We start from the raw sequence: 49,412 nt of genomic DNA, 5'->3' as shown, positions 1-49,412 counted from the left end.
GTGTTCACCTCCAATCAAAAGGGTTTATTCCCCAAGAAAATCCCAGTCTACATCACTATCTGGCTGTGAATTTTCAGGTGTTGGAAAGGACGCCCTGATTTGGGGCTCCCTTTGCGCCATGCCTACAGTCAGTCCGGAAAGAAAAAGTGGCAATTCCTGTTTCAGACTGTTTTCCACTGCATCTACAATCTGTTTCACAAAAAGTTCTTCCCGTTCTCTTGTTTCCAGATAAGGATCAGCCTGTGTGCGGTAGTAGCGGTCAAAATAATCTACCAGTGCAAGAGAGATTACCTGACTGTAAGATTTAAAATCCTGCCTGTCCATCGTCTGTAAATATTCCCAGGCTCTCCGCTGTTGTTCTTTGTCCAGATTAAAGCGCAGGTTTGTGTTGCGGATATTGTTCTGCATGGTTTATCCCCTCCTTTTCAGGCTCATATAAGCCAGAGATTCGTAACCTTTGGCAGTGGCGCAGATGTCATCAATGATTGTGACTCGTGATTTGTCATACGTTCCGAAGTTACGGATCAGGCATCCACCGCCGCCAACCACATGCAGGCGCATCAGGTCAGGATTATATTCATATTTGCGGAGCGTGGAAAAAAGTTCTGCCACATACTGTCTGGCAATAGAACTGATACAATCCAGATATGGTGCTGAAATGTCAGCTGTTCCAAACCGCAGAATCTGTTCTACTGTGGATTCTTCAATTTTCACTCCGAATTTGTCCAGAACAGCGTTCTTTGCGGCAATCATGCACTGGTTTACACCAAGTTTTTCTGTCCAGCATCGGCTCTCCTGCGCTTTCTTATTGTTAATATACAGAATGTTCATGGTTCCGTTTCCGATATCTGCAAGGAGATTAGTTCCCTTGAAATTTCCAAGGTGGTTTACAATAGCCGGATATCCCTGTGGGTAAAGGCTACATCCCGCAAAGTGGAGATGATATTCTTTGCCGTTGAAACGGTAATGGACTTCTGGATTCTGGAGCAGATAGGAACGAAAAGCTTCTCTTTGATTTCTGATCCATGTCAGAGGAAGTCCGGCAGCCAGATGAACATCTGCTTCACGGATGGAAAAGACATTCAGTTCCCTTGCAATAGCCATTAGCGTCAGAAGATAATATTCTTCGTCCATAGCTTTATCCGGGATAAATTCTTTGTGTCCTTCGCCAATCCGGTAGTAAATGCCGTTATATTCCAGGATATTTCCAGTGAAGATTGGTTCTGTTTCATAGGCTTTGATTCCGGTTGGCGTGACGGTGTTTGCTGTTTTCATATTGCCATAGCCATGATCTACAGCGATGATTTTTGTGTTTTTGAGTTCTCGCATAAAAAATACCTCCGTTTTCGTATTGATTGATTCAGCAGGTCATACCGGTGTGGTACTGCTTTGCTGTGAGATAAGCATACGAAAATCGGAGGTAAAAGACATTGAGTGGAAATTGAGCTGGAATTGAGAAAAAAGATATATTGTGCGTACATTCTTCATGTACTCTTGTTGTGATTTCATTGTTTTTTATCGTATAATATGGATACTGGAGGTGGTTTGGATGAAATACAAGATTTTAGTTGTCGATGATGATAAAGAATTGGTGAAAATGCTTTGTAGTTATTTTAATATGAAACAATATGAAACCATTACGGCTACAGACGGAATGGAAGCATTAAATAAAATAAAAATGAAACCGGATATTATTTTGTTGGATATCAATATGCCACGCATGGATGGGATTGAAGTATGTCGTCTGATACGCAGTAAAGTGTTATGCCCGATTTTGTTTCTAACAGCAAGAGTTGATGAAGATGATAAAATTAATGGGTTGCTTTCGGGTGGGGATGACTATATTACGAAACCATTTAGTCTTCGGGAGTTGGAAGCAAGGATTGTCACAAACATAAAGAGAGAAGAAAGGCATCAACAAAAAACGGAATACCGTTTCATGGATGAAATGCTGATTGATTATTCTGAAAAAATAGTAGCTATAGCCGGACACAGGATGAAGTTCACAAAAATTGAATATCAGATTATTGAATTCTTATCCATGCATCCAGGGCAGGTGTTTGATAAAGAACGTATATATGCACAAGTCTGTGGATATGATGCGGAAGGGGACAGTAGAACGATAACGGAATTAGTACGGCGTATAAGGAAAAAAATAGCGGATTATTCAGAAAAAGAATACATAGAAACTGTATGGGGGATTGGATACCGATGGAAAAAATAAGAAACTTGTCACTGAAAAAAACAATTCTGCTTTATTTTGTGATCAGCTTAACGGCAGCATTTCTGTTATCTGGATTTACAGTTCATTTTGCAGGAAATATGCAGAATAAAATATGGGAAAAATATATTGATTATGCAGATTATACGGACGTGTTTCAGCAATATGGAAAGAAATACGAGATTGAGATATCAAGACCTAATCAATCGCAGATGAATCGTTTGGACTATCATCTTTCGGAAATGTGTGACTTTATGGGAACATATTCGGTACTGATTTTTTCGATTGTTGGGAGTGTTGTTGCGGTATTCTTTTTTTATAAAAATAAGTTAAAGACACCTCTACAGGAACTAAAAGATGCCTCACAAATGATTGCAGATAATGAACTGGATTTTCATGTGTCCTATGAAAATAAAGATGAGATGGGAACTTTGTGTAAAGAATTTGAAATGATGCGAAGTGCTTTAGCAGATAACAACAGAAAGATGTGGCGAATGATTGATGACGAGAAGGCTTTGCGGAATGCAATTGCACATGATATACGTTCTCCACTTTCCATATTGCGAGGGTATCAGGAAATGCTCTTAGAGTTTGTTTCTTCTGAGAGTATAAAAACAGAGGATGTTATTGATATCTTACAAACAGGCATGTATCAGATTGACCGTATAGAGCATTTCACGGAAAACATGAGAAAAATGTCCCATTTAGAACAGAGGGAACTGCAATGCTCAGAGATAGAGTTATCGGAACTGGCAAAAAAGATTGAGGCAGAAGCTGCCATGCTGTCCAAGAAGGAAAGTAAATTATGTAAGGTAGAAAGAGTGCAGGAACAAAACATTGTGAAAGTGGATGAGGAACTTGTCATGGAAGTGACAGACAACTTACTGGAAAATGCGGTTCGATATGCACAAAAAAGTATTGCTTTGCAGATAAAGAAAAAGGATGGTTTTCTTATAATTTCTGTTGAAGATGATGGAATAGGATTTGTGGATACTGAGGAAAAAGTAACAGAGCCATTTTATCATAAGAATCCACAAGATGATTTAAAGCATTTTGGCCTTGGTATGTATATTTCTCGTATTTTCTGTGAAAAGCATGGAGGAAATTTGAAAATATATAATGCCAGACAAGGCGGTGCTTATGTAGAAGCTCTTTTCAAAGCTGAATAAAAATACTTTATAAGGCTGAAATCGCAAATAAAGTGGTTTTAGTCTTTTTTGTTGTGAATTTATTGAGAATTGATTTGTATGATGTTGTTAAAGAAATAAAGAAAGGAAGAGATACAATGAAAACAATCATAAAAAGAAGTATACTTGATTATTTAAAGAACCCTGTTTTGTGGATTGGCTTGATTATTATAGTTGCCAGTATGTATCAATGTCTGTCATCGTATTTGCAAATTCATTATATCAAACAGAATGAACAGATCACACAAAATGACGTAGCATTGGAAGATGCTGATGTCATGGATGGGTACATTCCCACATCTGATGATAAAGAAAGAAGAAGGGAGTGGGAAGATACGATCAAAGAGACGTTAATGGACACCTCCAAAAATGGTTTTGGATTTAGCAGGCAGGAAGCAGATCATGTAATGAAAGAAATTCAGAATATGGATGTAAAGACTGCTTCTGAGTTTTTGGAATCCCAATATGGCTATTATAATGCAATAGATGCTTATGAGGACCTTGAAATTCATAAGGGGACAGCAGAAGAAATCAATCATTATATCGAGCGGAAATTATCCGAACATTCTTTTTCCTGGTACTTTGCCAAAAAATTTACGGATTTTGCAGGATTGCATATGGCCTTTTTTGCAACAGTCTTGCTATCATTTTTATTTATTCAGGATACACGAAAAAGTACCTATGAATTATTACATACAAAGCCTGTTACGGCAATCCAATATATATGTGGGAAAGTAATAAGCGGATTCATTAGTATGCTGGGAGTATTAGTGATTTTGAATGTTATATTCTTTATGCTGTGTTTGAAAACGTCTTTAGAATCGGGCTTTCCAGTAACACCAATTGATTTTTGCGTGAATTCTCTGATCTATATTGTTCCGAATCTTTTGATGATATGTTGTGTCTATACAATTACAGCATTAATATTTAAAAATCCGCTTCCGGCAGCACCAATCTTGTTTTTACACATTATATATTCAAATATGCTGACCATGAAGAATGATATTTATTATATGAGACCGTTCTCTATTATGGTGCGATTCCCTGGCAGGTTTTTTGAAACACATGCAGCCAAAATGTCAAATATAAATCAGATTATGCTTGTGATCTCATCTGTTATATTAGTATGTATTTCTGTTACAATCTGGAAAAGGAGGAGAGTTCATTGAAAACGGAACTAAAAAACTGCCTGTCGTTATATAAGATTTTTTATTCATGTGCATTTATACTGATATTGTGTGCTATTCATCCGATTATATACTATGAAGAAATCGGTTCAGCGATTCAGTCGCCAATAGCAATTTTAACAATTATTTTTTGTAGTGACACATATTTGATGGAAGTAAAAAGTAAGCGTGCCGATGTATTTCATTTGTATGATCAAAAAAAGCAGTTAAAAGTAATATCACAGAGATTGTGCGTTCAAATATTATATTTATTAATACTTTCCTGTGTTGGATATGTTTTGTTTTTCTGGCAAAAACCGGGCAGTGTAAACGAAGGCATTTCGGGTATTCAGATATTTCTTTTATATTTCATTGCAATGTTTGGAACTATCTGGCTTTGGAGTATATGCTCTGTGATTTTGTGTACATTGCTTCGAAATATGTGGGCAGGTATTGGATGTTTATTTGGAATTGTCATTGGACTTATATCAAAAGCGGGAAGTTCATTTTTCGGAAATCTGGGATTGTTTTCTTTCAGCTTTTGTGAACCTACTCAATTAATGTCCGAGAGTTGGATTTATGGAACGCTTGTGTCTTTTATAGCGGGGCTGTTTTTATTTGCAGTATTACCAATGACTTTAAAGAAAAGAGGATAGATTATGAGTATTAGAATAAATGATTTAACAGTTAGATTTAAAAATGGTGTAGTTGCAGTAAATAAGGCATCTCTTGAAATACCTAAGGGAATTTACGGACTTTTGGGTGAGAATGGTGCCGGAAAAACCACTTTGATGAGGGTTCTTACAACTGTTTTAAAACAAACGGAAGGAATGGTTTCCCTTGATGGAATTCTGTATAACGAGGGAAATTATGAGAAAATACAGAAAAAGATTGGTTATCTTCCACAGGAAATCGACTTATATCCGAATCTTACGGTGAAAGAATGTCTTGTATATATGGGGGGACTGTCAGGAGTAGCCAGAAATGACCTCGAACAAAGAATTACCTATTATCTGGAAAAGACTTCTCTTACAGAGCATCAGAATAAAAAAATGCGGCAATTATCTGGTGGTATGAAGAGACGTGTCGGACTCATACAGGCACTTCTTAATAATCCGGATTTTTTGATTATTGATGAACCTACCACCGGGTTAGATCCGGAAGAAAGAATCAGGATCCGCAATCTTTTGGTTGATTTTTCAAAGGATAGAACTGTGCTGTTTTCCACTCATGTAGTAGAAGATTTAGCAGCAACCTGTACACAGCTTGCCATTATGAAAAAGGGAAGTTTTTTATATTCTGGAAGCGTGAGTGGGTTGCTGGAAAATGCAAAGGGCTGTGTTTGGAATTGTACGGTACAAAATGCAGAAGAAGCCCGTTTGTTAGAAGCCAATTATTCTATATCATCTAAGCAGTATGTAGAAAATGGAATTCATATGAAAGTATTAAGCAAAGGAAAGCCAAATGAGAATTGTGTCCTGGATAATGATATCACTTTGGAAGATGCATATATTTATTTGACGAATAGTTGAATATAACGGCGGGCAAGTTGCCCGCCGTAAATTATGCTTATTTTGTTAAAAGACCGGATAGATTTTTTCCAATGCAAAATCCAATCTGTGGATATAACTCCTGAATTTCCTGATATTTTGCTTCAATCATTTCTGGTTCATCAGCCCAGATCTTTTCATATATTTTGAAAGCTCTTTTAAAATGTGTTTTGGCTTGCGGAAGATTGGCAGTCATCAGATAAATGGTTCCAAGGGTTTCCTGTACTTTGGCATAATCCAGACAGTCATCGGAATGGTATTCCTTGATGATGCCGGATAATTTTTGCAATTCAGAGATGCCTCTTTCGGGTTCCTGCTGTTCTGTCAGGAACATTGCATAATTGGCAATCTGAGGTATGCTGTCATTTATATGAAGCAGGTTAAATTGGTCAAGCAGTGAGATACTTTTTTCCATGTGTTCTCTTGCAAGATCGGGATGACCGTTCATGCGGTAAAGTCCACCGAGATTGGCATGAAGGTTGGAAACAAGGCGAGCATTGTCAGCAGTGATATTTTCTATCTGGGCAAGTGCATCCTTTTCCAGTTTTATTGCTTTTTCTGGCTTGATTTCAAGAGTAGCCTGAAAATCCAGTAACAATGCCCGGTCAGAATCGGTGCCAATGTCTTTAGGCTTCAAAAAATTTTTTAATTCCTGAATGATTTCTTTCATACCTTTCTGGTAATTATAATTATCCATATATGGAAAAACATTTTCCAGAAAAAGTAGATATTTTGGTATATCATCTTTTTCAATCAATTCTATGATGTTTCCTGCTGTCTGAAACAGCTTCTTGTAATAATCGACTTCAATTCCATGCATTAAACATATTTTCTGTAAAGAATCCAGTAATATGTGACAGCTACTTACAGATGGTTTTGTCTCTGAAAGGGCAATTTCCTTAATCATAGGATGCAGGGAGATTGTGTGACGTGTAGTTGTCTGCACAAAACCAGTTTCAATCAAGTCGTTAATTTCATTTAAGGTAGGCAGTTCCAGCCATTTGGCGAATATGCGGGCAGAAATACCAGTGTAAGGAAGAAAACACAAATTGCACATGATATCCTGCTGTTTTCGGGATAAAGCATATAGTGAAAATAGAGTATGGATATGACTATAATAAGTGGCTTTACTGCTTTGACCATCCTTGATTATCTTAATTTTATCTTCATTATCGAGAGATGCTCTTTCTTCCTGAAGTTTTGCTAATAACTGACCTGGAGTTGAAATTCCATTTTCCAAAAGTTTTGCAGCCAGTTCTACAGCAAAAGTATGATAGTGTACGGTCTCTATGATTTTTTCGACGGTCGAACGATACTTGTCTGCTTCTGAATAAAATGCAGATGTCAGTTGGAAAAGAATGTTTATATCCTTTATTTCTTTTAATTGAAAAGTACAGTATTCATTCAGATTACTTCTGGTCGTAAATAAAATCTGACAGCGGTATTTTAATACTACTGACAGAAAACTGTCCTGTGTCGCAGTGACATTAAAATTATCTATGAAGTTCATTTGCCTGAGACGACAGAAGAACTGATGTATAAGAGCAGATTTACGGAAGAACTATTCCCGACTGCTCTTTTTGTTTCGGAGATACGGGAACATGGTACATCCATACACCGGTATGACTGCTGCGATGATTTTACTGCAAAGGCATTTGGTGAGAGCATAAAGGACAGAAATGAGGAGCATCTAATTAAGTGGAGAAGTGGAAATGCGAGAAAAAGAGTATTATGAGATGTACAATATGTATTTGTTGTATTAGGAGGAAATCTCAATGACAGTCGGAGAAAATATCAGACGTATCCGCAAGGAAAGAGATGCTATATCAAAGCGTAGACTTCAAAACATGGGGCAGGAAGATAAATACTATATTAAAAATCATCATCCGGCGATTGTGTCTGAAGATATTTTTGATAAGGCATAGGAAATAAGAAATAAAAGGAATGGAAATCGATGTAAGCCAACAGTTGAATCGGGTTCTCGAATGCATTGATAGGTGAAGCAATCATTATTGCAGTCATATTACTTAAATATGGTGGTATTAAAAAATATACGGCACTGATTACAGTTATGAAATAGATGATATATTGGTAAAGTTGAAATCTGTGGAAGCTGAGATGAATCTGAGGATGAAAAAATTACAACCAGAGCTAGACAAGAATCCGAAAACATTAGCGGTCGATATAGGATATAAACCTATGCTTGTGGTAATTGAAGAATATATTTCATTGCAGGCAAGTCTTGATAAAAAGCAGAAAGAAGAATTAGAACGTGTAGTGAAAAATATTTCAGTATTAGCAAGGCAGAGTAATATTCATATGATGATAGTTTTACAATCAGCAGGAACAGAAAATATAAATTCCACCACAAGAAGTAATCTGACAAAAGTATTATTAGGAAATGCACAGTCAAATATATTATCTGCAACATTTGGAACAGGTGTTGATTTACCATGTGTCAATACAAAGCTAAGTAAAGGACAAGGATTGATTGCACTTGATAGAATTACTATACTTTGTGTACCTATGATAACAGATATGGAAAACTTTAAAGAAGTTGTTGACTGCGGCGCCGTAGGCTAGCGGCAGTCAACCTTAAAAACGTTAAAAAATATGTATATTTGTATACCTTAATTGTTTACAGCTAAAAATGATAAGTTTATAATAAAATATAGGACAGCATAAAAAATTATTTTTCAGTTAGGTAAAATTGCAATATATGAAAGCAAAAAATCAATCTGCAAAAAATAATGTCAGAGAAAGCAAGACAATAAATTTTGTGAAATCCTATACACTTATGAGAAAATAATAAGGGAAAGGTGATTACAAATGCAAAAAAAGAAAAGTAACACAGACAACAAGATCACATATCAGATCAATACAAAGAAGAGAAACATCATTATTATCACAGTACTTACAGTCATCATTCTTTTGGCTGGTATTACTACTGGAATTATTCTTTACAATAAGAACAATGATGATGGTAGCACAAACATGGTTGAGGTTACAACTACTGAGCAGGAAGCTAAGGCAACCACAGAAGTTGCAACAACTAAAAAGAAAGAAACAGCTACCACAGAAGCTAAGAAGCCTTCAAAGAAGAAAGAAGCAACCACAGAGAGACCAATCTCTGGTGGAGTAAATGCTCCTACTACAGAGGAAAAGACCACTGAGGCTCCTAAGCATAATACAGAAAAGACTACAGAAGCTCCTAAGAATGACTATAAGCCACAGCCACAGCAGCCAGCTACAGAAGCTCCTACAGAGGCTCCAACTGAAGCTCCTACCACAGAGCACCAGCATCAGTGGACTACTAAGGAATGGACCGAAACTATCGAACACCCTGGTGAGGAAATTCCTGGTGAATTATGTGAATGTGGTTTCTGGTGTGAAGATCCAGTAGTAATGGAAGCTCATCAGGATGAAACTGGTTGCTTCAGTTACGCACTTTATCCACATTACACAGATCCAACTACAGAGACAATTACACATCATAGAAGAGTTTGTAGCTGTGGAGCAAAGGAAGACATTGACTAATACACAGTACCTTCTGGTTGATAACAATCAGAAGGTATTTTTATGCTCTCATACAGGTTACTTACATACACAATTCTAATACTTCTTTGTATACCTGTATACATATATCTAGCTCTTATGTTACTGTTTTTTCTTATTCAATTATTATGTCTTGATATTTTTTAGATTCTTGAGAGATTTTAGATCCAGATTAGATATGTGCTGAGAGAGATATTTTCGTGAGGTAATCCTGATAATTATCTTCGCATGAAGAGAATAAAACAGTTGTACAAGGAATTATATAAAACAGAAAATATTGAGAAATTTAGAAGTATTATCATTCCTATTGAAAGAAATGCTGTGGCATGATAGAATAGCCGTATAAACGGAAAAGAAATCAATAAATACGGATATGAAATATAACGGAGGAACACACATGATTATCAGTGAAAGAATTTTTTACATAATGGAGCAGAAGAACATGAGCCAGTTGGAACTGTCGAGAAGAACCGGGATTGCAACAAGTAACATCAGTGACTGGAAAAAGAAAAAGACAAATCCAAAGGCAGACTGTTTATTATCCATATGTGACGCATTGGATATTACACCGGAACAGCTTTTAACGGGAAAAGGAATTGATCCGGAGTATAAAGATACAGATAAGGATTATGAAGTGACCAGGTCGGATATTAAGATATTAAAGCAGATTCATAGCCTTGGAGACGAACAGTATAAAAGATTGATGGCATATATGAAGGCATTGCAGAAACTGGAGCAAATGGAAAGCATTGTGGGGGAATAGAGATGGCAAATAAAATAGTTAGAGAAATTATTCATGCAAAGGGTATCGATATTGGAATTTACACCAAGGATTTTGAAAATGAATACATTTCGTTGACAGATATCGCAAAATACAGAAATGATAATGATCCCAGATTTGTCATTCAGAACTGGATGCGAAACAGAAATACAGTTGAGTTTTTGGCTGTTTGGGAAGAACTTCATAATCCAGATTTTAACCGTGTGCAATTCGAGGCGGTTAGAAGTGAGGCAGGATTAAACAGGTTTGTTATGACGCCAACCAAATGGATTGAACAGACCAATGCTATTGGAATAGTGTCAAAAGCAGGCAGATATGGTGGAGGAACTTATGCACATAGCGATATTGCAATGGCATTTGCTACATGGATTTCTCCGGAATTTCAACTGTATATTATGAAAGATTACCGCAGGTTAAAACAAGATGAAAATAGTCGATTTTCATTGGACTGGAACTTGAACAGGGCTTTATCAAAGGTGAACTACCATATTCACACGGATGCGGTGAAGGAAAATTTGATTCCACCAGAGCTAACACCGGAACAGATTGCCTATACATATGCCAGTGAAGCAGATCTTTTAAATGTTGCTTTATTTGGACAAACTGCAAAGCAATGGAAAAATAACAATCCAAGTAAAAAGGGTAATGTGCGTGATGATGCAGATTTAAATCAGTTATTGGTATTGGCAAATATGGAGAGCTATAATGCAATTTTAATTGAACAGGGAAAATCTCAATCAGAAAGACTTGTATTGCTTAGAAATTTGGCAATTAAGCAGATGGATACATTAGCCAGTATTAATTTGTCAGCGGTTTCGGCGCTTCCGGGAGGTGATATGTAAATTGAAGAAAGAAAAAATCAGAGTTTATTTATATACCCGCGTTTCCACAACCATGCAGATAGACGGCTATTCTCTAGATGCACAGAAAACAAAAATGAAAGCCTTTTGTGATTATAATGAGTATGAAATTGCTGGTGAGTATGAGGATGCAGGAAAATCCGGTAAGTTAATAGAGGGAAGAATTGCCTTTAATCAAATGATGGACGATATCAAATCAGGAAAAGATGAAGTGTCTTATGTCCTTGTATTTAAGCTTTCCAGATTTGGAAGAAACGCAGCGGATGTATTATCATCCCTTCAGAGAATGCAGGACTTCGGTGATGCAGATGGAAAATGGTATTTATACGATATCGTAACAATAAAAAAACGAGTAGGCCGCTTGAGTCATAGACCGTACGGTAGTAAACTTCGTTTCTTGTTGTTGATGTTGTTAACATAGAAATAATCGATTGTCAATCCGACTATTCGAAATTATGTCCGCTGGAATGGTGTAACTTTTTGTGTTTTGCGCCAAGGGTGTAAAAATGCTCTTTGCACTTTCACGTGCACGAATGTTAATATAAACTAAATATTTGAGCACGCCGTAAATAAAGTAAAAGATATAAATGAAGCTATATTGATAGAAGATTTATAGATTCTGATTTTCTAGTTAGAGGTTATATTATAATGGTAGTGAAGTATAAAGGGCAAAAATTAAGATATGTAAAAGATTTTCATGGTAAAGAGGTTTTGTGGATTCTCAATCCTGAACAGATTGAAATGCCGGGAATGATATTTGTTGGTGGTTATTCAAACGAGTATTGCATTTTTATGGATACATTGAGTGATGATGAACAAAAGGAAATACGAAAACAGTTGAACAGCAGATGACAGAATTATTCCAAACTTCTCGAACAAATGTAGTAGAACATATTAAGCATATTTATGAGGAGGGTGAATTAGACGAAATTTCAACCTGTCGGAATTTCCGACAGGTTCGAAAAGAAGGAAATGGCGGAGGAAATTACTGGAAAGAGTTAATTTAATAAAAGTGCCGCATACGGCAAAAATATTAAATGGAGGTTGCGATGGAAATAAATAGAGATGTATATCTAGAGCGACTTATTGTTAGAAAACACAATGGATTTATTAAAGTAATTACCGGAATACGAAGATGTGGAAAATCGTATCTGTTAAATACATTGTTTTATAATCATTTGAAAAGTGAAAATATACCAGAAGATCATATTATTAAATTTGCTTTTGATACAGCACAGGATTTAGTAAAAATAGGAGAAAACCCTATTATTCTCGATAACGAAAAAGAAGACCGAAAAATAGATCCTTCCAAATTTCTTAACTGGTTAATGCCACAGATAGAAGGGGATGGGATGTATTATCTTTTGTTAGATGAGGTGCAGAAGTTAGGTGCATTTGAGTCCGTATTAAATGGGTTCCTTCGTAATAGTAAGCTGATTGATACAACAACTGAATAATAGGAATGTTAAAAAGAACATCGCTATGTGTAAACAACATGGCGGTGTTTTTTGTCCTTTTCCAATACATAGCTGTCGGAAGGAGCAATAAATTGGATGAAATTGTATATATGCTTGACGAGTGGGCATCCACGAAGAAGTTTAATGATATCCATCGTTATCATGAATGTATATCGACAGCAAGCAGAAATGTAAAAAATCTGTTGCAACGGAAAATGTCGCGTAGTATTATAACCAAGATATTGGAAAAGCCATGTTCAGGTGTGCATTTCTGAAAGGGTGGAGTTGTATGGAGAAGAAAATAAAAGAAGGGATACATTTGAAGAAAAACAAAAGGTTTGTAAAACAAAAAATATCAGGAAAGATCTTTGTTCTTATGGGACTGGCTATCATTCTGGCCATAGCTGCGTACACATTTATTCTGCAAAGCGCCTATACCAAGACCGCACTGGAAACAGAAATCTCCCGTGATCGAGCAAGTGCAGATGCAGTCCATAAACTGGTGGATGGAAAAATTGGAGGGGAAGATTTTTCACAAATCAAGGATCGTTCAGATGAAGAAACACAGTTTTATAAGGATATTTCCTGCTACCTCAATGAGATCCGGACATTGAATTCTACAAGATATATTTACATTGCTACGAGAGATGAAGAGGGAAAACTGATCTATGTAGTGGACGGTTTGGATCCGGATGCCGGGGATGTAAGACATCCTGGGGATTATATAGAGGATGAAATGGTTCCCTATATTGAAAGGGCTCTCTCTGGAGAAAACGTGTATTCCCAAGATATTGTGGACACAACCTGGGGACCGATTTTCACGGCTTGTTATCCGGTACGTTCAAATCTGGATGGAACGGGAGATATTGTAGGTGCATTTTGTATGGAAATGGATATGCAGTCTGCGTATGGCATGGTAGTGAAAACAAACAAAATTTCCGTAATCTGTGGCACGATTGTCGGATTGGTGTTGATGATGATCTGTTTGAGTACCTATTTTATATACCAGAAAAGTAAGGAAGAAGAACGGAAGCAAAAGCAATTATTGCTGGAGGCTGCGGAGAAAGCAGATGCTGCCAATCAGGCAAAATCTACATTTTTACTTAACATGAGCCATGATATCCGAACACCAATGAATGCCATCATTGGATTTACCAATATTGCATTGCACCAGAATGTTGTTGCAGATATTCATGGAAGTCTGGAAAAGGTACGGGAAAGCTCAAATCATCTGCTTTCGTTGTTGAATGATGTTCTCGATCTCAGTCGTATTGAAAGCGGAAAAGCAGTGTTTTCTCCTGAACCGGTGGATATTACCAAACTGACAGATAATGTTCTGGCAATCATGAAAGGTCTTCTTTATAACAGAGATTTGAAGTTTGAAGTATACCGTGAAAGACCAAAGAATCCCTATGTTCTTGCAGATGCTGCACGTATTCGGGAAGTTCTGACGAATCTTCTCGGTAATGCTGTGAAATTCACAAAGGATGGTGGAATGGTCACCCTGGATATCAGCAGTCATCCGGGAGAGGATGACAAGCATATGATAGTCCGTTATATTGTGAAAGATAACGGTATTGGGATGAGTGAAGGGTTTCAGAAAAAACTATTTAAACCATTTTCGCAAGAAGATGATAGCGGTGCCAGAACACAATATAAAGGTACCGGACTTGGAATGGCCATTACAAAGGAATATGTTCACATGATGGGTGGAAAAATTGATGTGGAAAGCAAAAAGGGCATTGGAACTACTTTCACAGTGGAGATTCCGCTGGAGTTGACAGAGCAGGATATTCATCAAAAGCAAGAAGAACCGGTGTATCGTGATTTGACAGGGGTCAATGTTCTTATGGCAGAGGATAATGATCTGAATGCCGAGCTTGCTACGGTGATGCTGGAGGATGCAGGCATGGTTGTGACACGGGCATCCGATGGAAAGGAAGCGGTCGAACGATTCAAAAATCATCCGCGAGGCACTTACGATATTATTTTGATGGATATTATGATGCCGAACATGGACGGACATCAGGCTGCGAAAACGATCCGGGCCATGGAGAAGGAACGACCGGACGCAAGTTCGATTCCGATTATTGCCTTGTCCGCAAATGCGTTTGCGGAGGATGTCAAGGCTTCCGTGGATTCTGGTATGAATGGTCATATTTCAAAACCATTTGACATGGAAGAAGTAACCGCTACCATTGCAAAATACGTCAAACTTTAGAACAATAATAAAACTGTTATGCGGACTTGCGGAGTTTCATGCTATATTAGTGATTCTGATCCCGCCAGTTTTTGGGGGAGACACCATATATATTTTTAAAAGCTCTTGAGAAATGCAGTTGGTTTGGATAGCCGACTGCATTTCCTATATCTGCAATTGATAATTTCGTCATTTTCAGCAGTTCTGTTGCTTTGGACATCCGATAGTGTATCAGGAATTCCTGTGGCGTTTTGCCAATGGAGTTGTGAAATATCTTTCCCAGATAGCTGCGGTTGATGCCGCAACAGGCAGCTATATCTTCGATAGAGATGTCATAAGGAAAATTCTGCTCTACGAAGTTGATTGCTTCTTTTATATAGTAATCGCTCATTTTACCGGTTTTTATCATCCGGGTAGAGGAGGTGGAACGGATGAGTGCATCCAGAAAAAGATAGGAATGACCGATCAGGTGAAAAGGCGGTTCATCTGGGTGATTGGCAATATAGAGCATTTCGTTCATCATGATTTCCCGGTATTCCTTTGAGACGGCATGATAGATCGGCTGGTCTTTTGAAAAACCGGCAATGTCCAGCGCTTCTTTTACCCGTAATCCATCAAATTCCAGCCAGGCATATTCCCATGGGTTTGTCTTATCTGCGATATAGGTGCTGATCTGTCCCGGATACAGAAGAAAGCCCTGTCCGCTTTTGATCGAATAATTTCTTGTCTCTCCTTTTTGATCCTGCGCCATTAAAAGTCCGGTTCCGGAGATGACATAATGAAACAGATAGTGGGTTCTGGCAGCCGGCCCGAACTGATGAGCCGGTGTACAGCGTTCCCATCCGTACTGATAAAAAGCAGCTTGAAATGTTGAAATTCCGGAAAGAATTTCCGGCATTTATATCACCTGGAAAAAGGACGGTTATCTTGCCCGTCTGTCTGCAGACCTAAAAGCCCATACCTATCGGATTGAGGCTCTTGATCCATCCGGCAACCTGATCTGGCAGATGTTCTGATATGATGGATACGCAGCCCATCCGATTTTATAAATACATTTTTGAGATTAAGCGCAGTTTCATTAGGAACTGCGCTTTTTTATACTTTACTCCCCATCCTGTTTCTCTGGCTCTGCATTGGAGTGATCGGGTCTTTGCAGGTCGTGCAGCGCGTATTCGCAAGCTTGGATGACAAAGCTGGAGAAGGTGACATCCTGATTTTGAATCGCTGCTTCTATTTTGTGAATTAAAGGAATTGGAAAACGAATCGTTTTGTTTTCCGATTCTTTTTTATTTGGTTTTAATTGAAATGCCATAATTACACCTCCGTTTAAGTTATATTATTGCAAATAACAGATGAAGTATGCATTGCAAGATGCAATACAGAATATATTGCAACAAAGAATCGCTTATGCTATAATGGGCAAAGAAATGGGGAAGAAAAGAATTGGTAGTTCCCTCTTGACAAACAATTTAGAATGCGGTACTCTACCAACTACAGGTGGTTCGAGCCACCATTTCGAGAGTTTACCAATTTCTAATTAAACGAGTAATACGAATTCAAGTGATCGAGAAATACGAATTTCCCATTGAAGTACAATGAAACCAGAGACGAGGGTGTACCCACATAGTCGGATGATGTGCGGTATAGCAGAGGAGGATGAATTATGAGAAAAATGGCACAAAAGATGATTGCGATTGCAGTTGCAATGGTGATTGTACTGGGTATGGCATCTGTGACGCAGATGGATACGCTTGCAGCGTCGTATTCTTTCGAGGGAGAGGCGCATGTGCAGACATACGGCGACAGAGCGGGCGTTTACAGGAACAACACGCTGATACTTGGCACGACCGGACAGGCGAAACGGTTGGAGCGGATCAAGATCAGGTTCAACAATCAGACCGGGTATGATGGCTCGATTGAATACCGGGTTCATCGTCAGACATATGGTTGGACAAACTGGGTGAAGAACAACCAGTTTGCGGGCACCAAAGGAGAAGCGAAGCGGCTGGAGGGAATCCAGATTCGTCTGACAGGGGAGATTGCGGAGCATTATTCGATTCGCTATCGGGTGCATATCCAGACGTATGGCTGGAGTCAGGGCTGGCAGTATGATGGTGCGCTCGCCGGAACTGAGGGCGAGGCGAAGAGACTCGAAAGTCTGGAAGTACAGCTGGTTCCGAAGTCTGAGACAATGGGACTGGTGTACCGCGTACATCGTCAGACGTATGGCTGGGAGACATCGTACAAAACGATGGGACAGGTTAGCGGCACAACGGGCGAAGGAAAACGATTGGAAGGCATCGAGATCGCTTTGACCGGAAATGAATATAGCGGAAGCATCGAATATTCTACCCACGTACAGAGCTATGGCTGGATGAATGAGGTGTCAAATGGTATGATGAGCGGCACTTCCGGGCAGGCAAAACGACTGGAAGCAATCCGAATCCGTCTCAAAGGAGAAATCGCAAACCATTACAATATCTGTTATCGTGTGCATGCACAGACCTACGGATGGCTTTCGTGGGCGTGGAATGGAGATCCGGCAGGTACGAGCGGTCTTGGCAAGCGGTTGGAGGCAATTCAGATCGTACTTGTGAAAAAAGACGACGGTGTTTTAACGGATCTAAATGGAATCAAGAGCAAAGCGGCTTTTCCGTATATTACTCCGCATGATTGTAAGTGGAAAACGGTTGTAGATGAGCCAGCGCATGAAACACCGATTTATGAGGAGCAGGATGTGTATGAAAATCATAGTACATGGCCAGATGGAACTATTTGCGACGAATTGGGAGATTCAGGTGCAAAGCAGAGATGGTGTGCACAACATTGTGTCAGATGTTTCCCAGATTGCCCAGATCCAGACCCACAGGGAAGATGTGCGTTTACCATTTTGTGGGGTTCCTATTATGCAGGAACAAAAAAAGTACAGATCGGTACCAAACGTACCGAAGCCATCACCCATCAGGAATGCGGGTACTGCGGCCTTAGAAAGCAGTAACCACAAACAAAAATCAAAACCCCCAGTCTCGAAGCCGAAGAGGCTGGGGCGTCTATTAACGAGAATCACGAATACAAATACAACGAGAAAAACGAACATCCATTTTTAAACGAGCATATACGAATGTTATTGTAGGCAGATACTGTTAACTTGTTTGGAAAGGGGTGTTTTTTCATGGAAAAATTTTTAACATTTATAAGAGAACATGTAAGGGAAATCGCAGGGAAACTGCCATGGAATAAGATGGCTGCGAGCACGCAGAAGGATGCATCAATCAGCCCGGAGGTAATGGATGCAATCATCGCGTGGATCGTGGATACGCGGCTTTATCTGTTTTATGACAGAGAGCTGCAGCACTTTGGCATGGAACCGCGGTCTTGCATGATGGAGCGGGTGCTGGATGTGTTAGAATTACCGGAGTCCTGCCTTGACGATACGTGGAAGGATTTGATTTATCTGATCGTTGCGTATCGGAATTCCGGGGATGCGGCATTGCAGGATAAGGCGCGGGAGGCAGTCTGGCTGTTGTCAGATGTCGTGGATAACCACCGCCGGTATCCATTTTTCACAAAGGAGAAAATTGACATGAAAATAGAAAGTATACAGCAGTGCGAGGATAGCTTTCCTGCGCAGTTACGCAAAAAGGTTGCGATGCAGGATGCCTATCTGAACCTGAGACCGAAAGATCTGATTGCCTGTCTGGGGGATGCGGATGCCGAAAGCCGGAGGATTCTGGAGACGTGCGCATGGAAGGGAACAATCGGCTACGAAATCAGTGACATCGATGAGATCGAGATTGGTGGTGGTTTCGATGACGAGTCAAGAATTGAATATTGCGAGCACATCTATGCGATGCTGATCGCGCCATTTGCGGTGTGGCTGGCAAAGACCGGATACAAACCAGACGACGCATTTTTTAAGAAAACCTTGTTGTGATGTCAAGTGCTTTATGATAAAATGTCAAAAATAACTTCCCGGGGAGGGAAGCAGAGAGGGAGGACAACGTTATGAGGAAAAAAACAGGGATTTTTCTAAGTGTATGGTTGTGTATCAGTATGCTCCTGCTGTTATTGGTCAGCACGCCGGTTCATGCAGCAGAAACAAACACGGTGACATTGAATTTTATAGGGGCATCCGTTGACGGAGGAAAGGCCGTCGTTGATGTTGTTGAGGGCTGTAAAGCAAAAATAACATTATGTACGAAAGACGCATGGGATGGTTATAAGGATTGTTCAATCAGTGGGAATGGCATGCAGGTCGATCTGCTCGAGAACGAGTATTATTTGAAGGTTGGTATTTCTTTAGAAGCATCATCCATAGAGGAACTGCCGGGTATGCCGAGTATTTCAAGTTCGGATATTCGGGTATATATCAATGAGACATCGTATAATATTGACAGTAATTCGTATATCAAGCTGGATCCAAACGAATTTAGCGGCAACCTGAATATCAAAGTAGAATACGAACCTGCGCCACCGAAGCCGGCTTATCCAGATGATATTCAGATTACGGCAAGCTGTGATGGAGTAGGAATGGAGATTTCTCTAAATGGAGAGAGAATTGGAAAAGAGAGTAAGGAGATACAAGGGACTGGAAAGGGATATGCCTCTGGTGAAATCTATAATCTGATCCAGATTCAGCTGGCGTTTGGAGATGGAAATATCGGAACTGTTACGGTAAATGGAAAGCCAATTAACCTTCCGGAAGGCACAGAGGACAGGGTGGAATTCACAGTAGCACCTGCAAGTGCATATAAGATCGAGGTTACAAAGAGACTGACGGTTATGAAACGAGTTATCGTATGGGAGAGTGATAATGCCAATAATACAAGCCTGAAAGAGAATGAATTATTAAAGCATGGAAGTATTGCGATTATTGGGATCAAAGATGCAGATGGAACGCCGGTTGAATTAAAGGATATTGATCAGAGCGCCAGTCATGGGTATGGAAGTATTGTGCCGGGGTCAGAAATAACACTTCGTGTAGCACCAGAATATGGGTACCAGCTTGATTCTATCACCATCAATGGGCAGTCTTTGACACCTTCTGCGGATACATCTACATATACATACACGATGCCGGATGCAAATGTTCATATCTGTGGCATATTTACAAAGAAAGAGGATCAGACAGAGCTGAAAACAGATAAAGTGAAAAATGCATTGATTCAGTTAGCAGAAAATGAGATCACTTCAGGAAACAGCAGACTGACGATTAAGGATGCGGTTCTCACACAGCAACAGCAGGAAGCCTTTGAAAAGGCGGCCGGGGATTATCAGATCGTCGGGTATTTTGATATTAAACTGGCACAGATCCTGTACAAGAATTCTGCAGCAGATCTGTGGGTAAATGATATAGCAGCTTTGAAGAATCCGGCAAAGGTATCCCTTCAGTTGGGCGCGGATCTGGAGGTTGAAGGCAATGATCTGATTGTCATTCATGAGAATTCGGATGGAACCTATGAGGTTATTCCTGCGTCCTTTGATTCTGCAACTAAGACTGTGATGTTCCAGACAAAGGGATTTTCCAACTATGCGGTCGCATATAAGAAGAGTGAGACAACGACGGAGGATTCGACAAAGGAAACGACAACGGAGAGCACAACCGAAGATCCATCCAAAACTACAACAAAGGATACGACCGAAGCTACGACAAGTGGTACGACAGAAGCAACAAAAGATGCTGTAACAGCTTCGCCTAAAACAGGGGATGATATGAATCTGCCTGTACTTTGCGTGTTGATGCTGGTATCGGGAATGGGCTGTCTCTATGCGGGAAAGAAGCGGTAATTCTGTCTATATTTATGAGAAAAGCACAGTTTGCTTTTGAACTGTGCTTTTTCTGATGATAAACAAAAAAATCAAAAGTAGTCGTATCACGTAGAATTTGCTATAATATACATATTTGTTAGAGAAAGGACGACAGTTACATGCAGGAATATGTAATGGGAAATGGAGCGATCGCGCTCGGCGCATTGGCAGCAGGCGTCAATCTTGTGTCCGGGTATCCGGGAACTCCATCTTCTGAAATTGTGGAAACGATATCCAAGTACCCACACGATGGGGTGCATTTGGAATGGTCAGTGAATGAGAAAGCAGCGATGGAGGTTGCTGCGAGTGCGGCATATGGTGGCGCACGGACGATGGTGACGATGAAGCAGGTGGGCTTGAATGTGGCAGCCGATCCGCTGATGTCGCTTGCGTATGTGGGTGTAAAGGGCGGCATGGTTGTTGTATCGGCGGACGATCCGGGTCCGATTTCCTCCCAGACCGAGCAGGATACAAGGCGGTTCGCGGACTTCGCACGGATTCCGGTGTTTGATCCATCTTCCCCGGAAGAAGCATATGAGATGATACAGGATGCATTTGCGTATTCGGAGAAATATAAGACACCGGTTCTGTTCCGTCCGACGACACGTGTCTGCCATGCGTATGCGTCGATTGAGAATCCGGTTAACAATGGACCAAAAGCATATGATGGTTTCGTGAAAGATTCCAAGAAATGGGTCATCTTCCCGCGGTTATCCTACATGAATCATGCAATGATCGAGCAGCGGAATGTTGAAATCGGAAAAGATTTTTCTACATATAAATGGAATTGTGTGGAAGGCGGAAATTCCAAGAAGGCAGTAATTACGTCAGGAATCAGCTATGCCTATGCGAAGGAATATCTGAAAGACCACACCGATATCAAGCTCATCAAGCTTGCGACTGCGTACCCTCTGCCGGAGGATTTTCTGTTACAGGCACTCGAGGGCGTGGAGGAACTGCTCTGTGTGGAGGAGTTAAGTCCATATATTGAAGAACAGATTCTGAAGCTTGTCGGGAAGCACGCGCTTGCCATCAAAGTGTCAGGAAAATTAGACGGAAAGGTGCCGGCAAGTGGCGAGAACAGTTCGAATCTGGTTGCAGATATTCTGAGCGAGTTCCTTGGCACGGAGAAGTTCGCGCGCGGGTTGGATGGCAACGACGCACCGGCGCTTCCGATGCGTCCACCGGTATTGTGCGCGGGATGTCCGCATCGCGCATCGTTCTATGCAGTAAAGCAGGCGATGAAAGGAAAGAAAGCGTATTTCTGTGGAGATATCGGATGTTATACACTCGGAAATGCGATGCCGCTTGATATGGTTGATACGTGTCTTTGCATGGGCGCCGGAATCACGATGGCGCAGGGCTTCCACTGGATTGATGGAGAGGGTACATGCTTTGGATTCGTGGGTGATTCGACCTTCTTTGCTTCCGGTATGACTGGAGTGGTAAATGCGGTGTACAATAACGCAGATATGATTCTCTGTGTGCTGGATAATTCGACAACGGCGATGACCGGTCATCAGCCGCATCCGGGAATTGGACGGAATATGATGGGACAGTTTGTGGACAAGGTAGATATTGCGAAGGTGTTGGAAGGAATCGGAGTACATATGATCGTGACGGTTAATCCATTAGACCTTGATGCGTCGGTGGCTGCTGTGCAGGAATGTGCCAAGCTTCCGGGCGTGAAAGCAATCATCTTCAAATCGCCGTGTATTGCAATCTCCAAGCCAGACGGCAAATGCAGGATCTCGGAGCAGTGCATCAACTGCAAGAAATGCATCCGCGAGATTGGCTGCCCAGCACTTATTACCGTAGATGGAAATGTGACGATCGATGAAAACTTATGTACCGGCTGTGGCTTGTGCAGCCAGATCTGCCCGGTTCACGCCATTGGGGGCGATACTCAAAAAGGAGGTGCCACATCATGAAGAAAGATATATTGATCTGTGGTGTCGGCGGGCAGGGAACTGTGCTGGCATCCAAAATTATTGCGGCATCTGCGATGGATGAAGGTTCGACAGTTCATTCGGCAGAGACGATCGGCATGGCACAGCGGGGTGGTTCGGTGACGAGCCATGTGCGTATCGGGGAGGCATATGCACCGCTGATCCCACAGGGTGCAGCAGATATGATTCTGGCGTTTGAGCCGGCGGAGGCTGTGCGGAACTTAGGGTATCTGAAAAAGGATGGAATCGTGATCGTGAATCGTGTACCGGTAAAACCGGTGACAGAATCTTTGCAGGATACCGGGTACGACGGCACAGAGATGATTGCGTATCTGCAGAAGAAATGCAGCTGTATCGTAATCGATGCAGAAAAAATCTGTGCACCGTTTGGCTCGTCGCGATATTTCAACATTGCTATCTTAGGCGTGGCAGTTGGAAGCGGACGACTTGGAATCAGCAAGGAAACCGTGCTTGCAGAGCTTGAAAGACGCGTGCCGTCAAAATATGTAGAGATAAACAAAGCGGCATTTTACGCAGGTGTTGAAGTGGGAAGCGGAAAAACGTTGTGATAGAGAAAATAACGTATCATCAGTCGATAATATAAATCGTATTTGGAGGAGGAACCAACTATGAAATTAACAGACTTACAGTTGTCGCAGGTAGACGCACAGATTAAGCGTCTGATTCAGACAGACAGTTATTATGGCAGAATTTATAAAGAAGCAGGAATTACAGGAGTTTCAAGTCAGGAGGAGTTTGAGCAGCTTCCGTTCTCCAGCAAGGCGGATCTTCGAAATGCTTATCCGCTTGGAATCCAGGCGGTACCGGATGAGGAGGTGGTACGAATCCATTCTTCGTCCGGTACGACAGGTAAGCCGGTCATCATTCCTTATACAGCAAAGGATGTGGATGACTGGGCGATTATGTTTGCACGCTGCTATGAAACAGCAGGAATCACAAACAAAGACCATATTCAGATTACAGCCGGCTATGGTCTGTGGACGGCGGGAATCGGATTCCAGGCAGGCTGTGAGAAGCTTGGCGCAATGGCAATTCCGATGGGACCGGGTAATACAGATAAGCAGATTCAGATGATGATGGATCTGAAATCGACCGTCCTTACTGCGACATCTTCGTATGCATTGCTTCTGGCAGAGGAAATCAATAAAAGAGGAATCCGCGATCAGCTGTATCTGAAGAAAGGTATTTTTGGTTCCGAGCGCTGGAGTGAGAAGATGCGGGAATACATTAAAAGGGAGCTTGGAGTTTCTCTTTATGATATCTATGGTCTGACGGAGATTTACGGACCGGGCATCGGAATCAGCTGTGATGAAAATTCGGGTATGCATTATTGGGATGATTATGTATATATTGAGATTGTTGATCCGAAGACACTTCAGCCGGTACCGGACGGAGAAGAAGGAGAGATTGTTATAACAACACTTGTCAAGGAAGGCGCACCGCTTCTGCGATTCCGGACACATGATATCTCCAGAATTATTCCGGGTGAATGTGCATGTGGTAACAAATATCCGCGTCTTGATATAATTAAGGGACGTAGTGATGATATGTTCAAGGTACATGGTGTCAATATGTTCCCAAGTCAGGTAGAAGAAATCCTCGGCATGGTCGATGGTGTATCGAGCGAGTACAACATTAACATCGCACATGATGAAGCGCATAACCGTGACATCATCATGGTAACGGTTGAGGCGGAAGGTCGTGTGGACTTCGAGCAGACAGGTCAGACGATCAAGAATCTGTTCAAGTCGAAGATGAGTGTTACACCGAAGATCAATGTTGTGCCGGTTGGAACATTGCCGCGAACAGAGAAGAAGGCGAAGCGTGTGATCGATCACCGTGAGGTGTAGGAAAATATATCGATTGAAAGAAGAGGACAAAGGATTTTTGTTCTCTTCTTTTTTGTGCCAAAAATATATTGACACTCTTTGAGAATTATGACATAATAGTGTCAAAATATAAATGGCACATGAGGCAGGATATGATTCAAACATTAGAAGAGGCATTAAAAAAAATCAATGAGTTAGATCAAAAAAATAAACAATTAGAAGCAGAATTAGAAAAATATAAAAATCGTGCATACGCGGGTCGGAAGAAACACGATAGCGCATGGATGCAGTCTTATAATGCGTTTGTAGTACAGTATGAAAAGGGAAAGACAATTATGGAGATTGTAGAGCAAGGTGATATCAGCAGAAGAACTGCGTACCGATATAAAGCATATTACAAGAAATTAAAAGAGAAAGGAATGGCGGTTGACAAACAAGATTAACTTGTTATAATCATAGTCAGATGGAGGGTCCTGCCGATCAGTGGACTTATGAAACAGAGTATCTCCGTTACGACGGGTACTGAAAAGGCTATGTTTATGCATAGCCTTTATTTTTTATGGATAATGAATGGAATTTATATAAAGTGAATATGAAATATATTCGTAATTTAAAAAATGTGGAGCAAAAGGCTACAGGTAGAACAAACACGATTTTATCAGTATCGACTCAGACGCATAAACAAGGCAGACCATTTTTAGGGATTTTGGTATTGGTGAATGAAAGGAAATATTGCATTCCGTTAAGCTCTGTTGAGGAAAAAGAAAAATATAAAAGCATGTCGGAGAATATAACTTGTAGAAAAATCAGAGATGATGATGGGAATGTGATAGGAATTCTGAATATAAATAATATGATACCTGTGAGGGACGAATATCTTATACCATTTGAACTGGAGGAACTGCCAACGGATACTCAAATTCAGCTTTCATATAAACGTAAATGCAGACAGGAATTAAAGTGGTGTCGCCTGCACGGGAATGAAATTCTTCGTTTGGCACAAGAACTACATAGAATTATATGCAGTGAAGAGCGATTTGCAAAGAGACATATTTGTCCGGATTTTATGTTATTGGAAAAGGAATGTGACAAGCAACGAGTTGTATCGAAGCGTGATGAAAAAAAGAGGAATAGAAAAAGATAGTTGGTTAATACCTGTAAATATAGTAAGATATAATTTAGATTGATATCAAGGAAAAGGAGGTCCACAGATGCGAAACATTTTAATTGTAGTAGATATGCAGAAAGACTTTGTAACAGGTGCACTTGCGTCAGCGGAAGCACAAGCGATTCTGCCGGAGGTGAAGGCGAAAATAAGTGAGTATGATCGTGCTGGTAAGGAGATTATTTTCACGCGGGATACACATGGAGAAGATTATATGCAGACGAACGAGGGAAAACATCTGCCGGTTCCGCATTGTATCAAGGGGACAGATGGATGGCAGATCTGTTCAGAGCTTACCGATGGAGTCACTTCGGAATATAAGACCGTTGACAAGCCGACATTCGGGTTCTTAGGCTGGAAGGATGTTCTTGCGAGTGAGACCGCGGATGGTTCGGATCTGGATATTGAAATGATTGGAGTCTGCACGGACATCTGTGTCGTGTCAAATGCTCTTATACTGAAAGCCTTGTATCCGGAAGCCACGGTGCGTGTGGATGCAGGCTGTTGTGCAGGTGTGACACCGGAAGCACATGCGGCGGCACTTGCAACGATGCGCTCCTGTCAGGTGGACATAATCGATAAATAAGGAACAAGAGATGGATAGTGGGGGAGAAATGGAATTATTTACAAACATCCCCCACTATTCTCTGAGAAGGGCAGGGCAACCTGCGTGATGTAGTCTTCTGTATGGTCTCCGCGGTTAGGAGGCCCTTCGAGATAGATACAGCGGAATCCGCCGGTTGCCTGAATTTTATTTCCCTGTACATATGCCAGCAGGGCGTCAATCGCGGTATTGATTCCCTCGTAAGCGCCACGATAGTAGATGCACAAGGCAGACGTTTCCGCAAACTCCATCCGCTCTTCACCCACAAAATCTTCCGATACAGGGATACAACATAACAGATCGAGTTCCTTGCAGGAGGAACCTGCACGTACAGTAAACATGCGGCTCCCCATGGACATTTTCCCTGTTCTTGCTGCGGCAATATAGGTATCCCGCAATTTGATGGCGGCGTCCTTCGCATCGGTACACTGGTATCTGCGGCAGAAACACACCTGCCGAGGCAGGCGGACGCGGTGCACGCTTAAGTCTCCCGGTTTTGTCGCGCGCAATTGAAGCAGATGGATGTTGCGGTCCAAGGTTGCCCGCAGATCCATGAGGCGGTCAAGATAGCGGTCAAGGTTTTCTGTATCATAGTAATATTCTCTGATTTCCGCCAGTGAAAGTCCCAGTGTCTGCAACGAGCGGATAGCACGAATCTGCGTCATATTATCCGCAGTATAATAGCGGTAGCCGCTTGCTTCATCTTTGACTGCAGGTGTCAGCAGTCCCATCTCTTCATAGACAAGGATTGTCTTCCGTGTCACTCCTAAGATCTTGGCAATCTCGCCGATTTTAAATAGATGCTCACTTTGTTTTCTCATAGAAATCCTCCTGATAAAATCAGTATTTTTTTCTCTGATGATGCGAATTTCTGTCTAAATATAATCCGAATAATCAACCCCATACAATCAAGTTTTTTCTGTAGATAACGCGAATTATTTGCGATTTCTGTCTGGAAAAATCGAATTTCCCATTGACTTGTCCCTTAGGGTACGATTTAAAATCATCATAGCAGAATGTTTATAAGTTTACAAGAGGAGGAAAACCCTCAGAAAAAGAATAATTCCTAGTTTGGATGGCAGGCCTGCAGATCGGTGATCTGTGGACCTGCCGGATATAAGAAATATATAACGCAATTACAGATAGATGATTACCGGATGTTTAAAGATTCATAAAAATGGATGTAAGATTCTAGTAATATTCTACAATTGCAATTAATAATAGTATGTGTTACTATTTCGATAATGTAAGTAAATATTTGGCAAAACAATCGAAAGATTGCGACGCAAAGCTATAGGGCCTGTAAGATGGCAGCCAGTTGCACGGACGTATAACGTAACGTTTATTTCAGAAGCATTGTATTGCCATATAAGGGTAGGTATAATGCTTCTTTTTATTTGATAAGGGTAGAATGTACATGGACAAAAGAGATGATTATAAGCAGACAATAATGAATATGGAGACGGTGCTTGCAAAGCTTCTGACACTGGATCATTCGATGTCAGAGCAGCAGTTAGATATGCAGATTCCGCAGTTACTTGAGCAGATTGGAGAATATACGCAGTCCGATCGTGTGTATTTTTTCGATTGGGCATCTCCGGACTGCCGGATTTATCGAAACACATATGAGTGGTGCAAAGAGGGAGTGTATTCCCTGCAGGAACGGATGCAGAAAATCTATGTGCAGATGATACCGTGTTGGCAAAAACGATTTGAACAGGGAGACTGTGTATGGATTGCAAACATAGATGATGTGCAAAATGAAATGCCATTTGAGTATGAATTGCTGCAGATGAGAGGTGTTCATACAGCGATTGTAGTGCCGGTCATGTCGCAGAATCATTTGAATGGGTTTATGGGACTCGATAATCCCGGAACGGAGTTCGGACAGCTGGCAGCAAAGTTGTTACAGGACGCGGGAACGCATATCAGTTATATTCGTGAATATCATAGAACTATGCAGAAAGAGCGCGGGCAGATGAAGCTTTTGGCACAGGCATTTGAGGAGGCACAGAAGGCGCATGTTGCGAAATCGGAGTTTTTATCCCGTATGTCACATAATATCCGTATGCCTTTAAATGATATCATAGGGATGATGGATATAAGTGAGCGCAGCTATGAAGATATAGAACTCATGAGAGCAAACCTTGTGAAGACAACGACGGAAACGAATTATCTGATGAAGCTGCTTGGAGATGCACTGGAGATGTGTAAGCTTCAGGATGGCTCAGCTGTGCTGGTGCAGGAAGAATTTTATATGGCAGATGTCATTGCAGAGATGATAGCATTTGCACAGGCGCGGGGAGAAGGAAAGAAAATAACGATTGCGGCGGATATTGCAGAAAATATCAGGTATTCCCGCGTGTATGGAAGCCCGATACATGTGCGGCAAATGCTGGAAAAAATACTTACAAATGCGATTCAGTATAATCGTTATGAGGGCATGGTAAAGTTCAAAGCCCGCATTGCGATGGAAAATGTGGCTCGTGTTGTGTATGAATTCACGATTGAAGATAATGGAGTTGGGATGGAGCCCGAGTTTATTGACCATATCTTTGAACCGTTTGTGCAGGAAGCAATGGATGTGCGTAGCAGTTATCAGGGAACCGGACTTGGCATGACGATAACGAAGAGTATTCTTGACCTTATGGATGGGAATATCCGTGTGGAAAGCAGAAAAAATGCCGGAAGCACATTTACTGTCACGATTCCTTTTGAGAAGGTCGCACGTGATGAGTTTGAAGGAAATATGCAGAAAGGGACAGTGCAGCCGGATGTGACAAATATGCGGATTCTACTTGCGGAAGATAATGACATAAACCGGGATGTTGTGAAGTTCATTCTGGAAGATGCAGGGGCGAAGGTGCACGCAGTGTCAGATGGATATCAGGCAGTGGAGGCATATCTTAATGCACCGGAGAATACCTATGATGTGATATTGATGGATGTCATGATGCCGAATATCGATGGATTGGAAGCTACGCGGATTATCCGTGGGCAGAAACGTGCAGATGCGCGCACGATAGGGATTGTGGCACTTAGTGTGAATGTATTTGCAGAAGACGTGCATCGAACCAGAGCTGCGGGAATGAATGAGCAGCTTACAAAGCCGTTAAATACAGAGAAGATGCTGCGGACGATCGCAAGGTATCGCAGGTGCTGAATAAAAAGAACAGAGTATTGCTTTTTCGTTTGATAAAGCAATACTTTTTTTGCGTGTGAAATGTGATATAATCATTATAGCTGGAGGTGTCTGTACATACAGGCATAATACGAGAACTTTATGGAGCCAACAGGCAACATGGAATAATGAGAGATAGGTTTTTGGGAAGGAGTTGTTACTATGAATTTATATGAGACAGATGCAGAATTTATGGAGCGCTTTGAACGGTTTGCGTTCAAGGAGATTGTAAATGAGAACGGAATGAAGCTGGATGACGAGACACGGTATATGTCGATTCTCGCATCCCTGATCGGTTGTCAGGGCGTGGATGCGTATAAGGTAATTGTGGCGAAGGCACTGGACAGTGGCTTGTCACCAATGGTAATTAAGGAGATTGTGTATCAGTCTGTGGATTATCTTGGTATGGGAAGAGTCTGGCCGTTTCTGGTTGCCACGAATGTAGTGATGGAAGCAAAAGGAATCGAGCTTCCGCTTTTGGATTCGACAAGAGCCAAGCAGGGGCGCCTGGGCATGACGAAGCAGGAACGGCTGGAGAAGTCTGCGTCGGATGAGGCAGAGACTACAGGAGCAGGTGAGGATGCTGCTGAGGAGAAAAAGCTTGCGGAGCAGGCGGGAATCTTCGAGGAGCATATGAAGGAAGTCTGGAAGGACAGCCATATCAACAAATGGCTGAAGGAGAATTATTTCGGGAATGATTATCCGGGAAGCCGTCTGCCGCTTGCAAAACGGGAACTGGTAACGTTCTGTTTCTTATTCTCACAGGGAGGCTGCGATATGCAGGTGGTTGCACATGCAAAGGGCAACATGAAAATCGGGAATGACAAGGAATTGTTGATGCGTGTGATCTCGCAGAGCCTGCCATACATTGGATATCCGAGATGTTTAAATGCAGTGAATTGTGTCAATGAAGCTGAACGACAGATGAAGCAGGAGTAAGTGATGACAAAGCAGGGAAGATACAAGCAGAGTGGTGAACAATCTAAGAAGCATGTACATGTAAGTGAGAACGGACATACAGGAAATAAATCCGGCTGCCCCATCTCGAAGAAATGTGGTGGATGCCAGTATATTGACAAGTCCTATGCAGAGCAGTTAAAAATCAAGACCGATCAGGTGAAGAAGCTGCTTGCTCCATATGGTTCCGTGGATGAAATTATCGGCATGAAAGAACCATATCATTACAGGAATAAGGTCAATGCGGCATTTCAGCATAAGCGAAATGGCGAGATTCTGGCGGGTGTATATGAAGAAGGAACGCACCGGGTGCTGTCGGTGGATGATTGTAAGATCGAGAATCGTCTGGCACAGGAGATTGTGGAGACAATCCGAGGGCTGCTGCGTTCCTTTAAGATTACCGTCTACAATGAAGATAGTGGGTATGGATTGCTGCGCCATGTGATGATCCGGACCGGACATGCGACCGGAGAAGTTATGGTTGTGCTTGTGACGGCATCGCCGATCTTCCCATCGAAGAAGAACTTTGCGAAGGCACTTGTCAAGGCGCATCCGCAGATCACGACGATCGTGCAGAATATCAATGACAAGGATACGAGCATGGTGCTTGGCGAGCGCAATCAGGTGTTGTACGGCAGAGGATTTATCGAGGATAAGCTGTGTGGGAAGACCTTCAAGATCTCGCCGACAAGTTTCTATCAGGTGAATCCGGTGCAGACTGAGCTCCTGTATAACAAGGCGATGGAATATGCAAACCTTACCGGCGAAGAGGTGGTCGTGGACGCCTACTGCGGAACCGGTACAATCGGAATCGTGGCAAGTGACCATGCGAAGCAGGTGATCGGTGTCGAACTGAACAAGGCAGCCGCGAAGGATGCCATCACGAACGTGAAACGAAACGAATGTAAGAATGTCCGGATCTATGATGGCGATGCCGGGAAATTCATGGTTGGCATGGCAGAAGCCGGAACGGATGTGGATGTTGTATTTTTGGATCCGCCGCGCAGTGGCAGCACACCGGAGTTCTTTGATTCCGTCTGTAAGCTGGCACCGAAGCGGATCGTGTATATCTCCTGCGGACCGGAAAGTCTGGCGCGGGATCTGAAATACCTGAAGAGCAAGCGGATGTATCAGGTGGAGAAGATCGCGCTTGTGGATTTATTTCCGTGGACGGAACATTGTGAGACGGTAGTCCTCTTGTCCCAACGGAAAGCGGATGATTATGTTGAGGTGGAATTGGAACTGGATGAGCTTGATGTGACGAGTGCAGAGAGTAAGGCGACTTATGCGGAGATTAAGGATTATGTATTAAAGGAGCATGGGTTGAAGGTTTCTAACCTGTATATTTCACAGGTAAAAAGAAAGTGTGGAATAGAGGTTGGAGAGAATTATAACTTGCCGAAATCGGAAGATAGCAGACAGCCACAGTGCCCGGAAGAGAAGGAAAAGGCGATTAAGGATGCGCTGGAGCATTTTGGGATGATTTAGTGAGGTGAGCACATGGCATTAAATTATACAGTGTATCAGTATGACAACAACAGGAATGCAGTTGTTATGACAGATATGGATGGCAAGCAACTTGTAATTGACTGTGATAAGGCAGAGACGCAGGTTGTATTTGATGAGCCGGAGGATGTAGGAATCCTTGCCAGACTTGCAAGGAAATAGCCTGCAAGTTATGTAAGTATTGCAATGCGTCCGGGCGGACTGCAGGATTATGTGGATGTGTGGAATGAGTTGAATTGAAAATGTAATGAATGTTAAAAAGTCAATGCATCCATTGAAAAAGATAATGTGGCATTGACTTTTTTTGGGAACGTAAATCTTTCTATTTATATGTCATATTTCAGAATCCAGTTATGGATTTCTCTAACAACAGGCTCCAAATCGCGCCCCATTTGGGTAAGAGAATATTCTACCTTTGGTGGGATTTGCTGGTATTCTTTACGGTTGATAAGGCCGTCTTTATCTAGTTCTTTTAACTGTGTACTCAGCATTTTATGAGTAATAGGCGATAATAAACGTTTTAATTCACCATAGCGTAATATTTCATGAAAAGCCAGAACATAAATAATTCTCAGTTTCCATTTCCCACCAATCATGTTAACTACTTTTTCAAATCTTTCATAACCAAATTCTTTCAAGAAACATTCATCTGGCTTCATTTCGTTACTCTCCTTTTAGATAGTATCTTACAAAAAAGTACATACTTACTAAGTTGAGTATATAGAGATAGAATGAAAAAGTAAATATCAATTTTGTGAATCGAGGAATGGGATAATGAAAATTGTAATAGTAAATGGTAGTCATCGGAAAAATGGTACAACGGCATTAATATTAAATGAAATGTATGACTAACTAAAAAAACATGGCAATGTGGAGGTTCAGATGGTTCATGTGTCAGACCTATCGCTACAATACTGTGTTGGATGTGGCTCTTGTTATAAAACCGGAGCCTGTATTTATAAGGATGATATAGAGAATCTATCACTTAGTGTAGCAGATGCGGATGGTATTATTATAGGCTCTCCTACATATGCAAGTAACGTGTCCGGTCAGATGAAGGTTATTATAGATAGAGGTCATTTTGTTATGGAGCAACTGTTACATGGAAAATATGCCATTTGTGTGACTACTTATGAAAATTATGGTGGACGAGATTCAACGAAAATCTTAAATAAGTTGCTATTATACTCTGGAGCAAAAATTAGTGCTTCAATAGCATTGCGGAATAGATTTAATAAAAATCCAATGGAAGATATTCGGCTAAAGCAAAGAATAGAAAAAATAGTAAATTCTTTTTTAGAAGATATTGTTAAAAGACGTAGATACAGGATTCAAGGTTTGATACATTCGATTATTTTCAGGATGGGAATTCAACCATTTGTTAAAAGAAAGGGGCTGGAATATGAAGGTGTAATTAAGCATTGGAAGGATAATAACATTGTCTGTTAGGAACATTGCAGAACAGGTTACAGGAGTATGTAAAGAAATCGTGAATGAACAGAGCTTCCAAGTTTAATAAGATTAGCAGGTTTTGTCATGTCTATGTTAGTGAAAATTAATTTCGTAACAGGTTGGTATATGGTATAATATTTTTGTTGGGTTATATGAAAAAGTGTATCTATATAAGTGGTGCATTGTTGGGAGGAAGTAACTATGATTGATAAAGTGCAAGAAACACATTTATATAAATGGCTATGTGAAAAGAATAGTGAATTTTTAGGACAAGTCAATGAAGCAATTCGGTATGCAGAAATCATGCTGCCTTTAGTTAGTAAGGTTTTTGCGGATTATACGGTACATGGAATAAGGCATTCTATCAATGTAATGGAGTATATGTTTTCACTTATTACAGATATAGACTTATTGAGTGACTTAGAAGTTGTATTGCTGATATATAGTGCATTATTTCATGATATAGGAATGGTGACAAATGAGAATGAAATAAATGATATAAAGTCCGATAACTCTGTTTTGGGAGAACGAAAATATAGTAAAGTATTTGAAAAGTATGGAGAAGAGAATATCTCTTTACAGGAATGCATTAGACCTGTCCATGGAAAACGCTCAAGGGAACATATTGAAAATCAAATGGATGAAAAGTTGTTTCTCATACCTGACTCAAGTGTAGTGTCCTTTCGTGATGAACTTGGATTAATTTGTATGTCGCATAATGAAGATTTTGAATGGATAGAGAAAGAACTTGTTAATCAAAGTAAAAAAGGACATTTTGAAATTAATTCACAATATATTGCAGTATTGTTAAGGATTGCAGATTATTTGGATATTGATGAACAAAGGGCTCCATTGTATTTATATAAGTATTTACAGCCAAAAGAGTTTGGCGACTTAGAATGGAAACAACATTTTGTAATAGAAAATTTTGATAAAGTTGTAATGAATGAAAAGACTGGATTAAAAGAGATAATTTTTCAAGGAACCAGTCAAGAACCGTCTGTCCATAGAAAATTATTAAAATATTTTGATTCTATAAATGGTGAGTTAAGAAATGCAGTGAGTCTTTGTGAGCGTTTCGTAGACGCAAAATATCTATTGCCTTTAAAAACAAGCGTGATAAATAAAATCCAAACAAAAGATTTTAGTTTTTCGGACTTGAGATTGTCCCTGGATTATAATGCTGTAACTAATTTATTAATGGGTGAGCATATTTATGGAGATAAAAAATATGGACTGAGAGAGCTGATTCAAAATTCAATAGATGCCTGTAAAACAATGGAGGAGTCATCGCTACAAATGGAGGAGTTCAGATACCAAAAATATCAGCCATTTATATCGATTGTTTTAGATAAAGATAGAAGACAAGTAGTGATTATGGATAATGGAAGTGGTATGTCCATAGAGATTTTAAAAAAATATTTTTTGAATGTCGGAGTTTCATATTATGCATCCGATGATTATTTATTACAGGGAAGAAATTATTCTCCAATAGGGCATTATGGTATAGGCTTTTTGGCTTGTTTTATGTTATCAAATAGAGTAGAGGTAAAGACTGTTTACTATAAAGATCATAAAATGAACAGAATTTCATTTGAAAAAAATAGCGAATATATTTGCCTTACTTATGAAAATGATAGTAGACAACAGGGAACAGAAATTATTTTAGATTATGACCAATGTATGGGGGTATTTGAGAATAAAGTAGAGAGCTTAGTTTCTTTTGTAGAGCGAAATTTTCTTGACTCAGGTATTCCAATTAAAATATCTACTATGGAAAATGGGAAACCTAATACTATCGAATGTGTAGTCAAAGAAATCGAACAGATAATTCCTGATAATATATGCTTGAACGATTATTTAGATGGAGTAGAAGCATATATTGATTGTACATATAAGCAAATTAATTTTGCTACGCATTTGAGAGATTTGAATGGATGTGACAGTTATTATTATGATGACGAGAATTATTCGTTGGATAGAGAAGAGGGGCTATTAATAAGAGATTGTGTGAATAATGGAAAAATTCAATTGATGAATATTCCTATTATTTCGGAAAGTGACGAGAATGATTTCTTAAAGGCGTATGAAGTATTGGAGGATTATGAGGAAGCTCTTGGTAAAATAGGATGTTTCGAGTCAATTAATGTATGGGCAAGAGAAGAAGAGATTACCGGTTATGCACTTTATGTAGAAGAATCAAGTGCTTCAATAATTGGTGGATATACATTGGGCGCATTCAGAGATCAATTTAGTCATGCGAGTTATACACCAGTACAAACAACATATGTTGAAAAAGCAGTTATTGCAAATGAGTCAAATATGGTTTTACCATACAATGAATCCTGTGTTGTTTCGGGAAATTATCGTTGGGAACGTACAGATTTGTGCTATGTAAAAAATGTGTTGCTTTCAGGATTAAAAATTAGTGTTCCCTATTTGGTAGATGGAGTTGTGCTGAAGGGAGCTGTAATAAATATAAAGAATCCGGAGTTTGTACCTAATGTATCACGAAATAACATTAGTACATTACAACAAACAAAATTGTCATATGCAATAGGAAAAGCAATTCATATGTGGATACGAGATAATGTTTCCTTAACATCAGAGCAAAAAGGATTATTGGATTTGTTTATAGAATCAAAATACAGTATGGCGAATTACTGTTTAAAATGAGCCATAAAAATTTAATAGTAAAAATATAATGAGCAATTATGCAGAATGGATGATAACATGTTTATTCCAGTAATAGATACAGTATTAGAAATGAATCCTACTGAATTTGAAAAGTATGCTTTGCAGATTTTACAAAATCATATCAAAGGATTAAATAATGTGAAGTTTATACATAATAAGGTAGTCGAAGCCTATGATGGGAATTATCAATTAGACGGATATATTGAATTTGAAGTAATGGGGGTGCTCTATAAAACAATAGTGGAGTGCAAACATTATAAATATCCTATAAGCAGGGAAATTGTGCAAAAAGTTTATGACAACCTTAGGGCTATCGGTGCTCAAAAAGGAATTGTAGTATCAACATCTAATTTTCAATCAGGTGCAATTGATTATGCCAAAGCGCATGGAATTGCGTTAATTCAAATGACAGAAACAGAGGAAATATTTTATACCAGATGTCACTATAGCGTAGTTGTCAATCACCCGTATGTACCGAGAAATGGAGGAGAACCATATATTGGTGTTATGATAGGGCGAGGTAAAGATGGCGTTGGTGTGACTTGTTCATATTTATCAACGTTGTCAGATGCACTGGAGAAATTTTTATTACCGTCAGAATGAGAATAGAAACAGGAGGTTTACTATGGCATCAGTAGATTATGCATGGAGTATAGAACTAGGACAAGAATTAACTGCATCAGAAGCCCATGAAAAATGGTTTATGGGAATACTCTCTGACAAAACGATGTTTGAATGCAGAGATGAAAATTGTCATGCGCAAATTACTTGCGTTAATATGGATAAGCAGCAGTATCAAATGAAAATGCGAGAACATTTCAAAGTTTATGGACAACATTCAGAAAAATGTGAAGAGGTGAAGAGAAATAAAGATGTTAATAGAAAATATAAGACAGGAGCGGGAACGGAATCACCAGAACTCGAAGAAGAAATAACATTCAGCATGGAAAGGTTGCTGAGCCATAAAGAAACACAGATAGATAAACATAATGATGATTTTTCAGAGGGACAATCTGTTGAGAACAAAATAGTAAAAAAAGAAGCGGAAGGTGTGAAAAGGAGCGGTTCAAGAAAATCACATTTATATCTAGTACATACGCTGGTAACTAAGTATTTATATGGATTGAAAAATGGAACTTTAGCCAAAATAATAGTATATGTTAGTTATCCTGGAAGTAAGAAAATATATCCAACGCCATTAAATAAATTGTTTATAAATGTCAAAAACATTTCTTTGATGTCAAGAGAGGCATCGAAAACAAGAATATTTTTTGGCAAAGCCAAAATTTGCAAAAATAAAAAAGGTGAGTATTGGGTTAATTTTGAAGAAACATTGTCTAATGACGAGCGGAAAGTGTGCTGTGTTATTAGCCAGCAGATAATAGATAATACGCTAAGTAAAAATGCATCCAAGAAATTATTAGATTGTTTTTTATATAAGGACAATACATATTGTTTTGCTTTCGGAAAGCTTAAGGAAACGAAAGACAGAATTTATATAAATATATTAACATTAGATCATTTGGCATGTACAACAGAAGATATTGAAAGATTGGATGATTTGTGCTAGGTGAAGAATAGTTAAAATAAAATGGTTGGAATCAATCATCTAAGTCCAATAAAGATTTGGAGGTTTTCTTTTGCCCATTTTTAGAGGAAAGTAATTTCTGAAATAAATAGAGAAAGAGCAGAACACAAATCACACGCAAGTCAGTCAGACCTGTATCTCAAAACGGATAATAACGGAAGAACCATCAAGACCGGAATATTCACTTTTTTACGGCAGGTGCAAAGTCATGTATGATACTTACTTTTTGGCGGTCTGATAGAGGATTGGTGCATCATTTTTGAATCCAAGGCTTAACGGAAAGCCAAGGGTTATGCATCTAAATTGCACACTCATAGCATATTGAAACGGGAGTTCTTTTGTCCCAACGGAAAGCGGATGATTATGTTGAGGGGGAGTTGGAACTGGATGAGTTGGATGTTACTTCGGCTGAGAGTAAGGCAACTTATGCGGAGATTAAGGATTATGTGCTGAAGGAGCATGGATTGAAGGTATCTAATCTCTATATTTCACAGGTAAAAAGAAAGTGTGGAATAGAGGTTGGGGAGAATTATAATATTCGTAAGGCGACGAGGAGAATGGACTGCTTGCAGGACAATTCGACGACTGCCGCGAACCTTGAGAATGTTAATTCTCAAGGTATGCCGAAGTCTGAAGATAGCAGACAGCCTCAATGTCCGGTGGAGAAGGGCGCAAGAGGTCCGGTGGACCTCTGTTTTGCGCGGACCGAAGCGGAGCGAAGAAAGGCGATAAGGGATGCTTTGGAGCATTTTGTGATGGTGTAGAGAGGTAAGCATATGGCATTAAACTATACGGTGTATAAGTATGATGGCAGTAGGAATGCAGTTGTTATGACAGATATGGACGGCAAGCAACTTGTAATTGACTGTGACAAGGCAGAGGCGCAGGTTACGTTTGACGAGCCGGAGGATGTAGGAATCCTTGCCAGACTTGCTAGGGAAGAGCCTGCGAGTTATGTAAGTGTTGCAATGCGTCCAGGCGGATTGCAGGATTATGTGGATGTGTGGAATGAGTTGAATTAAAGGAAGGTACACATATGTGTGGAATGACATCTGATCAGTAATGCAAATTGATTGGAGGAAGAATATGAATATAAATATTAGAAAAATAAATGGCAATGAATATAAGTTGCTGAACGACTTTTTGTATGAGGCAATTTTTATTCCTGAGGGAGTGGAAGCACCACCGAGAGAGATTATTAATGCATCAGAATTACAGGTTTATGTGCAGGATTTTGGAACACAGAAAGATGATATTTGTTTTGTCGCAGAAGTAGAAGGGAAAATAGTTGGAGCAGTTTGGGTTCGCATCATGGATGACTATGGACATGTGGAAGATGGTGTTCCGTCCTTTGCCATATCTCTATATAAAGAATATCGCAGACATGGTATCGGAACAGCAATGATGAAACAAATGATTACAGAGTTGAAAAGCAGGGGATATAAGAAAACTTCTTTAGCAGTACAGAAGGAAAACTATGCTGTGAAGATGTATAAAAACGTTGGATTTGAGATTGTTGATGAAAACGATGAAGAATATATCATGGTGTGTGTATTATAATTTTGCAACAGATTGTTGAAAAACAGGAGCTATTGGATATGAATAATAGAATAATTTACCATCCATTAACGGCAACTCCTCTTAAAAGAAATATTGCTTACACAGAGTTGACCCCTTGTAAAGAGTTGCATTCTTATATCAGATGTTATTGGGGAACAGAAAATCCACTTATACAAATCGAAAACAATGACTCACCGAAATTGGTAATCCCGGATACTTGCGTGGATATTATTTACCATATAGATTATACCGATAATGTGGTGACTGGTGGATTCTGCGGAATAAATGATTGCAGTTTCCAAGCAAATAGCAGCGGAACTATCGGGCACATGGTATCGACATTTGCTATTCGTTTTTATGCGTGGAGTGCATATGCATTTGCCGATGATTCTTTACAATCAACCATGAACGGATACTTTGATGTGGGGTCAAGGTTTGAATGGCTGGACAGGACCATCCGACCTCAACTGTTGGAACGAAAAACCTTACAGGAAAAAGCTTATTATACAGAACAAGTATTGCTGAAAAGATTATCCGATGTGAAAGAAAATACAGTTGTTAACGGGACGATACATAACATTTTGACAAATAAAGGTTCTATGGATGTATCAAAATTAGCAAAGGAGGCTTTTGTAAGTACAAGACAGTTGGAACGATTATTTCATGAATATGTTGGTATTACGCCTAAGAAGCTAAGCAATTTGATACGGTATCAGTTTTTGTGGAGAGATATTTTGTGGGAGCCGGATTTTGATGTATTCAATGCGGTTCATAAATATGGATATACAGACCAATCTCATTTATTGCGGGAATTTAAAAGATATCATTCTATGGATATACATGAGGCGAGAACCATTGCGTTAAAAGATGTCGAAAATATACAAGCTGTTTATTATTAATTTATAGTAAAATAGTTTCAAATTCTGATAAGAAGGAAAGGATAAGAAACAATGAGAGAAAATATAAGTGTCTGTGGTACGGATTGTAGCGTGTGCTATTGTTTTGGTAAAATGTGTAATGGCTGCAATTCGTGTGAGGGAAAAGTGTTTCATGCACCGGAAGGAAAAGTTTGTCCGATTTATGACTGTGTTAGAAACAGTAAATGTATGCAAAACTGTGGAGAATGTGGTGATGTGCCTTGTAAGATATGGTTTGATACCAGAGACCCGAAGTTTTCAGATGAAGAATTTAGTGAAAATGTAATAATGAGAGTACAGACATTGAAAAAGGAATAGGTATTTATGACAAAGAATAAAGAACTTGCAGATTATATAATGGACCAACTATCTGATTTGGGAGATATACGAAATATTCCTATGATGGGTGGATATATTTTTTACTATAAAGAACTGATATTTGGCGGGATTTATGAAAATGGTTTTTTCGTAAAGATTACAGAGGCAAGTAAGAAGTATATGCCGGACAGTCTACCGGAACCACCGTATGAAGGTGCAAAACTTATGTTGCCGGTAACAATTTTGGATGATAAAGATGCGTTGCAGATAATGGTAGAAGAGATGTATCCAGAGTTGCCGGAAAGGAAAACAAAAAAGAAAAAGAAGTAACGATACAGGGAAATAGGTGAGTCAAAAAATGGAGCACCTTTTCAAAAAGTGAGTCAAAAAGTGGAGTACTTTTCCGAAAAGTGAGTCAAAAAGTGGAGTACTTTTCCGAAAAGTGAGTCAAAAAGTGACGCACCTATATAAATATCGGGGGTTTTAGGGGGATTTTGCCCCTAACTAGATGCATTTTGTGATGGATATACAAAATGCGTATCTGGCATAAGAAATCTATAAAAGAAATTTTCCGGGTATAAAAAGCCTGGAAATATGTAAGCGGAATTTTTTTGAATCGAAAACATTGCCTTTTCCAAGGTGAGGCTGTATCATCAAGAAAAGAATCATCGGTATTATTTTGAAAAGATGCAGAGGCGACTAAGGAAGGAGGGAAGCTTTGAATAAGGAATTTGAACGCTGCTGCACATTTCTTGCTGAGATGATGGAGAAGTACGGCCTTGAGGTTTTGCGAGATATAGCTGTAGAACTTCAGTTTGATCCGGAAACTTGGCGTGATGATGCAGAAGGAAAAAGACTTCGGTATGAGACTTATGCGAAGAGATTTCTGGAGTGGTTTAAGGAAGCGGCATAAGGATTACCGGCATCCTACGAGAGTGGGATGTGATACATACGAAAGAGCGTTCAAAATAATGTGTATTAAAAATAATAAGATTTATAGTAAGCCTCGGTAAAGTCTTTTACCGAGGTTCATTGTTTTTATGAAAAATAGGAAAATAGGTTATTGGCCGTAGGTAATAAAAATTATATAATTTGTTTATGCAATGCATAAAGAGGTGGACTATGGAAGCAAGAGAAGAATTGAAAAAATTAAGAGAAAGTACTGGCATGAATAGAAAAGAATTTTGTGAGTACTTTGAGATTCCTTATATGACGGAAACAGATTGGGAATTAGGAAATAGAAGAGTTCCGCAGTATCTTTTGCGATTGATGGCATATAAGGTTGAAATGGAGAGGTTGTGTGATAAAAGAAATAAGGATGACAAGGGCGATGAACCAACAAATAGATAATGTATTGGTAATTCTGCAACAGCCTGTTGCACAATTTGTAGGAGGATGAGTGTACAGATGACAGAAAGTACAGAATTGATGACAGTAGATAATATATGTAATCGAGTATATATTATAAGAGGACAACAGGTTATGCTTGATTATGATTTGGCTGAGATTTATGGGTATGAAGTGAAGCGTTTGAATGAGCAGGTAAAGCGTAATATCGCAAGGTTTCCGGAAGATTTTATGTTTCAATTAACAACAGAAGAAGATGGGTTCTTGAAGTCGCAATTTGCGACTTCAAGTTGGGGTGGAAAAAGAAAACTTCCGTATGCGTTTACGGAACAAGGCATTTATATGCTTGCTACAGTTCTCAGAGGTGAGCTTGCAGAACAGCAAAGTATTTTTATTATGCGTGCATTTCGTGAAATGCGTCATTATATAAAACAAAACCAGCAGTTTGTCACACAGTCAGAGATGCATCTTGTAAGTGCGAGAGTATCAGAAATTTCTGTACAAATGTCAAATATGGCTGATAGACAGAAGAAAACAGAACAAGATATTCAAGTTATTCAAAAGAGCATAGACACACTTAATGAAAATTTTGTTTCGGATAAGGATTTCAAAAATTTTGTTATTTATAAAGGACAGAAGTTTGAGGCTGATGCAACATACATAGATATATATCAGCAGGCAAAAAAGAGTATTTATGTAGTGGATGATTATGTGAATATAAAGACCTTACAGCTATTATCGCAGAAGCAAGCTGGTGTGGAAGTGGTTTTATTTACAGAAAATGGTCATGGAAAAAGAGGTTTTTTGACAACGGCGGTAGTAAATGATTTTATACAAGAATATCCACCACTCAGAATTAAACCTAATGCAGACTGCCATGACAGATTGATAGTTCTGGATTATGGTTTGGCTACAGAACAGGCATATCATTGTGGTGCATCCAGTAAGGATGCAGGAAAGAAGTTATGTGCCATAAATGTTATAATAGAAACAAGTATGATTCATCCGGTAATAGATAAGTTGCTATTAGCTCCGGATAAACAGATATAGTCATTTTTGTGTCGGGTGTCCGTAGAGAGGCGAGGGTAATGCCCGAATTTAAATATCTCATTAGCGGGTAGGCAGTCAGAGCAATGGCTGTCTATTTTTATGTTGAATTATGGTTGGAACAGAATCTATTGTATTATTTTCCGTTTTGAAAAAGGAAGGAGATTCCGGTGATGACATATTATTCTATAAAAATAGTTTGATTTCAATGGCTGAAGATTGGGAAGAGATGGGTGATATTAAGAAATTCATTCCTATAGGATGGCTTGGCTATTCTGGTGGATACGTTCTCTATGAAGTGAGTAGTCATAACATTTTTTTGGAAAATCTGGATATAGATGGAGAAGTGGAAGATAAGCCAATTGCCAATTCTCTAAAAGAACTTATTAACAATATGAATGTTATAATGTAATTGTTTTATTTGGGGCGGAACTTTAGTAATAAATCCCCTGCAAAAGAATCCCTCTGGATCACAGAAAAAACTGTGATTCAGAGGGATTTTTCTGTTCTCGTGTCAAAAAAGAACATCAAAATAGCGCAAAAATCCTTTGTTTATGCGCTGATAACGTTTTCACAATATTGCAGGAAATGATGCTTTGATATGCGATAAATGGCGTGCAAAACACCTGAAATATTCTGCATAAAGCCAAATATGAGGATCTGGGGCAACTGCGAGAAAACGTTTTCACGCATAGGTTTTGAATTTGTCAGGTTATGCGTTTATATTGCATACATACCCGATAGCAAAAGCGGGAAAACAAAAAGACAAATCAAAGGAGGAAGAAGACATGAGAAAGAAATTTATTACTTTACTGACAGTGACAGCGCTTGGATTAGGGGTTCTTACAGGATGCGGATCTGGCAGGGGTACAGACAATACATCAGCATCGCAGACAGACACGGCAAAGAGTGTGGAGATCACGAATGTGTCCTATGATCCTACTAGAGAATTGTATGCGGTGTACAAAGAATTGTTTGCAACACACTGGAAAGAGGAGAAGGAACAGGACGTATCGGTCGTGCAGTCCCACGGCGGTTCCGGCAAGCAGGCACTCGAGGTTGCAAATGGACTTCAGGCAGACGTTGTCACACTGGCACTCGAGGGTGATGTGGATGAGCTTATAGAGCTTGTGGGGCTGAAAGGTCTGGAGAAGAGATACCCGAGACAACTTTCGGGCGGTCAGAGACAGAGAGTTGCATTTGCCAGAGCGCTTGCGACCAGTCCGCAGCTTCTGCTGCTGGATGAGCCATTTGCGGCGATCGATGCGAAGGTCAGAAAGGAGCTTCGGGCATGGCTGCGGGAACTGATCAATCAGGTCGGTATCACGAGCATATTTGTCACACATGACCAGGATGAGGCCGTGGAGGTTGCGGATGAGATCATCATAACGAATCACGGAAGAGTTGAGCAGATCGGAATACCCGTGGATATATACAACGACCCACAGACGGAGTTCGTGGCGCAGTTCCTTGGGGAGCCGACTACACTGGATGCGTACACCGGCTTCAAGGGCTTTCACGATGTGAACGCGGGGGCAAGAGCTATATTAAGACCGGAGTTTGTAAATGTATATAAGACCGGGGAAGTCGTGCCATATCCGGTGTCGACCGAGACCGGAGTGGTAAAGCGTGTGGCGTTCAGGGGTAATATGACAGAACTTGTGATAAGGGTAAATGGTGCCGACATAGTGGCACACAGGCAGCTTGGACAGCCGCTTATCACAGAGGGCGAAGAAGTCGCGGTGTTTGTGAGAAAGATGTTCCTCGCAGGTGGAAGCTGGGACGGAGTCAGAACAGAGGTCAATGAAGCAGTGAGAAATGAAGAGAGCGTTATAATATAAATGGAAACCTGTCGCGTAAAGTGGCAGGTTTTGCTTTACTATGCAGGATAAAACATATAAAATGGATAGTAACATGGGTGACCATTTACATGTTTATCGTGAGTATAAACTTGCTATTTCATCTGTTAGATGATAAACTCAAAACAGAATATGTTTCAACTATCCGATATAAGGAGCGAAGATATATTGAAAGAACATGAGAAAAAACTGGGGAAGACACAGTCACAGATTAATATTACAAGAAGCGAGTTTCAACGTAGTTTTAAAAATCATTATGGCATGTATAAAAAGACGGGAACGGATATGCCATATCGTTCCCGCCTCTTAATGTTATTTTATTCGGTGGAATGTGGATTAAAAAGTTTGATTCTAAAAAATATTGGGAAAAATACATATGAAGAATTGAAATCCTATTATACAATAAATGGAAAAAAAGCACCTGGACATGACTTAAAAGCAATGACAAAGGAAGTTGGGATAGAAACCAAATTCCCGCTAAAAAGGATTCAGCTTAAGGGCGGTGGCTTTGTGTTACCAGGGAAATATAATGAATTGTGGAGATATGGTGCCTGCATTAAGAACGCAGAGGAGGAACAGAGTGAAGAAAAGACTTTGGTTCGGATTGCAGAATGGTTATCTCAGAGGATATAGAGAGGGTGAATAAATGAGTTATTATTTTACATGGCATGACATAGAAGATATTTTTGAAGAAAAAAGAAGCTCATGGCCAAAAACATGGATTGATGTACAGGTTTATAGTGACTGTATTGAAATTTATCAAAATATTGATGAACCGCAGGAATCAGATACACAATATTTAAAAGAGATTTTTGGACGTAATTATTCGGTGGAAAAAAATACACTGCTCGTTGATTTTACAGAAACATGTTTAGAAATAATTTTTCAGAGAGACGATAGTCCAAAAGCAGAAAGGAAATATGCACCGTTATTTAGAGATGTTTATTTTCAAAAGTGTGAAAAAGCAGATACTGATTTTGATGGATTGAAAATGATTGCATTTCATTCATACAAAGGAGGTGTAGGACGAACGCTTTCGCTTACTGCCTTTTTAAGACAGTGTTCCCAAAAATATCCAGATAAAAAAATTCTTGTAGTAGATGCCGATGTGGAAGCACCTGGTTTAACATGGATGGCAGAAGCGGGATATCGAAAAATTAGTTATCTTGATATTTTGTCAATCATGAATTATGAACAAAGCTCAGATCAGATGATAGATAAATTATCAAATTTAATAAAGACTTCGACGGTTAGTGTTGCTACAGATAAAAAGATAATTGATCATTATTTTATTCCTGTTTATCGGGAAAAGGAACAGATTATGAATGTTGTAGCAAGACCTGAACAGGTTTTGTTGACGAAGGAAAATAAATTTTATATTACGGAAACGATAGCTGAAATAGCAAAGAAAGTTGGAGCAGATCTTGTATTGGTTGATCTTCGCGCTGGAATTACAGAATATTCGGCACCATTTTTGTTTGATCCACGTGTAATTAAATATTATGTAACTTCCACGTCATTACAGTCGGTAAAAGGAACAAATCAAATATTGGAACAGGTATATAAAAAAACCAATGCCGATTTTTTGAAATCAAGAATTCTGTTAACTATGATTCCTGAGACGATGAAACCTGAAGAAATTCAGGAGATTGAGAATCAAATCGTAAATGAGGTTGAAAGTGGAGCAGACACGGATAATGCCACTTTTTTGCGGGATGAATACTTTATGGAGTTGGGATTTGATAAAGCACTTGTGAGAACAACAGATTTCAATACGCTTTGTGAAAAACTGAAAGCAAGCGAATTGGCATCTTTAATGGATGAGCAAGTGAAAAGTTTGTTTGTGGGCGAGCAAAAAGATGAAACGTTATTTGAAGATGAGGATAAGGTTCGTGACATTCTGAAACGTATATATGAGATTTCTTATGCGGAGACAACTGCGGAGGGTACGGCAAGTACGAATATGCTTGTAACATCTTCTATCAAGGAAATGATAAAGAATTTTAAAATGGAACTTCCGAGAATTGTTGTATCAGGTGCGAAGGGATCAGGAAAAACATACATCTATAAGCAGTTGTTGCAAGCGAAGACATGGGAAAAGTTTATTGAACAGACAGGTACATCGTTAGATGCGGGACATGAAACAATTATAATTCCGTTGTTGGCAAGTATAAATTCACAGAATATGAAACCCCTTATCGAGGAATGTATGAAATATGCGGGTCAAGCGTTAACTGGAATCAAGATAAAGAAAAATGCAGATACAATAAATTATAATACACTGATGAATTTACTGGAAACATCTGAATTGACAAGGATGGAGTGGGTAAAGCAGTGGCTTGATTTGATAATTGGAATGTTCCAAGAGGATTATAAGGATATCTCCGAATTAGATAAGGCTTTTGAAAATAGTGGAAAAAGAGTCGTGTTTGTTGTGGATGGTTTGGAGGATGTTTGTGCAGATTCGCAGACAGAAAAAAATGATAGATGGAAAATGCTTCTCAGGTCATTGTGTCAGAATGTTGTGAATGAATTGCAGAGACTTGATTATGGAAATATTGGAATAATAGTTTTTGCACGAAAAGATATGATTAGTAATGCAATTGATACCAATATGGAACAGTTTAGAAGTATGTATTATAACTATGAATTAAACTGGACCCAAACGGAAGCGTTACGTCTTGCATTATGGATTGCGTCAAAGGCTTATCCGGAGTTAACAGAAGGAATTGATGTTCTAAATGCGACAAGGTCTGTCCTGACAGATAAATTAACAATCCTATGGGGACTGAAATTGGGGAGAAGAGATTCACGGGAAGCATTTTCGGATCGTTGGATTTTGGCAGCGTTGTCGGATTTTACAGGGCAATTACAGGCAAGGGATATTGTCAGATTTTTAAGATATTCATCAGAAGGATATGGAGAAGCTAAGTTTGTGTATAAAGATCGTTTAATCATGCCAGTTGACATACGCAAAGCAATTGGATCATGTGCAGCCGATAAATACAAGGAAATTAAGGCAGAAATGCGTAATATTTATGAAATTCTTGAAAAATTCGAAAAAATGAAAGGTATAAAAACATTACCATTAACTTTGGACAAAATCGAATTAACGGGTGACGAGATTTCTAAATTAGAAGCACAGGGGTATTTAAAGATTTCTGATGAGAAATATTATTTACCGGAGATTATTCGTTTGCCTCTTGGATTTACTTACGAACGTGGGGCAAGACCAAAGGTTTTATCACTATTAGTACAGTAATATCCCATATACCAGAGGAAGAAGTTGTATCAGCAACGATGTGAACATTTTAGTAGATTTCTTGGCGCATGGACGTGCGGAGGATGGCTCCGGGGAAAACTTTGATGATGATTTTTATTTCGATGGACGATCGGGAGCATAGGGGGTAATCAAGAATAAACCTGTCGAGTTAATTGGCAGGTTTATTTTTATGTTCAAACATATTGAAATATAATAGAATTAAATATATTTTTCTGTAATAAAAACGGAGGGAGGTAAATCTTGCCTTTTTGGTAAAATCCTCCCGCTGCATTATAGCATATTTGGGGATAGATTGGTAGATAGAAATATAACAGAACATATTAAAACATATTAAAATCTAATAGAATTACATATATTCTCCTGCAATAAAAAACGACAGGAGGTAAATCCTGCCGCTTTGATATTGGCTTTTATTTTGTTGCTCCACAGATGCTACACTTATATCCTGCGGGTTCGTCGTATGCCTCTTGGTCGATTACATCGTAAGGAACCTGTTTCTCTTGGTAAATAGGGCGACCTTCATAGGATGCGTTGCATCCTTCCAGATGTGCCCTAGCCTCTCCGCATTCCGGAGTTCCGAAAGCTTCAGTTAAATCTAAGTTACAGCCTCTACAAAAACTATGATACCCCGCAATTTCTGTGGTCGTGTAATACTCTGTGTGCTTTACTTGGTCGTGATGGATGAAAGTCTGTACCCAGTTGTGCGAACAAGAGGGCTGCGAGTTATTGTTTCCGCTTCCGCTGGAAGAACTGCTATTATTTCCGCTATTTGAAGAGTTGCTGTTTGAACTGTTCCCGTTGCTTGGATTGGTGCTTCCGCTTCCGCTGGAAGAACTGCTGTTGTTTGAGTTGTTGCTTAATCCAGAGGAGCTATTGTTTGGTTTCTGGTTTCCGGAATTGTTGTTTCCACCGGATGAGCTGTTGCTTCCGTTGCTGCCTGATCCAGAGTTCCCGGTGCTGTTGCTGCTTGGCTTTGAATTACTGCTGCTCTCGTCTTTCTTTGAACCGCCGGAAGCTACCGCTTCTGTGGTTGCTTTGGAATCCTTGACCTCTTCAGTTGTGGTTGCCTGCTCTGTGGTTCTGCTGTCTTCAGTAGAATCCTTTGCTGCTTCAGTTGCCCCTGCTTCCGTGGTGATAGAACCAGCGTCGGACATTGTAGCTGTGGTATTCTTGCTGTTCTTCTTGCCTGAACTTTTGGTAATGTTATACATCGCCAGTGAAACGAGTCCGGTTGCGACCACAAACACGGCAATGATAATCAGGATAATGTTTCTTTTGCTCTTTTCATTCATATAATCATCTCCTTTTTGGTAAAATCCTCCCGCTGCATTATAGCATATTTGTGAG

At 39.8% G+C, this 49,412-nt stretch carries 50 protein-coding genes, 3 pseudogenes and 1 riboswitch; of the genes and pseudogenes, 45 read left to right on the top strand and 8 right to left on the bottom strand.

Translation table 11 applies throughout. The annotated features are described in order from the left end of the window. Nucleotides 1-24: 24 nt before the first annotated feature. Both H9Q76_RS13745 and H9Q76_RS13740 read right to left on the bottom strand, forming a co-directional pair. A complete protein-coding gene (locus H9Q76_RS13745; RefSeq protein ID WP_249321329.1) occupies nt 25-408 on the bottom strand; it encodes an adenylate cyclase in 384 nt (127 codons plus the stop codon). 3 nt (nt 409-411) lie between these two features. Continuing rightward, the gene (locus tag H9Q76_RS13740; protein ID WP_118374523.1) at nt 412-1,329 is read right to left on the bottom strand and encodes a ParM/StbA family protein; all 918 of its coding nucleotides are present in this window, start codon (nt 1,327-1,329) and stop codon (nt 412-414) included. 220 nt (nt 1,330-1,549) lie between these two features. On the opposite strand from H9Q76_RS13740, the gene H9Q76_RS13735 reads away from it, so the two are divergent. The 5 genes from H9Q76_RS13735 (at nt 1,550) to H9Q76_RS13715 (ending at nt 6,106) form a co-directional block, all read left to right on the top strand. Then, a complete protein-coding gene (locus H9Q76_RS13735; RefSeq protein ID WP_117781695.1) occupies nt 1,550-2,224 on the top strand; it encodes a response regulator transcription factor in 675 nt (224 codons plus the stop codon). Next, nucleotides 2,212-3,390, top strand: coding sequence for a HAMP domain-containing sensor histidine kinase (locus H9Q76_RS13730; protein ID WP_249321328.1), 1,179 nt, complete (start codon nt 2,212-2,214; stop codon nt 3,388-3,390). Before H9Q76_RS13735 ends, H9Q76_RS13730 begins: the two co-directional genes overlap by 13 nt. A gap of 116 nt (nt 3,391-3,506) precedes the next feature. Continuing rightward, nucleotides 3,507-4,577: an ABC transporter permease subunit gene (locus tag H9Q76_RS13725; RefSeq protein WP_118545268.1), complete on the top strand. Its 1,071-nt coding sequence runs from the start codon at nt 3,507-3,509 to the stop codon at nt 4,575-4,577. Beyond that, a complete protein-coding gene (locus H9Q76_RS13720; RefSeq protein ID WP_243029185.1) occupies nt 4,574-5,230 on the top strand; it encodes a transporter in 657 nt (218 codons plus the stop codon). Before H9Q76_RS13725 ends, H9Q76_RS13720 begins: the two co-directional genes overlap by 4 nt. Nucleotides 5,231-5,233: 3 nt before the next feature. Beyond that, nucleotides 5,234-6,106, top strand: coding sequence for an ATP-binding cassette domain-containing protein (locus H9Q76_RS13715; RefSeq protein WP_005348496.1), 873 nt, complete (start codon nt 5,234-5,236; stop codon nt 6,104-6,106). Nucleotides 6,107-6,143: 37 nt separating this feature from the next. Here H9Q76_RS13715 and H9Q76_RS13710 read toward each other — a convergent pair. Further along, nucleotides 6,144-7,625: pseudogene (locus tag H9Q76_RS13710) on the bottom strand (tetratricopeptide repeat protein); the annotation flags it as partial. 9 nt (nt 7,626-7,634) lie between these two features. On the opposite strand from H9Q76_RS13710, the gene H9Q76_RS13705 reads away from it, so the two are divergent. The 10 genes and pseudogenes from H9Q76_RS13705 (at nt 7,635) to H9Q76_RS13660 (ending at nt 14,998) form a co-directional block, all read left to right on the top strand. Further along, entirely contained in the window at nt 7,635-7,859 is a 225-nt protein-coding gene (locus H9Q76_RS13705; protein ID WP_118374520.1) for a hypothetical protein, read from the top strand. A gap of 40 nt (nt 7,860-7,899) precedes the next feature. Next, nucleotides 7,900-8,049, top strand: a complete 150-nt coding sequence (locus H9Q76_RS13700; RefSeq protein WP_118374519.1) for a recombinase family protein — start codon at nt 7,900-7,902, stop codon at nt 8,047-8,049. A gap of 205 nt (nt 8,050-8,254) precedes the next feature. Next, on the top strand, nt 8,255-8,707 hold the full coding sequence (locus H9Q76_RS13695) for a hypothetical protein (protein WP_249321327.1): 453 nt from the start codon (nt 8,255-8,257) through the stop codon (nt 8,705-8,707). 246 nt (nt 8,708-8,953) lie between these two features. Beyond that, nucleotides 8,954-9,661, top strand: coding sequence for a hypothetical protein (locus H9Q76_RS13690; RefSeq protein ID WP_249321326.1), 708 nt, complete (start codon nt 8,954-8,956; stop codon nt 9,659-9,661). Between the two features lie 415 nt (nt 9,662-10,076). Then, a complete protein-coding gene (locus H9Q76_RS13685; RefSeq protein ID WP_118374516.1) occupies nt 10,077-10,442 on the top strand; it encodes a helix-turn-helix domain-containing protein in 366 nt (121 codons plus the stop codon). Nucleotides 10,443-10,444: 2 nt separating this feature from the next. Beyond that, nucleotides 10,445-11,302, top strand: a complete 858-nt coding sequence (locus H9Q76_RS13680) for a KilA-N domain-containing protein (RefSeq protein WP_249321325.1) — start codon at nt 10,445-10,447, stop codon at nt 11,300-11,302. Nucleotide 11,303: 1 nt separating this feature from the next. Then, nucleotides 11,304-11,621: pseudogene (locus H9Q76_RS13675) on the top strand (recombinase family protein); the annotation flags it as partial. Nucleotides 11,622-11,968: 347 nt separating this feature from the next. Then, on the top strand, nt 11,969-12,172 hold the full coding sequence (locus H9Q76_RS13670; RefSeq protein WP_021984163.1) for a hypothetical protein: 204 nt from the start codon (nt 11,969-11,971) through the stop codon (nt 12,170-12,172). A gap of 197 nt (nt 12,173-12,369) precedes the next feature. Further along, nucleotides 12,370-12,777, top strand: a complete 408-nt coding sequence (locus H9Q76_RS13665) for an AAA family ATPase (RefSeq protein WP_021984161.1) — start codon at nt 12,370-12,372, stop codon at nt 12,775-12,777. A gap of 289 nt (nt 12,778-13,066) precedes the next feature. Beyond that, on the top strand, nt 13,067-14,998 hold the full coding sequence (locus H9Q76_RS13660; protein WP_207664577.1) for an ATP-binding protein: 1,932 nt from the start codon (nt 13,067-13,069) through the stop codon (nt 14,996-14,998). 46 nt (nt 14,999-15,044) lie between these two features. Here the strand turns inward: H9Q76_RS13660 and H9Q76_RS13655 are convergent, their stop codons facing one another. Both H9Q76_RS13655 and H9Q76_RS13650 read right to left on the bottom strand, forming a co-directional pair. Continuing rightward, the gene (locus H9Q76_RS13655; RefSeq protein ID WP_243029190.1) at nt 15,045-15,875 is read right to left on the bottom strand and encodes an AraC family transcriptional regulator; all 831 of its coding nucleotides are present in this window, start codon (nt 15,873-15,875) and stop codon (nt 15,045-15,047) included. A gap of 204 nt (nt 15,876-16,079) precedes the next feature. After that, on the bottom strand, nt 16,080-16,289 hold the full coding sequence (locus tag H9Q76_RS13650; protein ID WP_021984157.1) for a YlcI/YnfO family protein: 210 nt from the start codon (nt 16,287-16,289) through the stop codon (nt 16,080-16,082). Nucleotides 16,290-16,640: 351 nt separating this feature from the next. On the opposite strand from H9Q76_RS13650, the gene H9Q76_RS13645 reads away from it, so the two are divergent. The 9 genes from H9Q76_RS13645 to H9Q76_RS13605 all read left to right on the top strand — a co-directional run bounded on the left by H9Q76_RS13645 (nt 16,641) and on the right by H9Q76_RS13605 (nt 26,335). Then, a complete protein-coding gene (locus H9Q76_RS13645) occupies nt 16,641-17,975 on the top strand; it encodes a hypothetical protein (protein WP_118545280.1) in 1,335 nt (444 codons plus the stop codon). Between the two features lie 174 nt (nt 17,976-18,149). After that, complete coding sequence (locus H9Q76_RS13640; RefSeq protein ID WP_249321324.1) at nt 18,150-18,911, top strand: hypothetical protein; 762 nt, start codon at nt 18,150-18,152, stop codon at nt 18,909-18,911. Nucleotides 18,912-18,982: 71 nt separating this feature from the next. Continuing rightward, complete coding sequence (locus H9Q76_RS13635) at nt 18,983-20,764, top strand: InlB B-repeat-containing protein (RefSeq protein WP_249321323.1); 1,782 nt, start codon at nt 18,983-18,985, stop codon at nt 20,762-20,764. A gap of 140 nt (nt 20,765-20,904) precedes the next feature. Continuing rightward, nucleotides 20,905-22,716: an indolepyruvate ferredoxin oxidoreductase subunit alpha gene (gene iorA / locus H9Q76_RS13630; RefSeq protein ID WP_249321322.1), complete on the top strand. Its 1,812-nt coding sequence runs from the start codon at nt 20,905-20,907 to the stop codon at nt 22,714-22,716. Then, nucleotides 22,713-23,303 (top strand): indolepyruvate oxidoreductase subunit beta, encoded by a 591-nt coding sequence (locus H9Q76_RS13625; protein ID WP_249321321.1) that lies wholly within the window; start codon nt 22,713-22,715, stop codon nt 23,301-23,303. The genes iorA and H9Q76_RS13625 overlap by 4 nt, the downstream gene beginning before the upstream one ends. A 60-nt stretch (nt 23,304-23,363) precedes the next feature. Beyond that, a complete protein-coding gene (locus H9Q76_RS13620; protein WP_118545284.1) occupies nt 23,364-24,605 on the top strand; it encodes a phenylacetate--CoA ligase family protein in 1,242 nt (413 codons plus the stop codon). Between the two features lie 131 nt (nt 24,606-24,736). After that, complete coding sequence (locus H9Q76_RS13615) at nt 24,737-25,027, top strand: helix-turn-helix domain-containing protein (protein ID WP_118545286.1); 291 nt, start codon at nt 24,737-24,739, stop codon at nt 25,025-25,027. Between the two features lie 116 nt (nt 25,028-25,143). Continuing rightward, nucleotides 25,144-25,728: a type III toxin-antitoxin system ToxN/AbiQ family toxin gene (locus tag H9Q76_RS13610; protein ID WP_118374505.1), complete on the top strand. Its 585-nt coding sequence runs from the start codon at nt 25,144-25,146 to the stop codon at nt 25,726-25,728. A gap of 67 nt (nt 25,729-25,795) precedes the next feature. Next, nucleotides 25,796-26,335, top strand: a complete 540-nt coding sequence (locus H9Q76_RS13605) for a cysteine hydrolase family protein (protein ID WP_118734780.1) — start codon at nt 25,796-25,798, stop codon at nt 26,333-26,335. Nucleotides 26,336-26,373: 38 nt separating this feature from the next. On the opposite strand, the gene H9Q76_RS13600 is transcribed toward H9Q76_RS13605, so the two are convergent. Then, the gene (locus tag H9Q76_RS13600) at nt 26,374-27,174 is read right to left on the bottom strand and encodes a MerR family transcriptional regulator (protein ID WP_249321320.1); all 801 of its coding nucleotides are present in this window, start codon (nt 27,172-27,174) and stop codon (nt 26,374-26,376) included. A 429-nt stretch (nt 27,175-27,603) separates the two neighbouring features. Continuing rightward, nucleotides 27,604-27,679: riboswitch (cyclic di-GMP riboswitch) on the top strand. Between the two features lie 91 nt (nt 27,680-27,770). On the opposite strand from H9Q76_RS13600, the gene H9Q76_RS13595 reads away from it, so the two are divergent. The 4 genes from H9Q76_RS13595 to H9Q76_RS13580 all read left to right on the top strand — a co-directional run bounded on the left by H9Q76_RS13595 (nt 27,771) and on the right by H9Q76_RS13580 (nt 32,159). Continuing rightward, complete coding sequence (locus tag H9Q76_RS13595; RefSeq protein ID WP_182428878.1) at nt 27,771-29,516, top strand: hybrid sensor histidine kinase/response regulator; 1,746 nt, start codon at nt 27,771-27,773, stop codon at nt 29,514-29,516. A 180-nt stretch (nt 29,517-29,696) separates the two neighbouring features. Continuing rightward, complete coding sequence (locus H9Q76_RS13590) at nt 29,697-30,473, top strand: carboxymuconolactone decarboxylase family protein (RefSeq protein ID WP_021984478.1); 777 nt, start codon at nt 29,697-29,699, stop codon at nt 30,471-30,473. 3 nt (nt 30,474-30,476) lie between these two features. Continuing rightward, nucleotides 30,477-31,979 (top strand): 23S rRNA (uracil(1939)-C(5))-methyltransferase RlmD, encoded by a 1,503-nt coding sequence (rlmD, locus tag H9Q76_RS13585; protein ID WP_249321319.1) that lies wholly within the window; start codon nt 30,477-30,479, stop codon nt 31,977-31,979. 12 nt (nt 31,980-31,991) lie between these two features. Beyond that, nucleotides 31,992-32,159, top strand: coding sequence for a hypothetical protein (locus H9Q76_RS13580; protein WP_195541109.1), 168 nt, complete (start codon nt 31,992-31,994; stop codon nt 32,157-32,159). 164 nt (nt 32,160-32,323) lie between these two features. On the opposite strand, the gene H9Q76_RS13575 is transcribed toward H9Q76_RS13580, so the two are convergent. Further along, on the bottom strand, nt 32,324-32,656 hold the full coding sequence (locus H9Q76_RS13575) for a winged helix-turn-helix transcriptional regulator (protein WP_249321318.1): 333 nt from the start codon (nt 32,654-32,656) through the stop codon (nt 32,324-32,326). A 223-nt stretch (nt 32,657-32,879) separates the two neighbouring features. Between H9Q76_RS13575 and H9Q76_RS13570 the strand changes: the two genes are divergently transcribed. From H9Q76_RS13570 to H9Q76_RS13490, 17 genes and pseudogenes are all read left to right on the top strand, one after another. Next, on the top strand, nt 32,880-33,446 hold the full coding sequence (locus tag H9Q76_RS13570) for a flavodoxin family protein (protein ID WP_195541107.1): 567 nt from the start codon (nt 32,880-32,882) through the stop codon (nt 33,444-33,446). Between the two features lie 204 nt (nt 33,447-33,650). After that, nucleotides 33,651-36,125, top strand: a complete 2,475-nt coding sequence (locus tag H9Q76_RS13565) for an HD domain-containing protein (RefSeq protein WP_249321317.1) — start codon at nt 33,651-33,653, stop codon at nt 36,123-36,125. Between the two features lie 57 nt (nt 36,126-36,182). Then, a complete protein-coding gene (locus tag H9Q76_RS13560; protein ID WP_249321316.1) occupies nt 36,183-36,749 on the top strand; it encodes a restriction endonuclease in 567 nt (188 codons plus the stop codon). 22 nt (nt 36,750-36,771) lie between these two features. Beyond that, nucleotides 36,772-37,716, top strand: a complete 945-nt coding sequence (locus H9Q76_RS13555; RefSeq protein WP_249321315.1) for a hypothetical protein — start codon at nt 36,772-36,774, stop codon at nt 37,714-37,716. Nucleotides 37,717-38,051: 335 nt separating this feature from the next. Continuing rightward, a pseudogene (locus H9Q76_RS14025) lies at nt 38,052-38,498 on the top strand (hypothetical protein); the annotation flags it as partial. 12 nt (nt 38,499-38,510) lie between these two features. Next, nucleotides 38,511-38,756 carry a hypothetical protein gene (locus tag H9Q76_RS13545; protein ID WP_249321314.1) on the top strand — a complete coding sequence of 82 codons (246 nt, stop codon included), beginning with the start codon at nt 38,511-38,513 and terminating at the stop codon, nt 38,754-38,756. Between the two features lie 64 nt (nt 38,757-38,820). Then, a complete protein-coding gene (locus H9Q76_RS13540; RefSeq protein WP_249321313.1) occupies nt 38,821-39,294 on the top strand; it encodes a GNAT family N-acetyltransferase in 474 nt (157 codons plus the stop codon). A 38-nt stretch (nt 39,295-39,332) separates the two neighbouring features. Further along, nucleotides 39,333-40,193: a helix-turn-helix domain-containing protein gene (locus H9Q76_RS13535; RefSeq protein WP_249321312.1), complete on the top strand. Its 861-nt coding sequence runs from the start codon at nt 39,333-39,335 to the stop codon at nt 40,191-40,193. A gap of 51 nt (nt 40,194-40,244) precedes the next feature. Beyond that, nucleotides 40,245-40,529 (top strand): DUF3795 domain-containing protein, encoded by a 285-nt coding sequence (locus H9Q76_RS13530; protein ID WP_249321311.1) that lies wholly within the window; start codon nt 40,245-40,247, stop codon nt 40,527-40,529. A 6-nt stretch (nt 40,530-40,535) separates the two neighbouring features. Beyond that, nucleotides 40,536-40,859, top strand: coding sequence for a TfoX/Sxy family protein (locus H9Q76_RS13525; RefSeq protein WP_249321310.1), 324 nt, complete (start codon nt 40,536-40,538; stop codon nt 40,857-40,859). Between the two features lie 388 nt (nt 40,860-41,247). Then, the gene (locus H9Q76_RS13520; RefSeq protein ID WP_249321309.1) at nt 41,248-41,442 is read left to right on the top strand and encodes a hypothetical protein; all 195 of its coding nucleotides are present in this window, start codon (nt 41,248-41,250) and stop codon (nt 41,440-41,442) included. A 209-nt stretch (nt 41,443-41,651) separates the two neighbouring features. Beyond that, on the top strand, nt 41,652-41,879 hold the full coding sequence (locus tag H9Q76_RS13515; protein WP_178071419.1) for a helix-turn-helix domain-containing protein: 228 nt from the start codon (nt 41,652-41,654) through the stop codon (nt 41,877-41,879). A gap of 57 nt (nt 41,880-41,936) precedes the next feature. After that, on the top strand, nt 41,937-42,926 hold the full coding sequence (locus tag H9Q76_RS13510) for an ORF6N domain-containing protein (RefSeq protein WP_249321308.1): 990 nt from the start codon (nt 41,937-41,939) through the stop codon (nt 42,924-42,926). Between the two features lie 109 nt (nt 42,927-43,035). Beyond that, nucleotides 43,036-43,335 (top strand): hypothetical protein, encoded by a 300-nt coding sequence (locus H9Q76_RS13505; RefSeq protein ID WP_249321307.1) that lies wholly within the window; start codon nt 43,036-43,038, stop codon nt 43,333-43,335. Between the two features lie 376 nt (nt 43,336-43,711). Further along, a complete protein-coding gene (locus H9Q76_RS13500; RefSeq protein WP_249321306.1) occupies nt 43,712-44,764 on the top strand; it encodes an ATP-binding cassette domain-containing protein in 1,053 nt (350 codons plus the stop codon). Between the two features lie 186 nt (nt 44,765-44,950). Then, nucleotides 44,951-45,415, top strand: a complete 465-nt coding sequence (locus H9Q76_RS13495; RefSeq protein WP_249321305.1) for a hypothetical protein — start codon at nt 44,951-44,953, stop codon at nt 45,413-45,415. Nucleotides 45,416-45,428: 13 nt separating this feature from the next. Continuing rightward, on the top strand, nt 45,429-48,044 hold the full coding sequence (locus H9Q76_RS13490) for a KGGVGR-motif variant AAA ATPase (RefSeq protein ID WP_249321304.1): 2,616 nt from the start codon (nt 45,429-45,431) through the stop codon (nt 48,042-48,044). Between the two features lie 431 nt (nt 48,045-48,475). Here the strand turns inward: H9Q76_RS13490 and H9Q76_RS13485 are convergent, their stop codons facing one another. After that, nucleotides 48,476-49,357, bottom strand: coding sequence for a hypothetical protein (locus H9Q76_RS13485; RefSeq protein WP_249321303.1), 882 nt, complete (start codon nt 49,355-49,357; stop codon nt 48,476-48,478). Between the last annotated feature and the right edge of the window lie 55 nt (nt 49,358-49,412).

The organism is Wujia chipingensis (genome assembly GCF_014337155.1).
Taxonomy (GTDB): domain Bacteria; phylum Bacillota; class Clostridia; order Lachnospirales; family Lachnospiraceae; genus Coprococcus_C; species Coprococcus_C hominis.
This window is presented reverse-complemented; position numbering and strand designations above follow the sequence as displayed.

Excerpts from the sequence above, each read along its gene's own strand:
- H9Q76_RS13745 (WP_249321329.1), bottom strand. The coding sequence starts at position 408 with ATGCAGAACAATATCCGCAACACAAACCTGCGCTTTAATCTGGACAAA.
- H9Q76_RS13740 (WP_118374523.1), bottom strand. The coding sequence starts at position 1,329 with ATGCGAGAACTCAAAAACACAAAAATCATCGCTGTAGATCATGGCTAT.
- H9Q76_RS13735 (WP_117781695.1), top strand. The coding sequence starts at position 1,550 with ATGAAATACAAGATTTTAGTTGTCGATGATGATAAAGAATTGGTGAAA.
- H9Q76_RS13730 (WP_249321328.1), top strand. The coding sequence starts at position 2,212 with ATGGAAAAAATAAGAAACTTGTCACTGAAAAAAACAATTCTGCTTTAT.
- H9Q76_RS13725 (WP_118545268.1), top strand. The coding sequence starts at position 3,507 with ATGAAAACAATCATAAAAAGAAGTATACTTGATTATTTAAAGAACCCT.
- H9Q76_RS13715 (WP_005348496.1), top strand. The coding sequence starts at position 5,234 with ATGAGTATTAGAATAAATGATTTAACAGTTAGATTTAAAAATGGTGTA.
- H9Q76_RS13700 (WP_118374519.1), top strand. The coding sequence starts at position 7,900 with ATGACAGTCGGAGAAAATATCAGACGTATCCGCAAGGAAAGAGATGCT.
- H9Q76_RS13695 (WP_249321327.1), top strand. The coding sequence starts at position 8,255 with ATGAAAAAATTACAACCAGAGCTAGACAAGAATCCGAAAACATTAGCG.
- H9Q76_RS13690 (WP_249321326.1), top strand. The coding sequence starts at position 8,954 with ATGCAAAAAAAGAAAAGTAACACAGACAACAAGATCACATATCAGATC.
- H9Q76_RS13685 (WP_118374516.1), top strand. The coding sequence starts at position 10,077 with ATGATTATCAGTGAAAGAATTTTTTACATAATGGAGCAGAAGAACATG.
- H9Q76_RS13680 (WP_249321325.1), top strand. The coding sequence starts at position 10,445 with ATGGCAAATAAAATAGTTAGAGAAATTATTCATGCAAAGGGTATCGAT.
- H9Q76_RS13670 (WP_021984163.1), top strand. The coding sequence starts at position 11,969 with ATGGTAGTGAAGTATAAAGGGCAAAAATTAAGATATGTAAAAGATTTT.
- H9Q76_RS13665 (WP_021984161.1), top strand. The coding sequence starts at position 12,370 with ATGGAAATAAATAGAGATGTATATCTAGAGCGACTTATTGTTAGAAAA.
- H9Q76_RS13660 (WP_207664577.1), top strand. The coding sequence starts at position 13,067 with ATGGAGAAGAAAATAAAAGAAGGGATACATTTGAAGAAAAACAAAAGG.
- H9Q76_RS13655 (WP_243029190.1), bottom strand. The coding sequence starts at position 15,875 with ATGCCGGAAATTCTTTCCGGAATTTCAACATTTCAAGCTGCTTTTTAT.
- H9Q76_RS13650 (WP_021984157.1), bottom strand. The coding sequence starts at position 16,289 with ATGGCATTTCAATTAAAACCAAATAAAAAAGAATCGGAAAACAAAACG.
- H9Q76_RS13645 (WP_118545280.1), top strand. The coding sequence starts at position 16,641 with ATGAGAAAAATGGCACAAAAGATGATTGCGATTGCAGTTGCAATGGTG.
- H9Q76_RS13640 (WP_249321324.1), top strand. The coding sequence starts at position 18,150 with ATGGAAAAATTTTTAACATTTATAAGAGAACATGTAAGGGAAATCGCA.
- H9Q76_RS13635 (WP_249321323.1), top strand. The coding sequence starts at position 18,983 with ATGAGGAAAAAAACAGGGATTTTTCTAAGTGTATGGTTGTGTATCAGT.
- iorA (WP_249321322.1), top strand. The coding sequence starts at position 20,905 with ATGCAGGAATATGTAATGGGAAATGGAGCGATCGCGCTCGGCGCATTG.
- H9Q76_RS13625 (WP_249321321.1), top strand. The coding sequence starts at position 22,713 with ATGAAGAAAGATATATTGATCTGTGGTGTCGGCGGGCAGGGAACTGTG.
- H9Q76_RS13620 (WP_118545284.1), top strand. The coding sequence starts at position 23,364 with ATGAAATTAACAGACTTACAGTTGTCGCAGGTAGACGCACAGATTAAG.
- H9Q76_RS13615 (WP_118545286.1), top strand. The coding sequence starts at position 24,737 with ATGATTCAAACATTAGAAGAGGCATTAAAAAAAATCAATGAGTTAGAT.
- H9Q76_RS13610 (WP_118374505.1), top strand. The coding sequence starts at position 25,144 with ATGGATAATGAATGGAATTTATATAAAGTGAATATGAAATATATTCGT.
- H9Q76_RS13605 (WP_118734780.1), top strand. The coding sequence starts at position 25,796 with ATGCGAAACATTTTAATTGTAGTAGATATGCAGAAAGACTTTGTAACA.
- H9Q76_RS13600 (WP_249321320.1), bottom strand. The coding sequence starts at position 27,174 with ATGAGAAAACAAAGTGAGCATCTATTTAAAATCGGCGAGATTGCCAAG.
- H9Q76_RS13595 (WP_182428878.1), top strand. The coding sequence starts at position 27,771 with ATGGACAAAAGAGATGATTATAAGCAGACAATAATGAATATGGAGACG.
- H9Q76_RS13590 (WP_021984478.1), top strand. The coding sequence starts at position 29,697 with ATGAATTTATATGAGACAGATGCAGAATTTATGGAGCGCTTTGAACGG.
- rlmD (WP_249321319.1), top strand. The coding sequence starts at position 30,477 with ATGACAAAGCAGGGAAGATACAAGCAGAGTGGTGAACAATCTAAGAAG.
- H9Q76_RS13580 (WP_195541109.1), top strand. The coding sequence starts at position 31,992 with ATGGCATTAAATTATACAGTGTATCAGTATGACAACAACAGGAATGCA.
- H9Q76_RS13575 (WP_249321318.1), bottom strand. The coding sequence starts at position 32,656 with ATGAAGCCAGATGAATGTTTCTTGAAAGAATTTGGTTATGAAAGATTT.
- H9Q76_RS13570 (WP_195541107.1), top strand. The coding sequence starts at position 32,880 with ATGGTTCATGTGTCAGACCTATCGCTACAATACTGTGTTGGATGTGGC.
- H9Q76_RS13565 (WP_249321317.1), top strand. The coding sequence starts at position 33,651 with ATGATTGATAAAGTGCAAGAAACACATTTATATAAATGGCTATGTGAA.
- H9Q76_RS13560 (WP_249321316.1), top strand. The coding sequence starts at position 36,183 with ATGTTTATTCCAGTAATAGATACAGTATTAGAAATGAATCCTACTGAA.
- H9Q76_RS13555 (WP_249321315.1), top strand. The coding sequence starts at position 36,772 with ATGGCATCAGTAGATTATGCATGGAGTATAGAACTAGGACAAGAATTA.
- H9Q76_RS13545 (WP_249321314.1), top strand. The coding sequence starts at position 38,511 with ATGGCATTAAACTATACGGTGTATAAGTATGATGGCAGTAGGAATGCA.
- H9Q76_RS13540 (WP_249321313.1), top strand. The coding sequence starts at position 38,821 with ATGAATATAAATATTAGAAAAATAAATGGCAATGAATATAAGTTGCTG.
- H9Q76_RS13535 (WP_249321312.1), top strand. The coding sequence starts at position 39,333 with ATGAATAATAGAATAATTTACCATCCATTAACGGCAACTCCTCTTAAA.
- H9Q76_RS13530 (WP_249321311.1), top strand. The coding sequence starts at position 40,245 with ATGAGAGAAAATATAAGTGTCTGTGGTACGGATTGTAGCGTGTGCTAT.
- H9Q76_RS13525 (WP_249321310.1), top strand. The coding sequence starts at position 40,536 with ATGACAAAGAATAAAGAACTTGCAGATTATATAATGGACCAACTATCT.
- H9Q76_RS13515 (WP_178071419.1), top strand. The coding sequence starts at position 41,652 with ATGGAAGCAAGAGAAGAATTGAAAAAATTAAGAGAAAGTACTGGCATG.
- H9Q76_RS13510 (WP_249321308.1), top strand. The coding sequence starts at position 41,937 with ATGACAGAAAGTACAGAATTGATGACAGTAGATAATATATGTAATCGA.
- H9Q76_RS13505 (WP_249321307.1), top strand. The coding sequence starts at position 43,036 with ATGGTTGGAACAGAATCTATTGTATTATTTTCCGTTTTGAAAAAGGAA.
- H9Q76_RS13500 (WP_249321306.1), top strand. The coding sequence starts at position 43,712 with ATGAGAAAGAAATTTATTACTTTACTGACAGTGACAGCGCTTGGATTA.
- H9Q76_RS13490 (WP_249321304.1), top strand. The coding sequence starts at position 45,429 with ATGAGTTATTATTTTACATGGCATGACATAGAAGATATTTTTGAAGAA.
- H9Q76_RS13485 (WP_249321303.1), bottom strand. The coding sequence starts at position 49,357 with ATGAATGAAAAGAGCAAAAGAAACATTATCCTGATTATCATTGCCGTG.